Source organism: Elongatibacter sediminis (assembly GCF_037892215.1).
GTDB classification, from domain to species: Bacteria; Pseudomonadota; Gammaproteobacteria; order Xanthomonadales; family SZUA-36; genus Elongatibacter; species Elongatibacter sediminis.
In genome coordinates, this window is record NZ_JAZHOG010000010.1 from 1 (window position 1) to 57671 (window position 57671).

General features: G+C 52.4%; 57 protein-coding genes and 1 tRNA gene (1 of these 58 running past the window's edge). 45 read left to right on the forward strand and 13 right to left on the reverse strand.

Translation table 11 applies throughout. From position 1 onward, the window contains the following. Positions 1-159: 159 nt before the first annotated feature. Complete coding sequence (locus tag V3330_RS14355; RefSeq protein ID WP_354696131.1) at positions 160-594, reverse strand: BLUF domain-containing protein; 435 nt, start codon at positions 592-594, stop codon at positions 160-162. A gap of 241 nt (positions 595-835) precedes the next feature. Between V3330_RS14355 and V3330_RS14360 the strand changes: the two genes are divergently transcribed. The 9 genes from V3330_RS14360 to V3330_RS14400 all read left to right on the forward strand — a co-directional run bounded on the left by V3330_RS14360 (position 836) and on the right by V3330_RS14400 (position 9060). After that, on the forward strand, positions 836-1882 hold the full coding sequence (locus V3330_RS14360) for a tyrosine-type recombinase/integrase (RefSeq protein WP_354696132.1): 1047 nt from the start codon (positions 836-838) through the stop codon (positions 1880-1882). A gap of 58 nt (positions 1883-1940) precedes the next feature. Beyond that, positions 1941-2636, forward strand: a complete 696-nt coding sequence (locus V3330_RS14365) for a hypothetical protein (RefSeq protein WP_354696133.1) — start codon at positions 1941-1943, stop codon at positions 2634-2636. Between the two features lie 74 nt (positions 2637-2710). Continuing rightward, complete coding sequence (locus tag V3330_RS14370; RefSeq protein WP_354696134.1) at positions 2711-2935, forward strand: helix-turn-helix transcriptional regulator; 225 nt, start codon at positions 2711-2713, stop codon at positions 2933-2935. A gap of 563 nt (positions 2936-3498) precedes the next feature. Further along, positions 3499-4686, forward strand: coding sequence for a type IV secretory system conjugative DNA transfer family protein (locus tag V3330_RS14375; protein WP_354696135.1), 1188 nt, complete (start codon positions 3499-3501; stop codon positions 4684-4686). Further along, positions 4686-5147 carry an MFS transporter gene (locus V3330_RS14380; RefSeq protein WP_354696136.1) on the forward strand — a complete coding sequence of 154 codons (462 nt, stop codon included), beginning with the start codon at positions 4686-4688 and terminating at the stop codon, positions 5145-5147. Before V3330_RS14375 ends, V3330_RS14380 begins: the two co-directional genes overlap by 1 nt. 50 nt (positions 5148-5197) lie before the next feature. Beyond that, the gene (locus V3330_RS14385; protein WP_354696137.1) at positions 5198-6901 is read left to right on the forward strand and encodes a type IV secretion system DNA-binding domain-containing protein; all 1704 of its coding nucleotides are present in this window, start codon (positions 5198-5200) and stop codon (positions 6899-6901) included. A 151-nt stretch (positions 6902-7052) separates the two neighbouring features. Then, positions 7053-7988: a replication-relaxation family protein gene (locus tag V3330_RS14390; RefSeq protein WP_354696138.1), complete on the forward strand. Its 936-nt coding sequence runs from the start codon at positions 7053-7055 to the stop codon at positions 7986-7988. A 29-nt stretch (positions 7989-8017) separates the two neighbouring features. Further along, entirely contained in the window at positions 8018-8617 is a 600-nt protein-coding gene (locus V3330_RS14395; RefSeq protein ID WP_354696139.1) for a hypothetical protein, read from the forward strand. Continuing rightward, positions 8614-9060, forward strand: coding sequence for a JAB domain-containing protein (locus tag V3330_RS14400; RefSeq protein ID WP_354696140.1), 447 nt, complete (start codon positions 8614-8616; stop codon positions 9058-9060). Before V3330_RS14395 ends, V3330_RS14400 begins: the two co-directional genes overlap by 4 nt. A gap of 527 nt (positions 9061-9587) precedes the next feature. Here V3330_RS14400 and V3330_RS14405 read toward each other — a convergent pair. Continuing rightward, on the reverse strand, positions 9588-9761 hold the full coding sequence (locus tag V3330_RS14405; protein ID WP_354696141.1) for a hypothetical protein: 174 nt from the start codon (positions 9759-9761) through the stop codon (positions 9588-9590). 179 nt (positions 9762-9940) lie between these two features. On the opposite strand from V3330_RS14405, the gene V3330_RS14410 reads away from it, so the two are divergent. The 25 genes from V3330_RS14410 to V3330_RS14530 all read left to right on the forward strand — a co-directional run bounded on the left by V3330_RS14410 (position 9941) and on the right by V3330_RS14530 (position 40353). Further along, positions 9941-11233 carry a TolC family protein gene (locus tag V3330_RS14410; RefSeq protein WP_354696142.1) on the forward strand — a complete coding sequence of 431 codons (1293 nt, stop codon included), beginning with the start codon at positions 9941-9943 and terminating at the stop codon, positions 11231-11233. After that, positions 11230-12375 (forward strand): efflux RND transporter periplasmic adaptor subunit, encoded by a 1146-nt coding sequence (locus V3330_RS14415; RefSeq protein WP_354696143.1) that lies wholly within the window; start codon positions 11230-11232, stop codon positions 12373-12375. Before V3330_RS14410 ends, V3330_RS14415 begins: the two co-directional genes overlap by 4 nt. 9 nt (positions 12376-12384) lie before the next feature. Beyond that, positions 12385-15480 carry an efflux RND transporter permease subunit gene (locus tag V3330_RS14420; protein ID WP_354696144.1) on the forward strand — a complete coding sequence of 1032 codons (3096 nt, stop codon included), beginning with the start codon at positions 12385-12387 and terminating at the stop codon, positions 15478-15480. Then, the gene (locus tag V3330_RS14425; protein WP_354696145.1) at positions 15477-16079 is read left to right on the forward strand and encodes a cation diffusion facilitator family transporter; all 603 of its coding nucleotides are present in this window, start codon (positions 15477-15479) and stop codon (positions 16077-16079) included. The genes V3330_RS14420 and V3330_RS14425 overlap by 4 nt, the downstream gene beginning before the upstream one ends. A gap of 148 nt (positions 16080-16227) precedes the next feature. After that, positions 16228-16557, forward strand: coding sequence for a hypothetical protein (locus V3330_RS14430; protein ID WP_354696146.1), 330 nt, complete (start codon positions 16228-16230; stop codon positions 16555-16557). Between the two features lie 95 nt (positions 16558-16652). Continuing rightward, complete coding sequence (locus V3330_RS14435; RefSeq protein ID WP_354696147.1) at positions 16653-17927, forward strand: TolC family protein; 1275 nt, start codon at positions 16653-16655, stop codon at positions 17925-17927. Next, positions 17924-19732 (forward strand): efflux RND transporter periplasmic adaptor subunit, encoded by a 1809-nt coding sequence (locus V3330_RS14440; protein ID WP_354696148.1) that lies wholly within the window; start codon positions 17924-17926, stop codon positions 19730-19732. The genes V3330_RS14435 and V3330_RS14440 overlap by 4 nt, the downstream gene beginning before the upstream one ends. Beyond that, entirely contained in the window at positions 19725-22889 is a 3165-nt protein-coding gene (locus V3330_RS14445) for an efflux RND transporter permease subunit (RefSeq protein WP_354696149.1), read from the forward strand. Before V3330_RS14440 ends, V3330_RS14445 begins: the two co-directional genes overlap by 8 nt. 2 nt (positions 22890-22891) lie before the next feature. Beyond that, the gene (gene petA, locus V3330_RS14450) at positions 22892-23518 is read left to right on the forward strand and encodes a ubiquinol-cytochrome c reductase iron-sulfur subunit (RefSeq protein ID WP_354696150.1); all 627 of its coding nucleotides are present in this window, start codon (positions 22892-22894) and stop codon (positions 23516-23518) included. Between the two features lie 174 nt (positions 23519-23692). Continuing rightward, positions 23693-23959, forward strand: a complete 267-nt coding sequence (locus V3330_RS14455) for a DUF5676 family membrane protein (RefSeq protein WP_354696151.1) — start codon at positions 23693-23695, stop codon at positions 23957-23959. A gap of 15 nt (positions 23960-23974) precedes the next feature. Then, positions 23975-24466: a DUF411 domain-containing protein gene (locus V3330_RS14460; protein ID WP_354696152.1), complete on the forward strand. Its 492-nt coding sequence runs from the start codon at positions 23975-23977 to the stop codon at positions 24464-24466. A gap of 63 nt (positions 24467-24529) precedes the next feature. Beyond that, positions 24530-24850 (forward strand): P-II family nitrogen regulator, encoded by a 321-nt coding sequence (locus tag V3330_RS14465; protein WP_354696153.1) that lies wholly within the window; start codon positions 24530-24532, stop codon positions 24848-24850. Between the two features lie 31 nt (positions 24851-24881). Beyond that, positions 24882-26414 (forward strand): thymidine phosphorylase family protein, encoded by a 1533-nt coding sequence (locus V3330_RS14470; RefSeq protein ID WP_354696154.1) that lies wholly within the window; start codon positions 24882-24884, stop codon positions 26412-26414. Between the two features lie 17 nt (positions 26415-26431). After that, positions 26432-27337, forward strand: a complete 906-nt coding sequence (locus V3330_RS14475) for a ribose-phosphate pyrophosphokinase (protein WP_354696155.1) — start codon at positions 26432-26434, stop codon at positions 27335-27337. After that, the gene (locus V3330_RS14480) at positions 27334-28491 is read left to right on the forward strand and encodes a cation:proton antiporter (RefSeq protein WP_354696156.1); all 1158 of its coding nucleotides are present in this window, start codon (positions 27334-27336) and stop codon (positions 28489-28491) included. The genes V3330_RS14475 and V3330_RS14480 overlap by 4 nt, the downstream gene beginning before the upstream one ends. A 42-nt stretch (positions 28492-28533) precedes the next feature. Beyond that, positions 28534-30765 carry a copper-transporting P-type ATPase gene (locus tag V3330_RS14485; RefSeq protein WP_354696157.1) on the forward strand — a complete coding sequence of 744 codons (2232 nt, stop codon included), beginning with the start codon at positions 28534-28536 and terminating at the stop codon, positions 30763-30765. Positions 30766-30891: 126 nt separating this feature from the next. Continuing rightward, positions 30892-31833 carry a cation diffusion facilitator family transporter gene (locus V3330_RS14490; RefSeq protein ID WP_354696158.1) on the forward strand — a complete coding sequence of 314 codons (942 nt, stop codon included), beginning with the start codon at positions 30892-30894 and terminating at the stop codon, positions 31831-31833. Further along, positions 31826-32476 (forward strand): methyltransferase family protein, encoded by a 651-nt coding sequence (locus V3330_RS14495; RefSeq protein WP_354696159.1) that lies wholly within the window; start codon positions 31826-31828, stop codon positions 32474-32476. Before V3330_RS14490 ends, V3330_RS14495 begins: the two co-directional genes overlap by 8 nt. Before the next feature lie 9 nt (positions 32477-32485). Beyond that, positions 32486-33841, forward strand: a complete 1356-nt coding sequence (locus tag V3330_RS14500; protein ID WP_354696160.1) for an MBL fold metallo-hydrolase RNA specificity domain-containing protein — start codon at positions 32486-32488, stop codon at positions 33839-33841. Positions 33842-33939: 98 nt separating this feature from the next. After that, positions 33940-34548 (forward strand): hypothetical protein, encoded by a 609-nt coding sequence (locus tag V3330_RS14505; protein ID WP_354696161.1) that lies wholly within the window; start codon positions 33940-33942, stop codon positions 34546-34548. Positions 34549-34555: 7 nt separating this feature from the next. Continuing rightward, complete coding sequence (locus V3330_RS14510) at positions 34556-35701, forward strand: acetate/propionate family kinase (protein WP_354696162.1); 1146 nt, start codon at positions 34556-34558, stop codon at positions 35699-35701. A 31-nt stretch (positions 35702-35732) separates the two neighbouring features. Next, on the forward strand, positions 35733-38126 hold the full coding sequence (locus tag V3330_RS14515; protein ID WP_354696163.1) for a phosphoketolase family protein: 2394 nt from the start codon (positions 35733-35735) through the stop codon (positions 38124-38126). 66 nt (positions 38127-38192) lie between these two features. Beyond that, positions 38193-39107 (forward strand): DMT family transporter, encoded by a 915-nt coding sequence (locus tag V3330_RS14520; protein ID WP_435791832.1) that lies wholly within the window; start codon positions 38193-38195, stop codon positions 39105-39107. Positions 39108-39298: 191 nt separating this feature from the next. Beyond that, positions 39299-39769, forward strand: a complete 471-nt coding sequence (locus tag V3330_RS14525) for a nuclear transport factor 2 family protein (protein ID WP_354696164.1) — start codon at positions 39299-39301, stop codon at positions 39767-39769. Positions 39770-39933: 164 nt separating this feature from the next. Beyond that, positions 39934-40353, forward strand: coding sequence for an ion channel (locus tag V3330_RS14530; protein WP_354696165.1), 420 nt, complete (start codon positions 39934-39936; stop codon positions 40351-40353). A gap of 124 nt (positions 40354-40477) precedes the next feature. On the opposite strand, the gene V3330_RS14535 is transcribed toward V3330_RS14530, so the two are convergent. After that, positions 40478-40963 (reverse strand): nuclear transport factor 2 family protein, encoded by a 486-nt coding sequence (locus V3330_RS14535; RefSeq protein WP_354696166.1) that lies wholly within the window; start codon positions 40961-40963, stop codon positions 40478-40480. A gap of 250 nt (positions 40964-41213) precedes the next feature. On the opposite strand from V3330_RS14535, the gene V3330_RS14540 reads away from it, so the two are divergent. After that, positions 41214-41915, forward strand: coding sequence for a c-type cytochrome (locus V3330_RS14540; RefSeq protein WP_354696167.1), 702 nt, complete (start codon positions 41214-41216; stop codon positions 41913-41915). Positions 41916-42150: 235 nt separating this feature from the next. Here V3330_RS14540 and V3330_RS14545 read toward each other — a convergent pair whose 3' ends face one another. From V3330_RS14545 to V3330_RS14555, 3 genes are read right to left on the reverse strand one after another with little or no spacing between them, the layout of a single operon-like run. Continuing rightward, the gene (locus tag V3330_RS14545) at positions 42151-42417 is read right to left on the reverse strand and encodes a thioredoxin family protein (RefSeq protein WP_354696168.1); all 267 of its coding nucleotides are present in this window, start codon (positions 42415-42417) and stop codon (positions 42151-42153) included. 22 nt (positions 42418-42439) lie between these two features. Next, positions 42440-43144 carry a hypothetical protein gene (locus tag V3330_RS14550; RefSeq protein WP_354696169.1) on the reverse strand — a complete coding sequence of 235 codons (705 nt, stop codon included), beginning with the start codon at positions 43142-43144 and terminating at the stop codon, positions 42440-42442. Beyond that, complete coding sequence (locus V3330_RS14555) at positions 43141-43539, reverse strand: heavy metal-responsive transcriptional regulator (protein WP_354696170.1); 399 nt, start codon at positions 43537-43539, stop codon at positions 43141-43143. The genes V3330_RS14550 and V3330_RS14555 overlap by 4 nt, the downstream gene beginning before the upstream one ends. Positions 43540-44467: 928 nt before the next feature. Here V3330_RS14555 and V3330_RS14560 point away from each other — a divergent pair. Together V3330_RS14560 and V3330_RS14565 are read left to right on the forward strand one after the other, a co-directional pair. Continuing rightward, positions 44468-45823 (forward strand): hypothetical protein, encoded by a 1356-nt coding sequence (locus V3330_RS14560; RefSeq protein WP_354696171.1) that lies wholly within the window; start codon positions 44468-44470, stop codon positions 45821-45823. A 14-nt stretch (positions 45824-45837) separates the two neighbouring features. Then, complete coding sequence (locus V3330_RS14565; RefSeq protein WP_354696172.1) at positions 45838-46443, forward strand: c-type cytochrome; 606 nt, start codon at positions 45838-45840, stop codon at positions 46441-46443. 50 nt (positions 46444-46493) lie between these two features. Here V3330_RS14565 and V3330_RS14570 read toward each other — a convergent pair whose 3' ends face one another. The 6 genes from V3330_RS14570 to V3330_RS14595 form a co-directional block, all read right to left on the reverse strand. Then, on the reverse strand, positions 46494-47147 hold the full coding sequence (locus V3330_RS14570; protein WP_354696173.1) for a class I SAM-dependent methyltransferase: 654 nt from the start codon (positions 47145-47147) through the stop codon (positions 46494-46496). 91 nt (positions 47148-47238) lie between these two features. Further along, positions 47239-47667 carry a hypothetical protein gene (locus tag V3330_RS14575; RefSeq protein ID WP_354696174.1) on the reverse strand — a complete coding sequence of 143 codons (429 nt, stop codon included), beginning with the start codon at positions 47665-47667 and terminating at the stop codon, positions 47239-47241. 18 nt (positions 47668-47685) lie between these two features. After that, complete coding sequence (locus tag V3330_RS14580) at positions 47686-48438, reverse strand: DUF6602 domain-containing protein (RefSeq protein WP_354696175.1); 753 nt, start codon at positions 48436-48438, stop codon at positions 47686-47688. Continuing rightward, positions 48435-49187, reverse strand: a complete 753-nt coding sequence (locus tag V3330_RS14585; RefSeq protein WP_354696176.1) for a nucleotidyltransferase family protein — start codon at positions 49185-49187, stop codon at positions 48435-48437. The genes V3330_RS14580 and V3330_RS14585 overlap by 4 nt, the downstream gene beginning before the upstream one ends. A gap of 122 nt (positions 49188-49309) precedes the next feature. Next, positions 49310-49843 (reverse strand): PIN domain-containing protein, encoded by a 534-nt coding sequence (locus V3330_RS14590; RefSeq protein WP_354696177.1) that lies wholly within the window; start codon positions 49841-49843, stop codon positions 49310-49312. Continuing rightward, positions 49791-50864: a helix-turn-helix domain-containing protein gene (locus V3330_RS14595; RefSeq protein WP_354696178.1), complete on the reverse strand. Its 1074-nt coding sequence runs from the start codon at positions 50862-50864 to the stop codon at positions 49791-49793. The genes V3330_RS14590 and V3330_RS14595 overlap by 53 nt, the downstream gene beginning before the upstream one ends. Before the next feature lie 1007 nt (positions 50865-51871). Here V3330_RS14595 and V3330_RS14600 point away from each other — a divergent pair. The 5 genes from V3330_RS14600 (at position 51872) to V3330_RS14620 (ending at position 55653) form a co-directional block, all read left to right on the forward strand. Continuing rightward, the gene (locus V3330_RS14600) at positions 51872-53086 is read left to right on the forward strand and encodes a Swt1 family HEPN domain-containing protein (RefSeq protein WP_354696179.1); all 1215 of its coding nucleotides are present in this window, start codon (positions 51872-51874) and stop codon (positions 53084-53086) included. Between the two features lie 507 nt (positions 53087-53593). Continuing rightward, positions 53594-53938, forward strand: coding sequence for a hypothetical protein (locus V3330_RS14605; RefSeq protein ID WP_354696180.1), 345 nt, complete (start codon positions 53594-53596; stop codon positions 53936-53938). 101 nt (positions 53939-54039) lie between these two features. Next, entirely contained in the window at positions 54040-54762 is a 723-nt protein-coding gene (locus tag V3330_RS14610; protein ID WP_354696181.1) for a hypothetical protein, read from the forward strand. Positions 54763-54870: 108 nt separating this feature from the next. After that, positions 54871-55107, forward strand: coding sequence for a hypothetical protein (locus V3330_RS14615; RefSeq protein WP_354696182.1), 237 nt, complete (start codon positions 54871-54873; stop codon positions 55105-55107). Positions 55108-55134: 27 nt separating this feature from the next. Further along, positions 55135-55653 (forward strand): hypothetical protein, encoded by a 519-nt coding sequence (locus tag V3330_RS14620; RefSeq protein ID WP_354696183.1) that lies wholly within the window; start codon positions 55135-55137, stop codon positions 55651-55653. 5 nt (positions 55654-55658) lie between these two features. Here the strand turns inward: V3330_RS14620 and V3330_RS14625 are convergent. Then, positions 55659-55734, reverse strand: a tRNA-Thr gene (locus V3330_RS14625). Between the two features lie 296 nt (positions 55735-56030). On the opposite strand from V3330_RS14625, the gene V3330_RS14630 reads away from it, so the two are divergent. The 3 genes in view from V3330_RS14630 to V3330_RS14640 are tightly spaced (at most 8 nt apart) and all read left to right on the forward strand, a layout consistent with a single transcriptional unit that may run on beyond the window. Then, a complete protein-coding gene (locus V3330_RS14630; protein WP_354696184.1) occupies positions 56031-56558 on the forward strand; it encodes a prepilin-type N-terminal cleavage/methylation domain-containing protein in 528 nt (175 codons plus the stop codon). 8 nt (positions 56559-56566) lie between these two features. Next, positions 56567-57379, forward strand: a complete 813-nt coding sequence (locus V3330_RS14635) for a prepilin-type N-terminal cleavage/methylation domain-containing protein (protein WP_354696185.1) — start codon at positions 56567-56569, stop codon at positions 57377-57379. Continuing rightward, positions 57376-57671, forward strand: partial view of a pilus assembly PilX family protein gene (locus V3330_RS14640; protein ID WP_354696186.1) — the start only. Its footprint extends 403 nt past the window's final position; 296 of the gene's 699 nt are visible here — the first part of the coding sequence; the start codon lies at positions 57376-57378; its stop codon lies off the right edge, out of view. Before V3330_RS14635 ends, V3330_RS14640 begins: the two co-directional genes overlap by 4 nt.

Sequence of the window (57671 nt, forward strand, 5' to 3'; positions counted from 1 at the left end):
GTTAGAGCGGCACAGGCTACTTCACCTCGCCCGCTCTTCCCACATCAGTGGCGTTGCACTTCGGGGTTTAATCCAAGACGGTCTGTTGCTATAAAGCTCATTATTTCAGACAGTTATGCTGGCCCGACCCCCTGGGCCCCCTGGGTTCTAGACCGAACCTCAGAGTTCCGCTCTCATCTGGCGTTCCCAGAAGGCGCGCAACAATTTTCTGCCAGTCGCACGCGGAGATGCTGATCGACCGTCTTCACCGCCGGTCTCCCAGCTCGCGCCCGTCAAGCGGGACAACTCTGTTTCGTGGGCAATCGCGAAACCCATGTTCCAATCCGCAAATTCGCGCTCGTTTACGGGTTGATCGAGTATCTTGACCAGACCCTGGTGCCGCGGATCGGTCTGAATGGTCTTGAAGATTTTTCGGAGGTTTTCTTCTTCGCCCTCGATGTACTGCATGAAGTTACCATCGCAATACAGCAGGAGCCCGGTGACCCCAAGCTTCTGATTCTTGCGACGCGCACGGGCCAACAGCTGCTCGAGTTCATCCGGCTGCATCAGGTGCACCGCCGAACTCACGTAAACGATGGCATGGAGGCCGGGCATTTTAGAGATCTGTTCCCCTTCGAAACGAGGTACGGAAAGGCGATTGGGTGAGCGAAATGGAATGGTGCCGGCAGGGTGACTCGAACACCCGACCTACGCATTACGAATTTGTTGGTAGGGGTATCCATGAGCTCCCATGCCATACCAACACCTGTTTAATATCAACAACTTCTGTACTTACCCCTTCCCATGCATTACCATGTTAGGCACACCATAAACACGGTAATTGTGAGCCTAAAACGTGCCTAAAGCCAGACTGACAGACCTTTCAGTACAGCGTCTAAAGTGGGATGGCAAACAAACTATTACCTGGGATACAACTCTTCCAGGGTTCGGAGTTCGTGTCGGTAAGAACAAAAAAACCTTCCTTATTATGGTAGGGAAAGAGCGGCGAAAAGTCACAATTGGACACTATCCTGACGACAAACTGAAAGACGCACGGAACAAGGCCAAGAGCGCACTGCTTAAAGTCCATCATCCAAAGACTGATACCGAGTCACTTAAAGAAGAATACCTGGAAGATGTAAAGCTACGCCTCGCTGAAAAGACTTATACAGGCTACAAAACCAATTTGGATAATTTTGATTTTGAAGTGACCTCTCTAACGCTCGTGGAGGCGAGATCGTACCTCTCCCAATATGATGACGCCCCTCAGAACCAAAACAACGCCTTTCGCGCCCTCAGAGCGTTCCTGAATTGGTGCGTTCGAGAAGGACATATTGACCACCATCCTTTGCAGGGTCTACCGGAACCAAACAAGTTCCCGAGTCGGGATCGTGTTCTCTCGGATGAAGAGCTGATAAAGATCTGGGAACATACCGACTTTCACCCTTATGGTCACATTGTTCGTTGCCTGATGCTCTCGGGCCAGCGAATGTCACAGATTTGGAAAGCACAGCCTGAATGGATTGGTGATGGTGTAATCACTTTTCCAAAAGAAATAATGAAGGGAAAGGAGTCACACACAATCCCCCTCACCCCTCTCATGGCTGAGTATTTCAAGCCACCATTTGTTTTCAATGGTTGGAGTAAATCAAAGGCGCGGCTCGATAAGAAGTGTGGCGTTACCGGATGGCGCTTGCACGATTTGAGACGCACACTCGCCACCAACTGTGCAAAACTTGGTATTCCCATCCATGTAGTTGAGAAGGTTCTCGATCACAAATCGGGCACGGTTTCCGGCATCGTTGCGGTGTACAACCGATACTCATACCTGGGTGAGATGGAGAATGCGCTTCTAACGCACGAAAATCACTTGCATAGTATCTTTACTGCAAAAGACACCTAACGCCACACATAGCCTCTAAGGGCTAATCTGAGGCCGCATTTTTTGCTAGTCTTGGCCTATGAATGACAAGTTAAAAGAAGAATTAGAAAAAACCCCATATTCGAAACCTAAGTTTAGTGTCCTGCTCGGTTGGATCATTGCGATCCTTTCCATTGCCTTTTTCTTCTTTGTAATACCACCATTTTCACCAAGTGAGCGCTCTAAAACAGTCACGATGCCTAAGGTTCGTGAGTTTGTTCGTGTTGAATTGAACAAGGAATGGACTGATCCAATCTCACCCCCTTCCGGGAAGTGTGTTTGGTACGAAACAGTAAGAAATGTCGAGCATATGAAAACCACTGGTCAGAGGCTAGTGAATGGCGAGTGGGAGTTTTGGGATGCGAATACACAATACCCCTGGGACACTAATCGTTTTCGTGCGACCTACGAATTTTCTTATCTTCATTATGAGATTCGAACTCGTGAACAGTGCATTCAAGGCGTGAAGCTTGCTCCCAAATCTGAAATTACAGTTCGTCACGAACTAAAGGGTCATTGGTCTCATCCTATAGACCTAGAAAAAGGGACATGTGTGAAGTGGTGGGGTGCTGATTCCACGTATCGGGTTCAAATCAGCAGGGCCAAATTCGGAAGTGAGAATTGGGTTGATTGGGAACCTGGGATGAATTTTCACAGATTCCGTTTCGGTGCTCCTAGGGGTGAAACCGCTACGGTGTTCTGGCAACTGCGTCCTGCGGGACAATGCCGAGATTGACGTGCTACGCTACTCGGGCTTAGGCATAAACCCCTGAGCCATGCGCATGGCTCCTCATTTGGAGGAACCATCGCATGAAATTCTTGAGCAAAAAGCAGGTAGTGGAGAAAGTTGGCGTTTCGATTCAAACCATCGACCGATGGGAAAAGGAAGGACGTTTTCCCAAACGAGTACGCCTCCCTATTGGTGAGCCGCCTCGTGGTAAGAAATCCCGACCTGGATACTATCGCGTCGTGTGGATTGAGGAGGAAGTCGAAGACTTCATGCACCTCGTTGCACTAGAAGATCGGGCCTCCTAGTAATAGGAGTCTCAGGGGGCGGGCAACCGCCCCCACCTTACTTATACAGCTTACAATCCTGTCGCTATTTGTATGATAGATACTATGACTTTAAGTATCATAGTACTGCTCATACAACATACGGCTCCAGCTATTACCATGCCGCCAATGTCGCTCGTGGCTACGCCCCGAGACCTTCCCTTCTTTATGCTTTCTCTACAGAGAAAGTAAATCCATAAAGGACAAAACAAGTGAAGGTCTCGGCGCTCCGCTATCACTTCGCCCGAAGACGACATTGGCGGGACAATGCCGTACGTGCCTTCGATTAACCCACCACTACGGATTACCTTAGTATTGCACCCTACCGTCCTTACTATGTCACTGATTCCCCCTGCGTAAGCAGGGACATTACAGCTCAAATTTCACCGTACCAATACCATTTGTAAAGCTTCAATTCTTACTGTGAATGTTACAATTCCGTTGGACAGTTCTTCACAAACTAGCTAGCTAGTTTTTTCACGTTGGGACTCTACTTTTACCTGTTCTGGCCGAGCAGATGGAACGGTAATCGTGACAGTCCCGACATGATGAAGTTAGGATTTTACAATGATCTGGGAGAGTGGATTCCGTACAAAACAAAACGGCGCAATTTTTCTGTATTTGGACAATCAAATTCTGGCAAAAGACAAGTCATTCTCAATTCCGCTCTCTTCGATATTTATGACGGAAAAAATATCACGATCATCGGCGATGATGCCGTTGAAGAAATTTTAAAATTCATTCCAAGAAATCGACAAAAAGATGTTGTCTATTTCAATCCCGCACTTCAACCATTCAAATTTAACCCTCTTTACGATGTTCCCAGGAACGAGTTTTATGCTCGATCTGATGCAATTCTAAAAACCATTCATACGTTGCTCAATGCAAATATCGTTACCTCCACGTTGAATGATTACGTCGTTCTCACAACACTCTCCCACCTCCACATTTCAACAGAATCGAGCTCCCTAATTTCTCTCTATTACTTCCTGGTTGATCCAGATATTCGTCGTGACAGCCTCAAAGCCTTGCACGATCCAGCCCTCAAGAAGCACTGGAAAAAGTTCGAGAGATACACACCGAAAGAACAGCGAGACGAGATTAAGAGCACGCTCACTAAGCTTTCACCATTCGTGTTCAATCCAATGCTCAGAGATTGCCTGGTGCAACGGGGTAATCACCTAGACTTCAACAACAAGATCAACCTTATTTCCCTTAACTCCTCTGATATGGGTGAGAGCAGCGCCGCATTTATTGGTGCGCTCGTGCTAGCAACAATGGAGAGTCAGCAAGGATTAGATACTCAGCTTTACATACAAGACGCTGACCGCTTTGGTGGCCAGGGTGTAGGTGCTATTCTCAGGAAGAAAGGGCTTACCACAACCTTTACTGCCCGATCCCCGAATGACTTTAAAAACAGGAAGAATGAAGTTTTGAAGTCGTCTGAAATCATCTCATTTCGTGTGTCTTCTCACGATGCAAAAGAGCTTGTTGGTCAACTAAATGTTCCCCCTGGTGCAATCTCTCTTAACAGGCTCTGGGATCAACATGCGTATATCAGGGTAGGGAGCCGATGTAGGGAGCTTGGGTTCCCTGAACATAGGTTCCCACGGCCACCTCGTAATACCCGGGGTGGGACGAAACGTGTTGAACGAAGTATTATTGACAGGTGTTGGAAAGAACACACTGAAACTAAAGACGTTATTAAAAAGCGTTTGGAGGCATTCTACTAATGGACGGATATGTGTGGCCGGTAGTAATAAGCGCCCTTGCCGGTATCATCATTGGTGCGATCAATGGGTATAAAAACGCTCATTATCTTGTGAAGAAAGCACACTCTAAGATCGTGCTCGGCGGCATCCTGTTATGTGTCCCTTTCACGCTCTACTTCTCAATCGACAAGATTCCGCTTTTTACCCCTCTGTTTTATTTTCTTCCTGCATTTGGAATCACTTATTTATGGATCGGTTCTACCGTTATTGAGCAAACCAAAAGTGAGGAAGATGAGCTTCACTATGAAAAGATGAAAAAGAGGCGACGGACAAAAGAAGACATCCAAATGGAAATGGAACTTGATGATCTCTTAGCTGAGAAAGCACGTAGAGATGCAGCACGGGGGTTTGAGTCTCACATTACAGAGCTAAGTGATGACCAGTTAGATGATGCAATTAAACACGCGAGAAGTAAGAATTAGTGTCGTCATTTGCTGACAATGTACTCAGGGTTGTTCTTAAACAACCTGGTATGAAAGAAAAACTATCGCAGGATTTGATTGATTATTTATATCTTCTTCTCACCCGAGAGCAGAAGCAGGGATATCCGGTTTTCTACCATAAGCCTCGCGCTATAACGAACGAGCACGTGACTGTTCTAGCCAATGCTCTGGTAAAGATTTTTGAACGCTACGGTGAATTCAAGTTTGCCACCATAAATCCTGATGGTTTACAGATTCCCTTCTTCACAGCGTGTGGTTGGACTCACGAGGACGTGAACGAACGTCAAGCCCACATTCCAGTGGGGTTTCGTGAGCGCCTTCAAACTGAAAAAGAAGTTTTGAAGAACGGTCTTCTACCGCGAGGCCCGTTAGTTCTCAGTACTTACGCCAAGTTTTGGGGTGATCTGTTCATCCAGTCTGTTGGTATCTCTTTCAATGAAGATATTAAGTCTTCTCACATTCAAATCATTGGTGCAACAAAGGCCGGTAAAACTACGCTTCTTCAACAGCTCATAGCAGAGGATGTGAGGTCTGGTGCGTCGGTGATCGTGATGGATTCCAGTATGGACTTCATCAACAAGCTCAAGTATTCGGCAATTATCCCACCCGAGAAGCTACGCATAATTGATCCGCGAGATAGTGTATACCACCCGATTGCACTGAATATGTTTGATACAGGCCACGATGATCTTTCCAAACTCAAGAAGGATGAGCGCCTGTCATACATGACCAATTTAATTGGGATGCTTACGTTTCTCTTTAAATCAATCATGGGGGAAGACCTATCAGGCCACCAAGACGGGTTTCTTAAGTATTGCTGTCAGCTAATGCTTAGGGTTCCTGAGGCAACCGTTTTGACACTCATTGATCTGTTGGAGAACGGAACTGAAAAGTACCAGAAACACATCAATAAAATGTCTGAAGTTGCTCAGAGTTTTTTCAAGATAGCGTTTCCAGATGGGACTCGTATCAAGGATGAATTGGGTGTAACCAGGAGAGCAATTCATCGAAGGTTACTCTGGCTTCTTGATAATGATGTTTTCCGAAACTTCTTCACCTCTCCACAAAACAAATTTGATTTGTCAGAGATTATGGACAATGGAGAAGTACTGCTGATTTCGACTGATAGACCGCTTTTGGATCGAGCAGGTAGTGAGTTTATGGGGAGGTTCTTCATCTCCCTGCTGGATCAAGCCACTATGAGGAGGCTCTCGCCTTCGAACACTCAAAGAAATCCTGTGCGTGTCTACATCGACGAAGCTGGTGATTACTTTAAAAACGAGAGCCAGGTATTGGTTGATCTAATGGATAAGGCCCGCAAATGTAATGTCGGATTGACCGTAACTTCTCACGGCAAGGATCAGCTCGATAGTCATGTGTTCAGTGCTATTCGTCGAAGCTCTCATGTGAGGATCGTTGGCACACCTGATCCTGCTGAAATTCACACACTAAAACGTGAACTGAAGATTGATTACATTCCTGAAGAACCAGGTGCGTTTGCAGTAAATGTCAGGGGGCATGGTGCGGGCTTTATCGTTAGATCAAAATTGGGCGTTATTGAAAGTGAAGGTAAGAGATCAGAACGTGAAATGACGAACGTAATCAGAGAGAATAGAGCACGGTATTCTGTTAATGCCAAATCTTCACCTTCTCCGAAGAAAAAAGCAGAAATTATGCCAAAAAGCGACAAACCGAAGGTTGACCCACACGACCCCTTGGCACCCCTCGACTAACCACTTATCCCCATGCTGACTGATGTGTCAGCGTCATACTCCGTGTTATACAGCTTGTATGACACAGGCAGCAAAATCTACCAAACACAAACACTACGATTCACTCGGAAGGAGGAAACGTGACGCCCCACCTCTTCCTTCAAGTGATCCAATGGAAATCAAGAAAATACACCTGGATCTTTGCGAGCTCATTCACCTCAATGGCGGTTACATAACAACTGCCCTATTGCATGAATTGGCCCGAATCAAAGGAATCGCCAGGCAAAAAGCGAATACTTATACTGCTAAAAATGTTTGTGACATGAAGAATGATTTAGGTCTCATTCATCGTCCACCTGAATTCGATAAGGTTAAAGATAGCTACCAGAACCCAAGCCTCTATGCCCTCACTGACAAGGCAATACGGATTCTCAAGGAAATTGGGCGCTTTAACGAATATGCACCCTCTCCTCATGGCTGGATTAAGCACCAGATGATGACCGCCACGCTCTATCAAATTTTTCAGATCAGTGCCCATGAATCCGGCATTAAATTCGTACCTCAACATCAACTGATGCCCAAGAAACCTCATATCTGGGTCAACGAGAGCAAAAAGATCAAGGTAATTCCTGATGCTGTCTTCATGCTTGAATATGAGGATCACCCCGCAGCTTTCTTTCTTGAAATAGATCGTGGGACAGAAAAAGGCGTTTCCACTGGACACAAGACCTGGGGAAAATCCATCAAGTACTACCAGCAAATATTCAAGAAGAAGCTTTATAGCCAGATTCTTGACCTACCTGAGAACCATCAAGCTTATCTGGCTACTGTTACTACCAGTGCACTGATGCATAAGAAGATTCTCAAAACCATTGCTCGTTACTTTAAAGGCGGGTCAGCGTTCCTACTCACCTACACGACCAGGGCATTTGGGCACCTGCCAACTGACTACTTCCCCCCACGATACTTCGATATTCTAAATGAAAGCTTTGAACGCCATGAGTACCCGCCAATCAAGCTCAACAGGAGAGCTATAAAAACTTTAAAATCAGATAGTTATAGCACAATCATCCCTCGACAAATCCTCCGTAAATGGTACAAAGAATAAGCTAGTTCTTTGCAAAGGAGGAAACCAAAATGGCACGCTTCGACAAGATACGTGAAGCAGCCCATATCAACGATGTGGCTCGCAAATACTTGCGTCTGAAACTTGAAGGAGATGACAACGGAGTTCTCCGTTGTCACTGTCCCAGGTGTCAACCTAATAAAGAAGGAAGAGGAGTTTTGACAATCAAGTCAACTCAGGCTGATCCCAAGCGCCGTTACTTCTCATGCCACAAATCGGAAGATTGGGGCGATTGCATTTCACTCGTGGCCCATTGCCACAACATCTCATTACATGAAGCCGGTGAGCAACTGGCTAAGTGGTGTTTGGATGAGGACTCTGAGGTAAGTCAATCTGATTCCGCACCAGAACCTCAGGCAGAGAAGCCTAAGGCATCAAAAGGATTTGATCCTGTTAAGTACGCACGTCATCTCCATCAGGAGCAGGAAGATGTTTCTGAGTTCGGTATCCTGGCCGAATTGTGTGAAGAAGTCGGCGGCATGGGCCGTTCCCCAAAGGGAATAAATCGAGGCAAACTGGCAATTCCGCTCCGCAAGGAAGATGGCACTCTCGTCGCCTACATGGGCGTTGATGGTGATGTCATTGTTCCGAAAGAATGGAGGATTGCATGACCCGGTCCCAAGAGGACCACATCATCGAAAACGCATTGAAAATCCTTCGCAAGCGATTTGAAAATCAAGAATCGCTTACTTCCCCTCAAGACACCAAAAATTACCTTGCTGTGAAGCTCACTGAGACACAGCGAGAGCAATTCTATGTCCTTTTCCTGAGTACCAGGCATCACGTCCTGAAACTCAAGAAATTGTTTGAGGGTACGCTCGATGGAGCGGCCGTGTACCCGCGGGAGGTAGTTAAGGAAGCTCTGCAAGTCAATGCAGGTGCGGTGATCCTCTGTCACAACCATCCAAGTGGGGTTTCAGAACCCTCACTCGCGGATCAAGCGATCACCCGACGAATCAAGGAAGCGTTGGGTACGGTAGACATCCGTGTTCTCGACCACTTTGTAGTCGCTGGAGGTGAATGTATCTCGATGGCGGAAAGAGGTCTGGTATAAGCAGGTTTCAACTTTGGTCTATTAGACACTCAGTAAATGGGTGTCTTTTTTTGAACACACACAGTAGTAAATGTAACGGAACATGCCATGAGATTAGTTTTCCACTTGATAAACCAATAATTTCAATGTGGCACGGTAAAATTAGAGTATGAGAACAAAATCTGTACATCTATGTGATGCGATTTCACTCACAAGCTCGGACACGGCTGTGGGTGAAACCCATCGAATGGTGAAAGAAGAACTCGTATCAAAAGAGATATTTCCTGATACAGACTCCATCCCCCCCGACCTCATCAAATTTGTAATCGAAAGCTGGGGGCAGGTATATGAGGCTGGCTACCAAGATGGGCGTGCTGCACGATGTGCCTGAGAATTAAAATTCCCCAACCCACAGTTTTCAGCATTAGACTCTAGATATTCAATTTGATTGATCCCAGGCTCGCGGAGAGCTTTTTTATGGGATAAACCATGAACCAGTGCTGCTTTTCCGTTATCCTTGCCCCCCTATGAAGTCAGTCTTTTGCCAATTACTTGCCATAACAATGCTTTTCATGAGCACCGAAGGCCTGTGGGATATGGCAAAAGAAGCGCACCCACACAGTGACATCTACGCTCACCAAATCGATGAGCATCAACACCAAATCGATGGCGAAGACCCGCTGGCTGATGATTGTGAAGATCAATGCAGTAACTATTGTCATGGCCATTTCTCCGCTCTTCTCGCCATTGACATACGAATCACGTCAAATGCTGAACCGAGGTACCAGATTCTGACTTCTGCACCTTATTCTGCCCAACCGCAAGCACCCCCTACTCCTCCCCCGAACGTCTAACCATTCCTGATTGATTGCACGGGCACTTGGAAACAGGTGCGCGTTATTTGTTATTGCACAAGGAATGGATAGACATGCGTTTACCAATTCAGGGCATGGCGCTCATATTGAGCTTCCTGCCAATTATTGCCTGGCCGAATAATGAGATTCGGCCAACCGAGAACCTGTTATTCGAAAGACACCCCGATCCGGCGCTTTCAGAATTCGTCAGGACCGTAGTTGAGACTAATCCCCGAGTTCAGGCTGCAATGGCGGCTCTAGAAGCATCCCGCGCGTACGAATCCGCTGCTGGCAAGCCGCTCTACAACCCCGAGTTGGAAGCTGGCTATGAGAGTGCGGTGGACGACACATGGGAAGTCGGTATTGGTCAAACATTTGACTGGTCGGGGAAACGCAAGGCGCGCGAGCGTGTGGCCGCATCGGACCGTTACACCAGCGAAGCAGCCTATGAAGCCGTTCGCCGAGAAGTTTCAGTAAATCTGTTGTCCGGGCTTGCAGCTTTCCAGACCGGTAAGCAGCGTGAGTCTCTAGCAGCTGAACGCGTAGAGATCATGGAGGACTTTTCAGAGCTGGCACAAAGGCGGTTTGCTGCGGGCGACCTGACCCAGGTTGAAGCTGATCTTGCAACACTCGCCTCTGTAGATGCTCAAATCCAGCGAGCAACGGCTGCGGCTGACCTGGCTGAAGCCACTCAAGTAGTCCGTTCACTTACCCTGGCCAGTGCCTCTGATCAGTGGCCGATGATCGATACAGATTTACCACGCGCAGCAACGATAGACGATCCACAGAGATTTGTTTTAAGCCTGCCTGAAATCCAGGTCGCACAACGCAGACTCGACGCAGCCAACGCAGCGATTGAATTACGTGAAAGTGAGCGTAAACCTGATCCGAGACTGAGCCTTCGCGGGGGCAGAGAAGATGATTCAACTCTAGTTGGCATCAACCTCTCCATACCGCTTTACATCCGAAACAACTACAAGTTCGAGGTGTCGGCGGCTGTGGCTGAACGAGACCAGGTTCAGCAAATCTTCGATGACAAGTTACGTCACGCATACGCTCGCCTTCTCAGTGCTTCCGAACGGTATCAACTTTCACGGGATGCCTGGGAAGGATGGCAGCGCATTGGTCAAGCCAGCCTGCAAAGGCAAGTCGAGTTGTTGCGGCGGTTGTGGGAAGCCGGCGAGCTAAGCACCACGGACTACCTGGTTCAACTCCAACAGACGCTGGACACACGATGGAATGCACTGAACCTCGAACTCACCATGTGGAATGCGTGGTTTGAATGGCTGGCGGCTACAGGATCAGCAGACAACTGGTTGGGGTTGGAGAACACACCATGACTGGCACCAGACAACCAAAATTCCCGGAGAATTTCAAAATGAAAATCATCACAAGTGCCGTAATGAGCCTGTTGGTTTGCTTCGGACCATCATTCGTATTTGCACAGGAAGACCACGCAGAGGAAGAAGCCTCTCTTGTTTTCACATCTGAGGAACTCGCAGCAGCTGGCATCACCGTCGCGACCGTATCCGTTGAATCACTAAGGGAAACACTAAGAATTCCTGCCGAAGTTCAGACCAATGCGTATCAAACAGCCAGGGTCACACCACGAATTCAGGCGCAGGTCGTCAACCGACATGCCCAACTGGGAGACCACATAGAACGTGGCCAATCTCTCGTCACCCTATCCAGCGTTGTAATGGCTGAAGCACAGGGAGAACTGATCGTCGCGGACAGGGAATGGCAGCGAGTTAGCTCCCTGGGGCGCAAGGCAGTCGGAGAGAGCCGTTACATTGAAGCTGAGGTGGCCCGGCAACAGGCTTTCGCCAAGGTTATCGCTTATGGCATGCAGGATGAACAGGCTCTGGATTTACTACAACCTGGCAATGCTACAAAGGCTGTAGGCAACTTTGACCTGCTTTCACCCATCGCCGGAACAGTTTTGATGGACAGGTTTGTTACAGGTGAACTCATCGAGCCCGGCCGCGTGCTGTTTGAAATCAGTGACGAATCCGTTCTGTGGGTTGAAGGTGGTTTGACTTCGAATAATCTTGCCAATGTCGAAATTGGAGATCCCGCGCGAGTCAGCGTCAATGGTTCAGACTGGTTTGATGGACACGTTGTACAACTTGATCATCAACTGAATGAAACCACCCGGACCCAGGCTGTCCGTATTGCGGTCGATAACCTGTCCGACAGTCTTCACCCGGGACAATTTGCCGAGGCTGAAATAACCATCGGCCCCGGCACGCCTCAAATTGCAGTTCCCAATTCAGCCCTGACGCTCGTAAAAGGCTTCCCGGTTGTGTTCAAGCTGGAGGATGGCGACGAATTTCATCCGGATTTGGTGGAAATCGGCCAGGTCATTGGTGACTGGACAGTCATCAATGAAGGGATAGAGGCAGGTGATGAGATTGCAGTTGAGGGGATATTCCATCTTAAGTCGCTGTTACTCAAATCCTCGATTGGCGATGCGCACTAGGAGCAGAACATGTTGGAAAAACTTGTAGAATCGGCACTCCGATACAAATTCCTTGTGCTTATCGCGTTCGCAGTGGTGGCCTTTCTTGGCTGGCGCGCGGTGATCACAGTCCCTGTTGACGCTTTCCCGGACGTCACACCCACCCAGGTCAACATTTACACCGAATCACCCGGCCTTGCCGCAGAGGATGTGGAGCAATTACTGACTTTTCCCATCGAGTCCGGCATGGCCGGATTACCCAGCGTCGAAGAAATCAGATCAGTCAGCCTGTTTGGCCTGTCCTATGTGGCCGTTTATTTCTCAGACGACATGGATATCTATTTTGCCAGGCGACTGGTCATGGAGCGTTTGCAGGAGGTCGCAGATCGAATCCCCGAGGGGTACGGCACGCCTGAAATGGGGCCAAACACCTCCGGTCTGGGGCAAGTTTTCTGGTACACCCTGGAGCGCGCTGACGAGCAATTGAACGCAGCGATTACTGATGCTGACTTGCGAACCATTCATGACTGGAACGTGAGGCTCATATTGCGAACCGCTCCGGGGGTGGACGATGTTATGTCCTGGGGTGGTCAGGAAAAGCAGTACCAGGTTGTCATAGATCCGCTTCAACTGATCAAGTATGACCTGAGCTACACCGACATCATGAAGATCATCGAAGCAAACAATCGGCAGGTGGGTGGACAGTACATCAACCAGGGGTCAGAGCAATTCCTTGTCCGTGGACTTGGGTTGGTTGAAGACCTTCACGATCTGGGCGGGATGGTTGTCAAAGTCGAAGATGGGACTCCCGTATTTTTGCGCGATGTGGCCGAAATAGCAGAGGGTGCCGGATTGAGGTTTGGCGCTGTAACCCGTGATGGCAAGGAAGTCGTACTTGGAATGGCACTCTCCCGAATCGGCGAGAACGCTGCCAATGTTGTTGAAGCCGTGAAGGAAAAAACCAGTATTGTCGAAGATTCACTTCCGGATGGTGTAAAGCTTCGCCCTGTTTATGACCGGACCGAGTTGGTTGACAAAGCAGTCTGGACAGCAGTGAAAGCCCTAATTGAAGGTTCGCTGCTGGTGGCCCTTGTACTGTTCCTGTTCCTGGGTGAACTGCGCTCTTCCCTCGTCGTTATTTCCGCACTGCCGCTGGCCATGTTGATCGCTTTCATCTTCATGGGTCAGACCGGTTTGTCGGCTAACCTGATGTCATTGGCTGGCCTTGCGGTCGGGATTGGCATGATGGTTGATGGCGCGGTAGTGATGGTCGAAAACGCATTCCGGATCATGGCTGAGCGAAAAGCTTCAGGTGAAGAGGTCAACCGTACTCAGGCCGTACTGGCAGCAGCCCGGGAGGTTGCAAATCCAATCGCATTCGCCATTTTGATCATCATTGTCGTATTCATTCCGCTATTTGCACTGGAAGGGCTGGAAGGAAAACTCTTCAAGCCGATGGCGTTCAACATCAGTTTCGCCATGGCGGGATCGTTGGTGCTGACATTGACACTTATCCCGGTTCTAGCGGCTCTCATCCTGAAGCCAAAGGAAGAACGTGACACCTGGTTGGTGCGGGTTATTAAAAACCGATATCTGCCATTCCTCACCTGGTCTCTTGACCATAAGAAACCGGTAGTCACCACAGCCGGAGCATTACTGGTTGTTAGCCTTGCCCTGTTTCCCTTCCTCGGTAAGGAATTCATGCCACAACTTCAGGAGGGTTCGATTATGTGGCGTGTTACTTCCATACCGTCAACTTCGCTGGAGCAGTCCATCCAGGTTTCCAAGGACATCGAAAATGCCTTGACTCAATTTCCCGAGGTCAGCACAACTGTCGCCATGATCGGGAGAGCAGAAAAAGGTGAAACCGCTGATGTGAACTACATGGAAATTTATACGGAACTCAAGCCTCCTGATGAATGGGACAGCGACCGGGATATCGAAGAATTGGCGGTCGCCATGCGGGAGACGCTTGAAGATGTTGTTCCTACGGCAGTGATTGCATTCACACAGCCTATCCAGATGCGCGTGGAAGAACTGATCTCTGGAGTTCGGGCCACCCTGGCGGCAAAAATATATGGCGAAGACCTCTCTGAACTCGATCGACTGAGCGCGGAAGTCAAAAATGTCATAGCCAGGGTTGACGGTGTTGCAGACCTTTCGCTGGAGGCGAATATCGGCAAACCGCAGATACGAATTCAGGTCGACCGGGACAGTCTGGCGCGCTATGGACTCAATGCCGATGATGTCCTCGCCGTTGTCAGAACCGGCATTGGAAATGAGCCAGTATCGACCCTGATTGATGGTGTTCGCAGATTCGACATAACTGCGAGGCTCGACGATGACAGCAAAAGCTCTATTCAGGCCATTGAACGCATCCCGTTGAAAACTGCGACAGGCGCAATTGTTCCGCTGGCATCAGTTGCGGACATCACGGTGGCGGAAGGGTATTCCTTCATCCGCAGAGAGCAGTTGCAACGATATGCCGTGATTCAAATGGACGTGCGTGGTCGTGATGTCGACGGTTTCGTTGGTGATGCTAACGAACTCATTGAATCCGAGATTGAGTTACCACCGGGATACTGGATCGAATGGGGTGGCTCATTTGAGAATCAGCAAAGAGCCCTGACCCGGCTTTCAATCATTGTGCCGCTGACCATTTTCTTCATTTTCGTCTTGCTCTACACCGCATTCAATTCGATCAAGTACGCCACGCTGATTATCGCCAATGTACCATTCGCCACCATCGGCGGTCTGGTTGCATTGTTCATCAGTGGACAGTACGTTTCAGTTCCATCAGCCATCGGGTTCATTGCCGTTTTTGGCGTGGCCATGTTGAATGGAATTGTGCTCGTCAGTTTCATCAATGAATTGCGGGAGAAGGGATTGAGCGTTTCCGAGGCTGTGAGACAAGGTGCAGAAATGCGGCTACGACCCGTATTGATGACTGCGTGCGTTGCGGTGCTTGGATTGATCCCGATGCTCTTGTCATCAGGTGTTGGCGCTGAAACCCAAAGGCCACTCGCATCCGTTGTAATCGGGGGTTTGATTACATCAACCCTTCTAACGCTGGTGCTCCTACCCGTGATTTACGAGTGGATGGAAACCCGGAAGGAAACACAATGACCGATTGTGGTTGTGCAGCACCTGAAGTGAAAACAGCACAGGAGCGCCGCGTGCTTTACATCGCTCTGGTATTGAACGCGGCCATGGCAGTAATCGGTGGCCTGGCAGGCTGGTACGCCCAGTCTTCCGGGCTGCTTGCCGATGCGCTGGATATGCTTGCCGATGCTGCCGCGTATTCGATTGCGTTGTTGGCCATTGGCCGCACGGCATTATTCAAGACCAGGGCTGCGACACTTAGCGGCGGTATCTTGTTAATACTTGGCGCCGGTATCCTCTTCGAAGTCGGCCGCCGACTGATCTATGGCGCTGAACCATTGAGTGAATGGATGATCGGAACGGCTTTGTTGTCCCTTGTCGTCAATCTGACAGTACTACGGTTGCTGGCACCGATGAAGTCAGGCGAGGTGCACCTGCGAGCAACGTGGCTGTTTACTCGCGCTGATGTTGTTGCGAACCTGGGCGTAATTCTCGCTGGTGTGTTGGTTTACTGGCTCCGTGTGCCATATCCGGACTACGTTATCGGGACACTAATTGGACTCTACGTGATCAAAGAGGCAATTGAGATACTGCGGGATGCCAGGTCGGAGACTGCCGAGTGAAAGAAACCACCGCGAACGACACTCACGCAATGCTGATACGAATAAAGTTCTATTGCAGGATTTTGAACTCCCCGAGTCAGAACGGGTCAGTGTATTCCTGATCCAGATCAATTGTTAAATGCGTAGATTGGATGTATTTTAAATAACGATGAAATACTGGCTTGCCTTATTCGTTTTGTTTTACGCCCTGCAACCCATGCAGTTGCAGGCGTGTGATATGGATAACGCGCAGGAAAGTGCTCATCACTCAACAATGCTCGATGAAGCAAAGCAAGATTGCTGTGACCCGGAAGAGGAATCAATGTCGCACGCCTGCATGGATGCGACAACATGTGGCACATGCACCTTCGGGCTTACGTTGTTACCTGCAAAATCTGGTTTCGCTGGATTGACGCATTGCAATCAGCTTGAGGCTCTGGGTGATTCCAACCTCGCTGCAGCCCACTCCCACCCTCCGTTTCGGCCACCTATCGCCTAGCTAACCTTCTCAGCCCCGCGAACGTCGGCGGCTGACTCTTCACTTATCCGTGAACACGCTGAATGGCGTGACCTGTATTTATTCAGGAGTTGGTTATGCATTGGATGCGAATGGATTTTCGCTGTACACAAATTAGTGGCCTGATTCTGGCCTCGATAGTCATGTTGATGTCTCCGCTGGTCGGGGCCGAAACTCTCTCACTTGCTGAAGCTGAGACGTTGGCGATCAGTAATGATCCGTCAGTTGAATCGGTGAAATCACGACAAGTGGCACTCAACGAGCTTGAAGTGGCTGCTGGCCAATTGCCAGATCCGCAATTGAAATTTGGCTTGATGTCCCTACCCACCGACACGTTTAACCTTGGCCAGGAGCCAATGACCCAGGTGCAGGTCGGCGTGGTGCAGCGGTTTCCCCGGGGGCAATCCAGGAAACTACGCGCCGCGCAGCTGAGGGAACGTTCGAAAGCGCTTGGTGACACGGCAGAGGACAGGTTGCTTGGAGTCAGTCTGGCAGTTCGGGAGAACTACCTCGAAGTTTTGAAACAGGTGCGCTTGGCGGTCATCAACAAGGAAGCCGAGGCAGCGTTCACCGACCTGGAAGACATTACCCAGGAGTATTACGCGACTGGCCGGGTGCAGCAGCAGGACGTTCTCCGCGCTGCAGTTGAGCTGGCCAAAGTGCAAGAGCGCTCGGTGCGAATATCCGAAGAAGAACAACGGGCACGAGGGCGATTGGCTGCCTGGATCGGCGATGACGCATGGCGGGACATCAATCCTGATTGGCCCTTATTAACCGAACCAAGCGCCATGCAATCCCTGAAAGACGGTTTGGTCGATCATCCCCGGATTCGCGCACTCCATCAGGAAGTGATAGCCGCTGAAAAAGGCATTGAGCTTGCCGAACAGAGCTACAAACCTGAATTCGCTGTTGATCTGACCTACGGTGGCCGCGGTGGCGAAAATCCCGATGGCAGTAGCCGGGCCGATCTGTTGAGCCTGATGGTGCGAATGGATGTGCCCTTGTTCACCGGTAACCGTCAGGATCGGATTGTCCAGGCGAGTATCGCAAGTTCTTCGGCAGCAGCTTTTAATCGTGATGACATCTACCGACTCATGTCCAGCGAGGCGGAAGTCCATCATGCGGCCTGGCAGCGCCAGAAAGAGCGACTGGAATTGTATGAATCGTCATTACTGCCGGATGCCGAATACAACTCACTGGCAACTTTTGATGCCTACCAGGCCGCTCTGGAAGACATGACAACGCTGATGCGGGCACGCATCACGGAATTTGATCTGCAGTTGGAGCACGCACGACTTAAAGCCGAATCCTTCAAATCCCAGGCACGACTGTTGTACCTGGAGGGGAAATGATCATGAAAAAAATAATCGGACTTACTTTGCTCGGTGGGTTGTTACTTCTCGCGGGCTTCTACCTGGGTACTGGCTTTAGCGACAGGCTGGGCGAAACCGTTGGTGAATCTCCGAGGCAGGAACGAGAGATTGAGTACTGGGTGGCTCCCATGGACCCTAATTACCGCCGAGATGAGCCTGGCAAATCACCGATGGGCATGGACCTGGTTCCGGTTTATGCGGATGAGGTAGCTGTAGGAGATGGTGTAACCATCAGTCCCGCACTGGAAAACAACCTGGGTGTGCAAACCGAGTTAGCCCAGGTACGCCCCCTGTGGCGGCGAATCGAGGCAACCGGTTATGTCGGGCTGGATGAAACCCAGATCAGCCACATCAACCTCCGGACCCAGGGCTGGATCGAACGATTGCTCGTGAATGCAGAAGGAGAGAGGGTAAGCAAGGGCGATTTGCTGTTTGAGCTGTACTCTCCTGAATTGGTCAATGCCCAGAAGGAATACTTACAGGCGCTAAGGCGCGGCGATGAGCGACTAATCCTGGGCGCCGACGAAAAACTGCGTGCGTTAGGAATGATCCGTTCTGAAATTGCTGTCTTGAAGGATTCTGGAAAAGCGTCGGAAAAAATCAAAATCGTTGCACCACGTGATGGAATCGTCACTGAATTGAGGGCTCGAGAGGGTATGTATGTTCAGCCCAACTCGACTGTTATGAGCCTGGCCGACCTGAGCAGCGTTTGGCTGCAGGCTGAAGTATTCGAATCGCAGGCCGAATGGGTGGCTGAAGGACAAGCAGCAGAGGCCACTCTCGATTATATGCCGGGCTCGGTATTCAGCGGCGAAGTTGAATATGTATACCCGGTTCTCGACGCGACAACGCGAACACTTCGGGTGCGACTTCGTTTCGAAAATCATGGCGAAAAGCTCAAACCGAATATGTATGCAAGGGTCTCGATTTTCGGCCGTTTACGCCCCCGTGCGTTGAGCATCCCCCGCCAGGCACTGATTCGCGGGTCCGAAAGGGACCGCGTGGTTGTTTCACTCGGTGAGGGCCGATTCGAGGTTCACGAAGTGCTCACGGGCATGGAAAGCGGCGAGTGGGTGGAAATCGTTGCAGGAATCAACGCAGGCGACCGGGTGGTGACATCGGCCCAGTTCCTGATCGATTCTGAGGCCAGCCTTGCTGGCAGCATCGTTCGACTTGGGCAAGTCAATGCTATACCCGAAGCCGACGGGCCAGTGACAGCTTTTGGCAACGGCTGGATCGAAGAAATCAAGGTGGCTGAGGGTCGAATGAGAGTCTCCCATGGACCCATCGATGCACTTGGTTGGCCCGCGATGAACATGGAGCTCGAAGTCGAGCCCCAGGTTGACCTGACAACGTTCAAGATTGGTCAGGATATTCAGTTTCAATTGGAACAGGTTTCCTCAGGTCGATTTGTAATCACCGCCGCTAGCCTTCGGGATGTGGATGAAACGATGACTTCTCCCGAGGTAATAGAAGCGCTTGAGGCTGGAGATAATGCAAATGGCCCTACTGGCTTAACGGAAACCACGGTCTCCGGGCAAGGCGAAATCGTCCGGGTCGATGCAGATCAGAGCCAGGTGAGATTGAAACATCAGCCCATTGAAGCCCTGAACTGGCCTGCAATGACCATGAATTTTGCCGTTTCGCCAGAAGTTGATATGTCGTCTCTGACAGCCGGGATGAATGTCCATTTCACTCTCCTTAAGCAAGAAGACTCCTGGGTGGTCAGTCAATTCCACGTCATGAGCAAATCTTCAGAAAAAGGAGACAACGACCATGATTGAGGGAATCATCCGTTGGTCCATTGGCAACCGTTTCCTGGTGATACTGCTCAGTGTGATCACAGCAGTCTGGGGTGTGTACGTATTGCGCAACACGCCGGTTGACGCGATACCTGACCTGTCCGATGTGCAGGTAATCATCAAGACTTCATATCCTGGCCAGGCACCCCAGGTGGTCGAGGATCAGGTCACCTACCCACTGACCACGGCGATGCTGTCCGTTCCAGGCGCGGAAACGGTGCGAGGTTACTCGTTTTTTGGAGATTCCTATGTCTATGTGATCTTCGAGGACGGCACAGACCTTTACTGGGCGCGCTCCAGAGTCCTGGAATACCTGAATCAGGTGACTGGTCAACTCCCCACCCAAGCTAAACCAGCGCTCGGGCCCGACGCGACTGGCGTGGGCTGGATCTACGAATATGCTTTGCAGGATCGAAGTGGTAACCACAATCTGGCTGATCTGCGTTCAATCCAGGACTGGTTTCTGAAGTATGAATTGCAGACCGTTCCCGGAGTAGCAGAGGTCGCCACGGTGGGCGGAATGGTGCGCCAGTACCAGGTGGTTGTGAATCCGGATGCGTTGCGTGCCTACGGACTGCCGCTGGCAAAAATTCGGCAGGCAATCCAGGCCGGCAATCGCGAAGTGGGTGGTTCCGTGATCGAAATGGGAGAGGCGGAGTACATGATCCGCGCCACTGGCTATCTGCAATCGATTGAGGACCTTGGCGAAATACCACTGGGCATGAACGCTACAGGTACTCCGGTCCGCCTGGCTGACGTCTCCGAGATTCGCCTTGGGCCACAGATGCGACGTGGCATTGCAGAACTCGATGGCGAAGGTGAGGTGGTTGGCGGGGTGATCGTCATGCGTTTTGGCGAAAATGCTCTGTCTACGATCGAAGGCGTCAAGGAAAGGCTTGAGGAACTAAAAAACAGCCTTCCCGAGGGCGTCGAAATTGTCGAGACTTATGACCGCTCGTCACTGATTGAGAGGGCGGTAAAGACGCTGCAGGAGAAACTCCTTGAGGAGTTCATCGTGGTTGTACTGGTGTGCCTGCTGTTTCTTTTCCACGTCCGCTCATCCCTGGTGGTTATTCTGTCTTTGCCGTTGGGCATCCTCATGGCTTTCATTGTCATGGACGCACAGGGCCTCAACGCGAACATCATGTCTCTCGGGGGCATAGCAATAGCCATCGGGGCGATGGTCGATGCGGCGATCGTCATGATCGAGACGGTCCACAAGAAAATGGAACGTGACGATTATGATAAGAAGTTCCATTGGCAGACGGTGACCGAGGCAGCGGTCGAGGTGGGACCGCCCCTGTTCTTCTCGCTATTAATCATCACGCTGAGTTTCCTGCCTGTATTCACCCTGCAGGCGCAGGAAGGAAGGCTGTTTTCACCATTGGCCTTCACCAAGACTTACGCGATGGCAGCAGCAGCAGGATTGTCGATCACCCTGGTTCCTGTCCTGATGGGCTATTTCATTCGTGGCCGGATTGTTCCCGAGCACCGAAATCCGGTCAATCGCGTGCTGATCTGGCTGTACCGGCCCTTGATTAACCAGGTGACACGGCACCCCTGGAGAATCATGATCGTCGCGGTTTTACTCGTGATCGTCGGCTTCTGGCCACTCAAGCATATCGGCTCCGAATTCATGCCGGACCTGAATGAAGGTGACCTGATGTATATGCCGACCACCTTCCCGGGCATATCAATCGGCAAGGCGCAACAATTACTGCAACAAACAGACAAACTGATCATGTCCGTACCGGAAGTGAAACGGGTATTCGGCAAGGTCGGCCGGGCGGAAACGGCCACCGACCCAGCGCCACTGAGCATGATCGAAACCGTGGTTCAGTTGAAACCGGAATCAGAGTGGCGGCCTGGTGTCACCATTGATGACATCAAGGCGGAACTAAACCAACGCCTGAAAATCCCGGGATTAACCAATGCCTGGGTTTACCCGATCAAAACGCGCATCGACATGCTGGCTACCGGTATCAAGACGCCACTCGGAATCAAGGTTGCAGGCCCCGATCTGAGTGTTATTCAGCAGGTCGGGGAGCAGATTGAAGTCCTGCTCAAAGATCTTCCGGGTACTGCGTCAGTTTTTTCTGAACGAGCCGCCGGTGGACGCTATGTGACGGTGGACATCCTGCGGGCGCAGGCTTCTCGTTACGGACTCAATATCGATGACGTGCAGGCCGTTGTCACTACCGCGATCGGGGGCATGAACGTCACTGAGACAGTTGAAGGCCTGGAGCGTTACCCCGTAAACCTCCGTTACCCGCGAGAGACCCGCGATTCACTGCAGAAATTGCAGGAACTGGCCATCGTCACACCTACCGGCCAGCAAATACCACTATCTGCCGTGGCAGAACTTCGGATTGAAGATGGTCCGCCGATGATCAAGAGTGAGAATGCGCGGCTGAATGGGTGGATTTTCGTCGACATTGACGGTGTTGATCTCGGATCTTACGTCAAGTCAGCGAAAGAAGTCGTGACCGAAGGACTACAGCTTCCTGCCGGTTATTCACTGCAGTGGTCGGGGCAATACGAATACATGGAGCGGGCCAAGGAGCGCCTGGTCATCGTTGTTCCGTTTACCCTCGTTGTCATCATGCTTCTGTTGTTCCTGAATTTCCGCAACCTCACCGAGGTGCTCATCATTCTGGGAACGTTGCCTACCGCGCTGGTTGGCGGTATCTGGCTGCTGTACTTGCTCAATTACAACATGTCTGTCGCTGTCGGGGTCGGGTTTATTGCGCTCGCTGGCGTTGCTGTTGAGATCGGCGTCGTCATGCTGGTCTATCTGAAGCAAGCATTGGCCAGGGTGCAACGCTCCGCGGAAGCTGAAGGCCGGTCGATGGCGCGACAGGATTTCAACAAAGCGGTCATTGAAGGCGCATTAATGCGCGTTCGGCCAATCATGATGACCGTGGCCGCCATCATCGCAGGTTTGCTCCCCATCATGCTTGGCAGCGGCACAGGTTCTGAGGTTATGCGACGGATCGCCGCGCCCATGGTCGGAGGCATGATCAGCGCAACCTTGCTCACGCTGGCCGTCATTCCCGCAGTGTTTTTGATCTGGCAAACAATGTCTTCGAACAAGCGTGACCGCAAGCGCACAAGTGGTGAGCTACCTGAGGAGGTATAGCGATGAGTGAAGCCTCAAACAACGGTCCGGGTCCAAAGAGCCCCAAACGGCGGAAGCTGCTGACGCTGACCGGATTAACGGGTCTGAGCGGTCTGGCCATCGCATCCTGGCCGTTCCTGCGCTCACTCCTTCCGAGCAGGAAGGCACAAGTGCTGGGCGCGCCGATCCAGCTTGACGTAAGCGAGCTTGAACCTGGTGAACAGATAACTGCGGAGTGGAGGGGTCAGCCGATCTGGGTGTTGAAGCGAGACGACGAGATGCTGCGGACTTTGGCGAGTGAGAACCTTCTCGACCGTCTACGCGATCCGGACTCGGAAGTCCGCACACAACAACCCGGTTACGCAAAAAATGAAATGCGCTCGCTCAAGCCGGAATATTTTATCTGCATTGCGATCTGTACACACTTGGGTTGCGTTCCCGTTTATCGGCCCGAACGTGGCGCGCCTGATATCGATAAGGATTGGCAGGGAGGCTATTTCTGCCCCTGTCACAAGTCGAAATTCGATCTGGCCGGGCGAGTGTTTAAAGGGGTTCCGGCCCCTGTCAACCTGGTGATACCGCCACACAGTTACGTTGATGAGGAAACCCTGGTGATCGGTATTGACCAGGAACAAACCCGAATGAGGTGATTTATGGAATGGCTGATTAGTAATGCTTTTTTGATTCTGGTGCTACTCGTTTGCGTTGGCATGCACATGTTTGGCCACGGTCACGGCCATGGCCACGGTGGGCATGGACAACACAAGCATGACGAGCATGCACACGAACAGCATGAAAACACAACGGATAGGAGGAAATAAACGATGTTGAACTGGAAAATTGTAAGTTGGTCGCTCGGTCTGACCCTGGCATTTTCGTTTGTCATATGTGTCATTTGGGGGCTTCTGATGCCCGACCCGGTGCACATGCACCAATTCCTGGAATTGGTTTTGCCAGCTTTTAAGTGGCTGACCTGGTGGGGATTCCTGCTTGGCCTGATCGAGAGTTTTTTGTGGGGTTTTTATCTCGGCATCGTATTCGTGCCGATTCACAACTGGCTGCACAGACGGTGGGCCGGTGCTGAAGCCTGAAAAGGGAGCATGATGATGAAAATTTTGAAGATTCTAGGCAGCACTTTTTTCCTCGCTATGGCAACGATGACATCCGCTGTGGCGGACGAGGCCAGCGAAGAAAACTCTGATACACGTACCAGCGAACTTTTTCTCGTGGTGTACCAGGACCCCAGTTGCGGTTGCTGTGGCAAATGGGTGAAACACATGCGAGACAATGGATTCACGGTTAAAAGCGTGCTCGAGTCGAACATGAATGCCCGCAAGCAGTCTCTCGGCATACCGCCGAAATTGAGGTCCTGCCACACCGCAGTCATCGATGATTACGTCATCGAGGGCCACGTGCCGGCGGCTGATGTGAAACGGCTACTTAACGAGCGGCCTGAGGGCGATGGACTGGCGGTTCCTGGCATGCCATTGGGTTCACCCGGAATGGAATATGGCGAGCGTCGGCAGGCCTATGACGTTTTGCTATTTGACGCTGCCGGCGACACTGCCGTGTTTAAGCATCATCCCGCCACACCCTAGGCAGGTTGCCGGGTGTCTGGCTGCACATGACTGGGACCGGCTAGATGTCGGTCAGGAGGATATATGGAGTTCTACAACTTAACAGCAATTGTTCGAAATACGCGTCTGGAAGCGGTTGAACAACGATTGCAGGAAGCCAATGTGCGCGGCATCACCGTAACCAAGGCGAAAGGCTATGGCGAGTACAAAAATTTCTTCGCCTCTGATTGGATGATTTCACACGCGCGCCTTGAAGTATTTACATCGAGGGCTGAAGAAGTCGCCGATCTGATTGTTGAGGCCGCGCACACGGCCAAACGTGGCGACGGCATAGTCGCCATTGCTCCCATCAGGAAAGTCATTCGCATTCGTGATCGCTGTGAATTGGGTGCCGGGGAATCCTAGTGCGATCAAACGGCCGCTAGAGGACAGAAATATGATCCAGATACCAAAAGAGTTCGGCGTCACAATTCACGAGCCATCCAGGCTGACCGCCCGGAGTATAGGCATTGATACCTATCAGGAGCCTGTTGCCTACATGCGGGAAGATTGTCCTGTCTGCCGGTCCGAAGGGTTTGAGGCGCAGTCCCGGGTGTTAGTGACCGGCAATAGAGTCTCAATCGTGGCAACCCTGAACGTTGTCCGTGGGGATTGGTTGGCACACGATGAGATCGGCCTTTCCGAAATTGCCTGGCAACTTCTTGGTAGCAATAAGCCATGCCCTGTCACGCTATCCCATCCCGACCCGGTGGAGTCCTTTCGTCATGTCCGGGCAAAGCTGTTTGGTCATACATTGAGTTCCCTGGAGCTCCGCACAATCATTGACGACGTCGCGGGCCGCCGCTACAGCGACGTGCAATCGAGTGCCTTTCTTGCCGCTTGCGTGGGTGGTCGCATGACAAGCACAGAGATTGTTGAACTGACCCGCGCGATGGTGGAAAGCGGAGAACGCCTCGAATGGCCTCAGGCGGAGGTGTTTGACAAGCATTGTGTGGGCGGATTGCCGGGTAACCGGACCACACCCATCGTGGTGAGTATCGTGACCGCTTGTGGTGTGATCATGCCCAAAACATCATCGCGCGCCATCACCTCTCCGGCGGGCACCGCCGATACCATGGAAACGCTCACGACAGTGGATTTGTCACTCGATGCCATGCGCACCGTGGTTGAAAGGGAAGGCGGCTGCCTCGTATGGGGTGGTGGGGTTGATCTGAGCCCAGCGGACGACATGCTCATTCGGATCGAGCGCGCGCTCGACATCGACAGTGAAGCGCAATTGGTGGCCTCGGTGCTGTCGAAGAAGATTGCTGCCGGCTCTACCCACACCATCATCGATATCCCGGTTGGTGAAACCGCAAAAGTGCGGGATCGCGGAACTGCGGACAGGCTCGCGGAAGTATTGAGGCATACCGGCGATGCACTGGGTCTCAATGTCCAGGTGGTTGTCACCGATGGTAGTCAGCCAGTAGGACGAGGGATCGGTCCTGCGCTTGAGGCCCGCGACGTACTGCAGGTGCTTCAGAATCACCCAGACGCCCCGCAAGATTTACGCGATCGCGCAATCCTGCTGGCCGGGCTGGTTTTCGAACAAAGCGGGGTGGCCGGAACGGGCGAAGGTTCGGTGCGGGCACTCGAGGTGCTGGAAGACGGCCACGCATGGAAAAAATTCCAGGCCATTTGCGAAGCCCAGGGCGGCCTTCGTACGCCTCCTCAATCCAGCCACCAACAAATCCTGGCCGCAGAGTGTTCCGGTCGCATCAGTACCATCGATAACCGACGCCTGGCCAAGGTGGCAAAGCTGGCTGGTGCGCCAAATGCTCCCGCTGCCGGGGTGGACCTGCACGTACACCTTGGAGATTGCGTCGAGGTTGGCGCACCGATCATGACGGTGCATGCCGAGTCTCCGGGCGAGCTTGCTTACGCGCTCGGTTATCTCAGCCGGCACCCTGACCTCGTGGCGATCGATTAGATGGAGGGCTCAAAGTAATGAAACCCATAGTGTTTTCCCTGCCGGGTCACGAGACTCTTGGCGCGGCTCTTTCGAAGGCATTGAATGCGCCACTAGGCGGCATAGCGATGCGCTCATTTCCGGACGGTGAGACCTACGTGCGTGGAGAAACGCGATGCAATGGAAACGACGTCGTCCTGGCTGTAAATCTTTTTCATCCCAATCCCCAATTGCTGCCTCTCATTTACGCCACACGTGCTGTTCGCATTCTGGACGCAGGCCGCGTCATCCTGGTCACTCCCTATCTGCCTTACATGCGCCAGGACGCGAGATTCCAGCCGGGTGAAGTGATTACTTCGCGTATTTTCGCAAGCCTCTTGAGTGAAACCCTGGACGGACTGGTCACCGTGGACCCGCATCTGCATCGCTACACGAGCCTTGAGGAGATCTATTCCATACCTACCCGTGTGGAGCACGCCGCACCTAGCGTGGCGTCCTGGATTAGCAAAAATGTCGATCGCCCGGTCATCGTCGGTCCCGACCTTGAAAGTGAGCAGTGGGTGAGCGAGGTAGCCCAAATGGCAGACGCGCCGTTCATTGTGTTATCCAAGAAGAGGCGCGGTGATCGCGATGTGGAAATCGCAGTCCCGCCATTGGAACCGTGGCGCGAGCATACCCCCGTACTTGTCGATGACATCATTTCAACGGCACGCACCATGATCGAAACCATTGGTCACCTGCGGCAGGCCGGTTATGCGAAACCGGTATGTGTTGGTGTCCACGCGGTGTTTGCCGGTGACGCTTACGAAAGCCTCAAGGACGCTGGGGCCTCGGACATCGTTACTTGCAACACAATTACGCATCCCAGCAACGGGATCGATCTCACCCACGCCTTGGCACACGGCGTGAATCGGCTTTTAGAAAACGAGAGTTCGCACGAATGACGCAGTGGCTGGACATCATCTTGGTATTTCTGCTCGGCGGCCTGATTAGCTGGCTCAGCATGCGCTACAGATTTCCCAATGCCGTGGCTCAGGTTGTATTGGGTGTAATCCTGGGAACCGCCGTACTGGGGTGGGTGCCTCACAGCGTGCTATTGCATGATCTTGGAGAAATAGGTGTTGTGTTGCTCCTGGGAGTCGTCGCGATGGGGCTTGGGCTCCCACGATTGAAAGCGGGGGGCTGGGCCGGCGCACAGGTTGCCTTGCTTGGTATTGCATTCAGCATCGGTGGAGGATATGCCATCGGCCAGGCATTCGATTTCCCCATCGAAGAAACCATTTATCTGAGCCTCGCACTGGGTGCAACCAGCATCGGTATCACGGTGCAGGTATTGGAGCAATTCAGCCTGATTACACACCGGATTGCAGAAATCGTCATCGCAGCAGCAGTACTCGATGATCTGATCGTGCTCTATTTCCTGGGCCTGGCCCATGGATTATTGGGTGGTGGCTACGGACCCGCTGAGTCAATGAAATTTTTTCTGGGTGCCTTTTTGGCAATTGGAGGGCTTTACTGGGTCGGCCGAACAGCGACCGTATGGGCATTCCGTTTCAGGCTGATTTCCCACCCATTCGCTCAAGGTTTGTGGGCCGTCGCAATGATTGCCCTGGGTGCGGTTGTTACCCGCAGCCTTGGCATGTCTCTGGTGGTCGGTGCCTTCTTCGCGGGTCTTAGCATTGCAGGAGGGCTGCCCGAAAGCCAGGCCAAAAAAGGAGCACTGGCACTCCGTCCCCTGGTGCTGGGGTTTATGCCATTTTTCTTCGTCATGATCGGCGTGCAGTTTGATTGGACTGCATTGAGCGCAGCCAATGCGCTCTGGTTGCTGCTGAGTGTCATCGCGGTTGGAATTCTTGCCAAAACCCTTGGGGGAATTATTGGGGCAGCGAGTGTTGCCAATTGGCGGGACCGTTGGTTAGTCGGATTCGGAATGGTGGCCAGGGGCGAAGTCGCGTTAGTTATTGCGACTTTGGGATTGAAGCAGGGTCATCTGACGCAACCCGTTTACGCGGCCATCCTCGTCATGGCCGTTACCGCTGCGGTCATAGGCCCCTTACTCATGACCCCACTCGCGAAACGCGCGACGCCGGGTAATTAGAAAAAACAAATTCAAATTGATTTCCCAATAGGAGGAAACAACGTGGAACACGAAAACCACCATCATCACGATCACTGCCAATCGGATACTGCAGCTGCGGCTGATACGTCAGCGCAATATGACACGGTTCCCAACGGCTATTCAGGCACGGTCTACACCTGCCCCATGCATCCGCAGGTGCGGTCAACCGAGGCCGGCTCCTGCCCGATTTGTGGCATGGGCCTCGAGTCCGAGCGCCCCACGGCTGTGGATGAAGGGCCCAACCCGGAACTTGTGGATTTCACACGCCGAATGTGGGTTGGTGTGATCTTATCGATTCCGCTGCTAATTCTCACAATGTCACCGTACGTGGGCATCACCGCGATCCGAGAGTTTTTCGGCGAAACCACGTCGGTCTGGATCGAGGTGGCGCTCAGTACGCCAGTGATCTTGTGGGCGGGCTGGCCATTTTTCGTGCGTGGCTACAATTCGTTCCGCACCATGAATCTCAACATGTTCAGCCTTATCGGCATGGGCGTGGCTGCAGCCTACATCTTTTCGATGGTCGCGGTGATCGCGCCGGGTATCTTTCCCGACGGATTCCGTAACCCGGAAACGGGGGCTGTCGGCGTCTATTTCGAGGCAGCGGCGGTCATTGTCACGCTGGTCCTGTTGGGGCAGGTGATGGAGCTCAGAGCCCGCGAAGGCACCGGCAAGGCCATCCGGGCGCTGCTCGATCTCGCCGCAAAGTCGGCGCGCGTGATTCGCGAGGATGGGACCGAAGAAGAAGTGCCACTGGAACAGGTGCAGGTCGGCGACAGGCTGAGAATCAGGCCTGGCGACAAGGTACCCGTCGACGGGAAGGTATTCGAGGGTAGCTCATCGGTCGACGAAAGCATGATCAGCGGCGAGCCGATACCGGTAGAAAAGGTCGCAGGCGACAAACTGACTGGTGCCACGATCAATGGTACCGGCAGCCTGGTCATGGAAGCGACCCGAGTGGGTTCAGACACCATGCTCGCGCAGATCGTTGAGATGGTGGCCGCGGCTCAGCGGAGCCGTGCACCAATTCAGAAATGGGCTGATATGGTTGCCGGCAAGTTCGTACCTGCAGTGATAGGCGTTGCGGTGCTGGCTTTCGTTGCCTGGGCGATTTGGGGGCCAGCCCCGGCCTATGCCTATGCGCTGGTCTCCGCTGTAGCGGTACTGATCATCGCCTGCCCCTGTGCACTGGGACTCGCCACGCCGATGTCAATCATGACTGCCACGGGCCGCGGCGCGCAGGCGGGCGTTTTGATTAAGAACGCGGAGGCGCTGGAGCGGTTCGAAAAGGTGGACACGCTGATCGTCGACAAGACTGGCACGCTGACCGAGGGCAAGCCCAAGCTGGTAGCGGTTCTGCCCGAACAAGGTTTTGAGGAGAGCGAGGTGCTGGCATTAGCCGCCACGCTCGAAAAAGGCTCCGAACATCCGCTGGCCGAGGCCATTGTCGCGGGTGCCGAAGAGCGCGGCGTCGAACTTGGCAAGGCAGGGGATTTCGAGGCTGTTGTCGGTAAAGGCGTGAAGGGCGTGGTCGATGGAAAACAGGTGGCGCTTGGCAATCTGGCGATGATGAAAACCCTCGGACTCGAGGGCGGGCCATTGGATGATACAGCCGACGCCCGTCGCGACCAGGGTGAAACGGTGATGTTTGTTGTGCTCGACGGCAAAATCGCCGGCCTCGTCAGTGTCGCCGATCCGGTAAAACAGACCACGCCGGATGCGCTGAAGGCGCTGCATAATCTCGGTTTTCGCATCATCATGGCCACAGGCGATAACGAACGCACTGCCAAAGCGGTGGCCAACCGGCTCGGCATTGACGAAATCCGAGCTGGAGTGTTGCCTGAGGACAAGGCCACGATTATCAAGGAGCTACAGGATGCCGGCCGCAAAGTCGCCATGGCTGGGGACGGCGTCAACGACGCACCTGCTCTTGCCCAGGCCGATGTTGGCATCGCGATGGGAACAGGCGCCGATGTGGCGATCGAAAGTGCCGGGTTCACCCTGGTGAAGGGCAACCTCGACGGAATTGTTCGCGCCCGCCGTTTGGCGCGCGTCACGATGCGTAACATCCGCCAGAACCTCTTTTTTGCGTTGATCTACAACGCTACAGGCGTGCCCATCGCAGCTGGCATTCTCTATCCGTTATTCGGGATCCTGATCGGTCCGATCTTCGCCGCCTTCGCGATGAGCGCATCATCGCTATCGGTGGTAGTGAACTCGCTGCGGTTACGGCGTGTGCCCCTGGAGCGTTAGAGGAGTAATAGAGATGAACAAACTACGTCTCCCATGGCATCGTGACCAGTTGCTCTGCGGCCCTTGGCCGTCTCGTGCCCGGAACGCACTGGTTAATACTGCACCAGGATTCACGCGGGTGAACCCATGAATCAAACTCGTCAATCTCACGGTAGTCACATGCCCTCCGACGATCGCGCGATGGTGATTTCCGGCTGGTTGACCGGGATATATTTCCTCATTGAGCTGGCCATCGGCCTTTGGACCGGATCAATTGCGGTAATCTCGGATGCGTTGCATACCTTTTCGGCGGTGGGCGGCGTGCTGGTCGCGCTTGCCGCTGCCCGACTCGCCAGGCGCCCTGCCGACGAGGACCGCAGCTTCGGATGGTATCGGGCGGAAATTGTGGGTGCTCTGGTCAATGGTGGTTTCTTGCTGGCCATGGCGTTGGTGGTGTTGGTCATGGGTGCCATGCGGCTGAATCAACCCCTCGACCTGCCCACTACGCCAATGTTGTGGGCTGCGGCCGGCGGGCTTCTCACCGAGTTCATTTCCCTGGGTCTGATCTGGAAGAAAAGCAAGAGCGACCTGAACGTCAGGGGCGCGTTGTGGCACATCCTGCAGACCTTCGTCGGCAGCATTCTGATCATAGTCACAGCGATTGTCATCCGCTATACCGGCTTTTTGATGATCGATCCGCTCCTTGGCATGGCATTCGGCCTGGTCCTGCTATGGGCGAGTTGGGGCATCCTGCGTGATGCAACCCATCTCTTGATGGAAGGCACTCCTGAAGATGTCGCCCTTTCAGACATTACGGAGGTTCTTTGTGACCTCAATGGTGTAAGCGACGTTCATCACGTCCATGCCTGGGCACTCACCAGCGGACGTTACCTGTTCTCCGGGCATTTACGCCTTGAGAATGATGCGGACTCCCAGGAGATGCTCCGGCAGGCCCACACGTTGCTTCGTAAACGCTTCGGGTTCTTTTTCGTCACCTTGCAGGTGGAGAAACACTGTCTCGATGAGTCTGAAGCGCAGCCCATTGACATTACGCGCCGCAAGACGGCGGGAGGCGAAAGTCATGAATGAAAATATCCTGCATTCCGGTGCATGGGGCCTGGCAGCCATCATGATCGTGGTGGCATCCTGGTTCTTCTACCGCTATTTCTCACCAAAGTCCTGGCGGGAATGGGCCGGGGCCGGCGTGGTTCAGGCCTTCATCATCGCACTCTACGCGGAGATGTACGGGTTTCCCCTGACGATTTACCTGTTGGCGCGATTTTCGGGGCTCGACCGGACGAATCTCAGTGCCAATCTCTGGTCATCGCTCATCGGGCTGGGTGAAACCGGGATGATGATCTCCATGATACTGGGCTATGTTTTGTTGTTCGCCGGCATCGGAATCTTTATTCAGGGCTGGCGGGAACTGTATCGCGCACACGAGGCGGGGCGGCTGGCGACCGACGGGCTCTACGGCCTGGCGCGACATCCCCAATACACAGGCCTGTTCCTCGCGCTGTTCGGTGAGGGGGTCGTGCACTGGCCAACCGTGTTTTCGGTCGGTCTCTTTCCGGTCATTGTCCTAGTTTATGTTCTTTTGTCCCGAAAAGAAGAGCAATCAATGGTGCGACAATTCGGTGAGGCGTATCTCGATTACCGCGAGCGCGTACCGATGTTCATTCCGCGAAAGAGAAACTGGAAAGCGTTTGTCAGTCCGGGTTCCTCAGGCTGAGGTGGCACCATGAGAATTATTTTTCTGGGCGGCACGGAAACGGTAACCGGCTCCAAATTCCTGGTGGAATGCGGCTCAACTCGTGTGCTGGTGGATTGCGGGCTGTTCCAGGGGTTCAAATGGCTGCGCAGACGCAATTGGGAAGACCCGCCACTGGACATCGCCAATGTCGATGCGGTGGTTCTCAGTCACGCCCATCTCGACCATTCGGGGTACATTCCAGTGCTGTATCGCCGTGGATTCCGGGGTCCGGTCTTCACCCATGCGGCAACCAGAGAGCTTTGCGGCATTTTGCTCCCGGACAGTGGCCATATCCAGGAAGAGGACGCCAGATACCATGCTCGACATAAACTGAGTAAGCACGAAAGTCCTCTCCCGCTCTATGACAGGGAAACCGCTGAGAAGAGCATGTCGCTATTTCAGTCTGTCGAGTTTGGAGAAGATTTCCAGGTGGGAGATTTGACCATCCGTTTGCAGAGTGCCGGGCACATTCTCGGCGCCGGCAGCGTCATCGTCGAGGGTGAGGGAAAGCGTGTCGGTTTCTCGGGTGATGTGGGCCGGCCGGCAGATATTTTGATGCGATCTCCCGACCCGCTTCCCGGCCTTGATCTGCTGGTCCTGGAATCAACCTACGGGAATCGTACACACCCCGACAGCCATCCCGTTGATCAGATCGAGCATATTGTCAAGGAAACGGCCAGCAACGGTGGAGCGCTGCTGATACCAAGCTTTGCCGTAGGGCGTGCGCAATCCCTGCAACACGTGCTGACCACGCTCAAGCAAACCAACCGCATTCCTGATGTTCCGGTTTATCTCGATAGCCCCATGGCGATCAGCGTGGCCGACATCTATTGCCGCTACGCGGAGCATCATCGCCTGAGCGAACCGCAGTGTCGGGCGATGTGCGATACGACCCATTACACGCGCAGCGTCGAAGATTCGAAAGCGTTGGCAGGCCTCCGATTTCCTCATGTCATCATCGCTGGCAGTGGCATGGCCACCGGCGGGAGAATCCTGCATCACTTCAAACGTCTCTTGAGGGATCACCGCACCACGGTGCTTTTCGCTGGTTATCAGGCGGGCGGCACCAGAGGCGCAAAAATGCTCGCCGGCACTGAGAGCGTCAAAATTCACGGTGAGTGGATACCCGTAAAGGCAAGAGTCGAAGTAATCAGCGGACTTTCCGGTCATGCCGATTACGTTGAAATGCACCGCTGGCTGTCTCAATCGAATTTACGTGACAACAGCAAAATCACACTGGTACATGGTGAACCGGATGCTCTGGAAGCCATGCGAGATCACTTGGCACGTGAAACGCGCTTCGCCGTTGGCGTGGCAAATTACCGTGGCATTGCGCGTGTTTAGTTTGAGGACAACCACCCCCATGCGAACAGTACAAAACTGATGGCTGCGCATGTCTACCATGAGTATTGGAGCAAACCAGGCCAATTGGAGTTAAGAAGATGGATCACGCTGTTGCGATCGTAGAAGCATACCTGCAGATAAACGGTTACTTCACAGTGGCCGAATATCCGGTTATCGAGGCTTTGGGCCCAAAACAATACTCCACTGCCACCGATCTCGATGTGCTGGCGGTACGCTTTGCCGGAGCGGGTCGGATTGTACCGGGAGGTGGAAGCAGTTTTGCTTTTCAGCCCGATCCCAAACTGGGCATAGATGGCGGACAGCCCGATATGCTGATTGCTGAGGTCAAGGAAGGTCGTGCCGAAATCAATCCGACCGCCTTCAACCCTGATGTCTTGAAGGTAGTCCTGGCCCGTTTCGGTTGCTGTTCAGCGGGGCACGCCTCGAAGACTGCAGCGGCCCTGATTCGGAAAGGATCAGTCGTGACTCATACAGGACATCGCGTCAGGTTGCTTGCTTTCGGCTCAACACTGAACCGAACTGGCCGGCAGCGATATGCCTCAATCACGCTTGGCCACGTTATCGAATTTATTGAAGGCTATCTGCACGATCACTGGGCGGTCCTGCGGCACGCTCATTTCAAGCACCCTGCCCTGGGTCAGTTCATGGTTCGGAAAAAAGCGCTCACTGAAGGCAGAAAAGGATAGCGATACCGTGTCCAGTTCAAATTCATTGCGTGGCGCAGATTCAGTGTTAACCGTTAACGCCGGCAGCTCTTCCTTGCGGTTAGTTTTCTGGTCCTTGGCCAAGCAGGCAGAACCGTTGGCTGCCGTTAACCTGTCCCCAGCGCCCGATGCCAGATCCAAAGTATTTAGCAAATTCCTGGATAGCGAAGACCTGGCAAGGCCCAGGCTGGTCATCCACCGGATTGTACACGGCGGGACAACTCTGACTTCACCCACCCTTCTAGATGAATCGGTGTTGGCAGAAATCAAGCGGCTGAGTTCGATTGCGCCATTACACAACAAGGCGGCATTGAAGTGGGTTCAAGCAGCCAGACAAGCCTTTGGTTCAGACCTTTTACAAGGCGCATGTTTCGATACCTCCTTTTATGCCAACTTGCCGGAAGCGGCGGCTCGATACGCATTACCTACTGCACTGGCACGCCGTCACGGGCTCCGAAGATACGGGTTTCACGGCCTTGCGCACCAGTCCATGCTCGAACAATGGCAATTTCATTGCGAGCCGTGCGCCGAACGAAAGGTCATTTCCCTGCAGCTCGGATCGGGCTGCTCGGTCACGGCTTCGAGTCGTGGCCAGCCCCTGGAAACATCGATGGGTTTCTCACCACTCGAGGGCCTGATCATGGCGACGCGATGCGGGAACGTAGATCCGGCCGCCGTCCTGCACCTGCTTGATCAGACTGGAATGACGACAACGCAGCTGGGCGAAATTCTGAACCGGGAATCTGGCCTGCTGGGCGTTTCTGGCGAGACTTCAGATATGCGAGTCCTGCTGGCGACAGATAGTGCTGCATCACGCCTTGCCGTGGACATGTTCTGTCACCGGATTCGCCATTACATCGGTGCTTACCTGGCGGTATTGGGTGGCGCACAGGCGATCGTGATCGGTGGTGGTATTGGCGAGAACTCCCCAATTATCCGGCAGCGCATACTGGAGGGGTTCGAGTGGGCCGGAATCCGTATCGATCAGCGACTCAATGATTCAGTTGTCCCTGTAGCGCCGACACCCGTCCACACAGGCGACAGTCGTGTGCAGATTTGGGTGATACCGCCGAACGAGGCCGCGGTCATGGCCGACCAGGCAGAATCGTTGCTACAGGCAGGAAGAAACATTTGAAAACTAACCGTTTAGGGAACAGGACAAACCGATGAAAGTACAGCACCCCCTGGCCGCGAAAGAGATTGATGAACTGAATGCCTATTGGCGTGCCGCCAACTACCTTTCTGTTGGCCAGATATACCTTAAGGATAATCCGTTGCTGAGGGAGCCCCTGACGCTCGAAAACGTCAAGCCGCGTTTGCTGGGGCATTGGGGAACCACCCCGGGGCTGAATTTTATCTACGCCCATCTCAACCGGGTAATCCGGCTTAACGACCTTGATGTCATTTACATCACCGGCCCCGGGCATGGCGGACCCGCGCTTGTCGCGAATACCTGGCTCGAGGGAACCTACAGCGAAGTCTATCCGGATGTCTCGCAGGATGAAGAAGGAATGCGCCGTCTGTTCAGACAATTTTCCTTTCCCGGCGGAATTCCCAGCCATGTTGCCCCAGAAACACCCGGTTCAATTCATGAGGGAGGTGAGCTTGGGTATGCGCTTTCCCACGCCTTCGGCGCGGTGTTTGATAATCCGGACCTGATCGCCGCATGCGTCATCGGTGACGGCGAGGCTGAGACCGGGCCGCTCGCGACTGCCTGGCATTCGAACAAGTTCCTGAACCCTGCAACCGACGGTGCGGTGCTGCCGATTCTGCACCTTAACGGTTACAAGATCGCCAACCCTGCCGTCCTGGCCCGGATTTCTCGCGAAGAATTGCAAAAACTGCTGTCAGGCTATGGATACGTTCCCCATTTCGTCGAGGGCACCGATGTGGCGGAGATGCATAGCGCGATGGCGACAGCAATGGATGTTGCTGTCCGTGAAATTCTCGAGATCCAGGAGCGGGCCCGCGAACAAGGCGACCTGCACCGCCCACTCTGGCCGATGCTCGTGCTGGTCAGCCCGAAGGGCTGGACCGGGCCGGAACAAGTGGATGGCAAGCGCACTGAAGGCTCATGGCGATCGCACCAGGTTCCTTTGTCCGGCCTGGCGGCAAACCCGGAGCACCTGTCCGTGCTCGAACGTTGGCTGCGCAGCTATCGTCCCGACGAACTATTCGACGAAGAAGGCAGGCCCCACCCGGAGGTGCTCGCCCTGGTCCCTCCACATCATCGACGGATGGGCGCCACTCCTCACGCCAATGGCGGCTTGCTGCTTAAGCATCTAAGCCTGCCCGATCATCGGGATTACGCGGTCACAGTGCCGGCGCCTGGAAAGACCAAGGCTGAGGCGACTCGCGAACTGGGCGGCTATTTGCGTGATGTTATGCACCAAAATGAAAAAACGCGCAATTTCCGCGTATTCGGTCCGGACGAGACCGCATCAAACCGGCTGTCTGCCTTGTTTGAGGTAACCGAACGGACCTGGATCGCAGAAAAGCACGATGACGATGACCATCTTTCGCCCGGAGGCCGGGTCATGGAAATCCTCAGTGAACATACCTGCCAGGGCTGGCTCGAAGGTTATCTGTTGACCGGGCGTCATGGTTTCTTTTCATGTTATGAGGCGTTCATCCATATCGTGGACTCGATGTTCAACCAGCATGCGAAGTGGCTCAAGGTGACCAGCCAGGAGATTCCCTGGCGCCGTCCGATCGCGTCCCTCAACTACCTGCTGACTTCACATGTCTGGCGCCAGGATCACAACGGTTTTTCCCATCAGGATCCCGGCTTCATTGATCATGTGGTCAATAAAAAGGCAGACATCATTCGTGTGTACCTTCCACCGGACGCCAACACCCTCTTGTGTGTAGCGGATTGCTGTTTGCGTTCGCAAAACCTGGTTAATGTCATTGTCGCTGGCAAGCAGATGCAGCACCAGTGGCTCGAAATGGATGCGGCGGTCAAGCACTGCCAGGCTGGCGCGGGTATCTGGCCATGGGCCAGCAACGATCAGGGCGCTGATCCAGACGTTGTGATGGCCTGTGCGGGCGATGTTCCAACACTTGAAACCCTGGCCGCGGTGTCTATTCTGCGGAGCCTGTTACCTGAACTGAAAATCCGCGTTGTCAACGTCATCGACCTGATGGTTTTACAACCACGCGAAGCGCATCCGCACGGTCTATCGGATCAGGATTTCGACGCACTGTTCACAAGCGATCGGCCGATCATCTTTGCTTACCATGGCTATCCCTGGTTGATTCACAGACTGACCTACCGGCGTACGAACCACCGCAATCTGCACGTGCGGGGTTACAAGGAAGAGGGCACCACCACGACGCCCTTTGATATGACCGTACTCAATGATCTCGACCGCTTTGACCTGGTGGCCGACGTGGCAGACCGTGTGCCCGCTGCTGCCTCGCGGGCGGCCTATATCAAGCAATGGGTACGGGAGAAATTAGTCGAGCACCGCATGTACATTAACGAACATGGCGAGGACATGCCCGAAATCAGAGACTGGCAATGGCCTGGCGGAGCGAAAACCGATGAGAGCAAATGATTCCGACCTTTCACCATACCGTGAATCGCTGACAGCAGCGCTTTCTGACAGCGATCGGTAGCCTCCATGTGCCCTGTGGAATCCAGTGAAGCTTCAGCCGGGAAAATCTCATATCGAATAGCGATTGGGGCGGTACTGGTCATGTTCCTGTGGGCAGTGTGCTTTCCCCTCATCAATGTGGGACTAAGAAATTCACCTCCAATGGCCTTTGCTGGACTACGTGCTTCCTTGTCTGGATTAGTACTTATTGCGGTAGCACAATGGCTTAAGCGTCCTGCAATCCCGGATCGGTCAGCTTGGGGTGGGCTCGCGGTTGTGGGTTTTACTGCAACGAGCCTGGGTTTCTATGGGATGTTTTATGGCGGTGGACGCGTATCGCCGGGCCTTGCCACGGTGATCGCCAATACCCAGCCACTGATTGCATCAGCACTGGCATGGGTCTTTTTGCAGGAGCGGTTATCGACGTTTCAGCGATGGGGTCTGGTGGCAGGATTCGGTGGAATTGTGCTGATCGGTGCACCGAATCTGTCCGGCGCAGATTCACAAATACAGGGAATCGCGTTCATCCTGGTGGCGGCCATCGGAATTGCTGTGAGTAATGTCATGCTGAAGTCACTGGCTGGTCGCGTGGATGTTTTGCGTGCGATGGGTTGGCAGCTGCTGATTGGTGCATTGCCACTGGCTATACTCGCCTTTGCGATCGAGGATGTCAGTGCAGTCAACTGGTCAACCGGATTTATCATAAATCTCCTTGCGCTGAGTGTCCTGGGCACATCAATGGCGTTTGCCTTGTGGTTTGCCTTGCTGGACCGAGCGACTCTCAGTCAACTGAATGCCTACACATTTTTGACGCCAATCTTCGGTTTGTTTATGGGCGTCATTTTCTTTGCAGAATCGCTGCACGCCCTGGAACTCGCCGGGATCGGCCTCAGTTTGTTGGGTATTTATGCAGTCAATCGCCGGTCCAGAGTGAAATCGTGATGGCTATTCCAGCAAAGAAATTGGATGGCTCGAATCGTAACAGGAAATTTTGGTGCTTGTGGCTATTGACGCAGCACAGTTTAGCCTGTCTCTGTTGGCGCTCCGCAGCCGGATCGTGTGCGCATCTCCACACTATGTCAGCCGATCAATCGATTGTTGGCGTATTAATTTTAAACCAAAGGAAGAAAACCATGAATACATATTCCCGAACTACCAGATGGACCACGGTCCTGAGTATGACTGCCATTTTAGCAACTGCCACATTCCCAGTGCTGGCTGAACCGGTGCCAGAGGGACCTGTGGCGGTCTCTGACGCCCTGCATACCGCCATCGCCTCGGGTGATGTGGAAAGTCTGCAGGAAATTCTGGATCCGGAAGTTCTGATTTTCGAATCAGGCGGCGTGGAAAGCTCACTTGAAGAATACGCCAGTCACCACATGCACTCCGACATGAAATTCATGGAGGAAATGGAACGGGAGGTCCTTGATCGCAACGTATTTGAAGCCGGAAATATGGCTGTAGTAACAACGCGCTCTAGACTCAATGGCAGTTTTCGCGACAAAGAGTTGGACCTGAACAGCACGGAAACACTGGTGCTGGCAAGGACTGACGGTGTTTGGAAGGTTCGTCACATTCACTGGTCTTCCGCCGCCGCGAATTAGATGTTCGAGCCTGAAATTCAAATCAATTCAGCCCTGAACCACTCGAAAGTTCAGGGTGGCGCTTTGAAGGTTGAACGCACGATGAGAATGGCAAATTCCGTCCGTCCCGGTCCTGTCACTAACAGGTTCCGGCACGCCAAAATGCTGTTGAAGCTTTTCGTAAAATGACAATTTCCGTCGTTTTGGCCATGTTGCTGTTTGCCATGACGAGCTTGCTACATTTTGGCATGTTGGTGCTGGCGAAAAATACTTGCCAACCTCAATGGCGAGCACTCACGTTAATGGCATGGGTGTTTTTTGTGGCTTTTTTGGCGCATTTGGCCGAAATTTTGTTATACGCGGGAGGGTTCTGGCTGGGTGAGCAGTTTTTTCAGATTGGGAGCTTTGGCGGCATGCGGCCAGAATCATTCCTGGACTATTTCTATTATTCCAGCGTGACTTTTACCTCTCTGGGCCTTGGTGACATTTTTCCCGGTGGGCATCTGCGTTTTCTGACCGGTGTCGAGGCGCTGAACGGATTGATGTTGATTGCCTGGACGGGCTCCTACACTTTCTACCTGGGTCTCAGGCGCACACTTCGTTGAACCATTGTGATTTCAATCTGGCAGTCAGTCCTTTGGAGATTTATGCTGAAAATGAGTGTAGTGCTTCGCTCCAGTTCAATGTCGGATCGTCCCCTTGACGTGGCTCGCGCATACTGTTGTCCGGTCACTTTTTGACCGGCCGAGAGGAACTATGAGTGTGCACCACTTTCCAATCGTCTTCGATCTGCCGAAACAGGAATGTCTGATAGCCCCGGTTGTGGATTTCCCGGTCGTCACGCTTGACCACAGCCCGGATTTCAGTATCGACGACGACCCAGGCAAAGCCATTTTCCAAATAGACGTCTGGATTAGTGAACGAAAGCTCGAATCCTTCAAATGCGTCGGCTTCCGGTTCGACGTGATGCTCTATCAGGTCTGTAAGACCATCATTCTGTCCGCCGGATTCGATATAGCGAGCGCCTTCGAAGTCCAGAAAATGCACCCTGAACGGCGTTCCATCGGCTTCCAGCCAGCCGAGACGAACCGCTTCGATGATCTCCAGGAGGCGAGCTTCGTCGGCGCTGGGATCCGCCACTGCGGGAATGGAAACAACACAGTAGGAAAGGGCAATAGCCAGCAGAATGTTCGTGTAACGAGTTGGACGGGGCATGGCGCAGTCCTCCGGTAAATTTCGTGGAAACGTCCATTGTAACCGTAACCACTGGGAAGGTTATTTGACACATATATCATTGCTTTGAAGCTGAAGCTCCTGGTGAATAGACCTGGAGTGATGAGGCGGTACCGATGCGCATTATTCACCAATTATCGACAGGGCTGAACACGACCCTTAGCGTTTGTGATTCCTGGAGGTGAGTGCGGGACTTTTAACAGCAATACCATGACTTGGGAATAAAATTACCATGAAAATAATCACTACTCTTCTGATAACGTCAGTTGTCTTTATTGTCGGAGCGCTCGGTTTGGCGTACTCCGGAATGGTCGACGTAAGTGCCAGCTCTCCGCACAGTGGCTTCATCAACTGGTTTTTGTCCACAACATCCCATGCTTCGATTGAGCGCCGCGCCAAAAGCGTCGTTGTACCCGATCTGAGCGGCAAATCACTGGCCCAGGCTGGTGTTAATGATTTTGAGGCGATGTGCTCAGGCTGCCATGGGGCACCGGGAAAAAATCCCGAGGCCATGGGCCAAGGCCTGAACCCCGCGGCACCAGACCTTGCAGAGGTTGCGGCTCGCAATACACCGGCTGAGCTATTTTGGGCCACAAAGCATGGCATCAGGATGACTGGAATGCCGGCATGGGGTGCCACACATAAAGATGCAGAAATCTGGCCGGTCGTCGCGTTCATGATGAAGCTCCCGACACTCGATGCGGAAAGTTACCAGGCGTTTCTTGACGATGCGAAAGGAAAGGGTCATCACGACAGTGACGATGGCCATAATGATCATGTCGAAGCTGATGCTTCCTCGGATGATCATCACACCGACGAGCAAGGCGATCACGAGCACGGTGACCATGACGACGGGGATTCACATACCGACGGCGAGAATGCAGTCAAAGAGGAACCCGACCATAAGGACGATGGACATGATCATGAGCACTGACAGGGAAACTGGACCCGGCTTGCAGTTTGGTGGCGTTAAAGCCATCTCCCTGATGGCAGGACACGGGCTCTGATTCTATTAGGTGCGGATGATGTAACGGTTTCTGAACTCATGGAACGAAGCGGCGAGGTCGTGGAACCGCACAGGAACGTCGGACGCGCGAGTATGATCTCACTAACGCAAAGCGTCGTAAATTGATGTTAGAAATTACCCCTCCATCTTGAGGGCGATAGCGCTAGCCCGGGTCGCCCACACCAAGGCGGGAAAGCGTGTCGCGGTCGACGCCGCGCCCTGAGCAACAGTCAGCCAGCACACCATCTATGGCCACCGCCGGAACCGACTTGATACCCAGTGAGCGGGCTCGGGTTGCAACGTGTTTGTCTTTCATATCGAGTACGCTGATTTCGCAGGACGGGCAAGCCATTTCGTTGACGAGCTTGATGGTGTCATCGCAGATGCCGCAACCGGCACTGAATATTTCAATGGTTCGACGTGTATTCATGGTTGTCTCCTTGGGTATGAATTCAATTAATCCGGCTCTTTCGGGCCGGCCAGCCCCGGGGCCACGCGTTCCAAGCCGAAGCGCCGAGCAGGATCATGCTACCGACATATACGGCAGGATCGTTACCCCAGGTAAACTTTCCGAACAGGATGATCCCGCTAGCCAGCAGACCCAGCCAGAACGGCCCGTAGCCGCGCCGGTAGCGCGCGCGGTAGGCCAAAGCAACCAGTGCCAGCGCTAGCAGCGCAGTCAGCACGGGCAGGAGCATCGGCGTGTAGTTGACGAAGTTCACGCCGAACGCTCCGAGCAGTGCCGCGTAGGCGGGCCAGCAGATTGGGCAGGTCAGTTTTGGCAGCAGGGCAATGCCCACCGAGGGCAGTGTAGCTAGACCGAGACCGGCAGACCCACCCCTGCTGCGCAGGGCCGCGGCAATTTGTGCCACACCCGGCGCTGCGTCGTGCCCACCAGGCGTCATGTACAGGCGGCAGCTGCCGCCGTCAGCTGGCTGAAGGCCCGCGTCGACGTCTTTGCCATTGACCAGGATGGTAGGCGATCCCCAGCCGCGCAGATGTTTCGGTGTTTCGGGGCGGTTTACTTCCCATTCGTGCCAGCGGGGCTGAATTCCTTCGTTTTGGAATGCGTCCAGCAGTCGCGTGCGGGCTGTTGTGACGTTGGGACAGCTACGTTCGTAAACCAGGTCAACTTGTATTCCAGACTTCATATTCAATCTTCCAGGGCATCCAGGATCGGGCAGTCACCAAGATCAGCCTGCGCCACACACTGTTCGCTGAGGTTGGCGAGCGCAGTGCGAATCCGCATAAGTTCGAAGATCTTTCGATCAACCTCGGACAGTTTTTTCTCAGCTCGTGCTTTGACCGCAGCACAGCTGGCACCCGGCTCATTGCGCAGACCGAGCAAGCCGTGTATATCGCGCAGGGAGAAGCCCAGATCCTGGGCCCGCTGAATAAAGCGCACGCGTTTGACCGTGTCGGGTGGAAAGCAGCGAAATCCGGAAGGTGAGCGAGGTGCCTCGGGAATCAGGGCCTGCTGCTCGTAGTAGCGAATGGCCTCCACGGTAACCCCGGTTTCTGCTGCTAGTTGTCCTATGCGTAATGCCGACATATATTCGCTCCTGGATTGTATTCTAATCCCTAAAGTGCACTTCAGAGTCAAGCACTGCACGGTGCCTTCGCGGATTTTCAAGCTAAACCACGCTACCAATAGATTTTTCTTAAGCGCCAATTCTGTCGATTTGGGTTAGTTCTCGTTTCATATCTATTGTCCTGCTGACTTGCGCCTGCAATTTGGGTGCCGGTGTGAACTTAGTAGAGCTCGTTTTCATGCAAGGAGACGGACATGAAGCGCAATTGATTCACTTGCGCGATCAGATGACTTCGCGTGGCGCACTCACTGCATCAATCGGGTGTTGGAAGGGCAACAGGCACTGCGCTGAGCGGAGTTTCCCAGTAACAGCATTTTTCTGATCTGGATCAATTCGGTGACGGAAAAATATTGTTATAAACAGGCTACTACAAACCGTTGTTGAGACCACATCATAAGGTCTATGGCTTGAAATGAATGGGTTGACTAACAAGTTGCTTCTCTGCTTCCTGCTGCTCCTGAATCTCGGAGCCAGTGGAACAGGCCTGGCCTCGATGGCCATGGGTGATATTGAAGCCAGCGTTGTAATATGCCACCCCGAAACACCTCCAAAAACTTTGGATGGTTCAAAAGATAGTCATTGCGCTGACTGTGAAGGCGAAGAGGCCATGTGTTCTGGCTGCGAATGGTCTTGCAGTACGTCGACGGCCATGTTCATTCTTCCAGTGAACGGAAGATCACCTGTGTTTTCAGCGCAGCCAAAGGGATTTGATTGCGCTGACGACCTTCATAAATTATTAGCACGACCACCTGACAACCCTCCTCCTATTTTCAATTTCTCTTCCTGATCTGAACTCAGGCCAACCGATGCATTCCCGATTTCGGGTCTATCGTTATTCCGTGCCTGGCCAAAATCCTGCATACGCAGGTAATACAAGAGGAACTGAAAATGAAACACAGAACAAGGTTTTTCGCTGGTCTGGCGCTGCTGGGTCTGATGCTGGTCACTACGCCAGCGGCCGCCGAAGACGAAAAATATGAACAACTACAAGCTCAGGTAGAAGCGCTACAAGAGCAGTTACGGGAAGTGCAGGAGGCGCTTGCACAATACGCATCCAAAACTGACACGGAAACGCAGGTTAACCAACTCAAGCAGGACATTGCAGAAGCTGCTGCATGGAAGGAACCTAACACGCTGATACATATGGCGGGTTATGCCGATGTGGGTTACACGAAGCAGGATAGTGAAGATGGCAGTTTTGGAATAGGCACTTTTTCCCCCATTTTCCATTTTCAATACCGTGACCTGGTGATGCTGGAGGCCGAGATGGAAATCTCGGTAAACGATGAAGGGGAAACTGATACAGCGCTGGAGTACCTGACAGTCGACTATTTCCTTAACGATTACATGACGCTAGTGGGCGGTAAGTTTCTAAGCCCGATCGGACAATTCCGGCAAAACCTGCACCCTTCCTGGATCAATAAGTTGGTTTCAGCACCGCCCGGTTTCGGACATGACGGTGCTGCACCGGTATCGGACCTTGGCGTTCAGGCCCGAGGTGGTTTCAAGATAGGCGATACCTACGCCAATTACGCTGCCTTCGTCAGTAATGGCCCCGAACTGATCTCGGCATTTGAGGATGGCGAGTTCGAGTTGGGTGGTGTTGAGGCTGAAGCTTTCGGTAGCGACAGGGATGGAGACAAAGTCTTTGGCGGGCGATTTGCATGGCTGCCGACACCAGGTTTGGAACTTGGGTTTTCCCTCGCGACCGGTAAAGCCTCGGTGACCAGCATTGAGGAGGCGCACGGTGAGGAACCGGACGAACATGAGGAGGAACCGGGTGACCATGAAGATGAGCCAGGGGATGAGCATGACGAGGAAGAAGAAGAGCATGATGAGGAAGAACTTCTTGTCGATTTCGGCTCGGAACCCGCACGTGACTACGACGTTTATGGCTTCGATGTCGCCTGGAACCTCAACAACTTCTTGCTGAGAGGTGAGTTTGTTAAAACGAAGGTCGGGGCGGATAACGTTGGCGTGACAGCTTCGCCCGGTGCCACTTGGCAAACCTGGTATGGGCAAGCCTCTTACCTCATCCCGCAAACCAATTGGGAGACGGCTATTCGGTATACAGATTTTGACTCCGCTCATTCAAGCGAGAGCCAGAAGCAATGGGCATTCGGCGTCAATTACCTGTTCGCCAGCAGTGTTATCGGCAAGTTCACTTACGAGTTTAATGATGGATTGCCGGGAAGCGTGACTGATGCTAATCGTTGGTTGTTCCAACTGGCTTACGGCTTCTGATGGAGGTTATGGAAATGACTATTAGTATACAAAACAGACCACGTGTCGGCACAATATGGATGGTGCTTTTTTGCGGGATGATCCTTTCAGGACCAATGCTTGCAACGGATTACCTCGAAGAAGGCGATGCACAGAACGGTGCCAGGACCTGGGCCGAGAACTGCAACCGCTGTCACAACGCACGTGATCCACAGGATTTGAGAGATGATCAGTGGACCACCAGCGTATTCCACATGCGGGTCAGGGCAGGACTGACTGGAAAACAGACTCGGGATGTGCTCGAGTACCTGCAAACGGCCAACAATTGGCCGGTCAGTCTTTCAACAGAAGTCGCCCAGGCTGGAAGTGGTACCGCGCGATCAGGAGAGGAGGTCTACGGCAGAGTTTGCGTTGCGTGTCATGGCGCCGACGGCAAAGGCACTGTTCCTGGCGCTCCTGACTTCACCGATGCGGACGGCCCAATGGCGCAGTCGGATGCAATATTGCTGGAACACATCAGGGATGGCTTCAAGTCACCGAAATCACCGATGGCAATGCCGCCTCGCGGGGGTGATCCAAACCTGAATCAGGGTGAAATGGAAGCAGTGTTGGAGTTCATGCGAAAAAGCTTCAGCGACTGATACTTCCATATGGAGAGCCGGGTGTGGACAACTTGTCGGCACCCGGTTCTTTATGCACGTTCCGCAGTAATCAAATCCAGAGTTCCAAGTGGTGCATTGATGGACTTTGTCCGGATCACATTGCGGAATCCCGCTTCATCGATTATGGCTGGAAGCTGGCCCTCGTAGTTGTGCCTTGTGACTTCAAAACCGTCCAGCATCCGGACGAGGTTAAAGGATGCTTTCAGGAAAATATTGCTTGGCCGGCCCCAGTCACAAATCACCAAGCGACCGTCTGGCTTCAGAATCCTCGACACCTCTGTCAGTGTTCGGCGCTTGTTCTCCAAATTCAGATGGTGAAAGAACAAACTGGATGTAACAAGACCAAAACTGTTGTCATCAAATGGCATGTCAAAGGACATACCTTGATTGAATTCAATTTTGAGCTGTTCCTTTAGGGCTTTTCTTTCGGCTAATTCCAGTATTTCGGGATCGGCGTCCAGAGCACATACTCTGCTGTCAGGTAACCGTTTCTTAAGTAAGCAACTCAGAGTGCCGGTCCCGCAGGCAAGATCTAGAATGACTGTCGGATGTGCTCCTTCGGCCTCATTAACCAATTCCTCTTTAAAGGTTGACTCTCGAGTGGTTAGCGCAACCAATGGGTCGTAAATCCGGGTCAACCAGTGAAACCGTAAGGCCGGCACATATTTGTTAGGGTTGCCCATGCCTATATTTCTCGCAGACACACTTACTAATTCCAGTCCGAGAATTTGAGGAGCAAGAAATCCATACTTCGTTGTTGAGTATTGAGCGGAATCAATTCGAAACACGATACCGCAAGAATTCAGACCAAGGCCAGGGATACAGCGCAAATGGAATCGCTCCAGCCAGCCCAATATACGCAGCGTCCAAATAGATTTGACTGGGTTTTTGAGCAGTTATGAACATAACCAGGGCGTGCAGGACATTCGCAAAAATCAGAAAATCGATAAACGCCTTATGTCGGGTTGGAAAGCGCGCGATCGGCAGCATTACGATACCCATTGCCAAGTAGACACTGCCAACCATCAGATCGGTCGCCAAGTTTCGTGGGTGCCAAAGCAACACGTCGCCAAAAAATATTGGGACAACAAAGGATGTGACTATATTCACGGTTCCAAAAACGTACAGATAAACTATTAATAGACGTAATTTCGCCATTTTGTTTTCGGAGCCTCCAAATTCATACACAGCCGTCAGGTGCAAGGGGCCATGACCATGTATTCAGTCAAGACAAAAAGCGGCCAAGTAAGCATCATAATCAAGAGCGGGAACCGTACCTATTCGTTGAAGACTGCGAAGAAGCCTCAAAAAGAAAAATGCCAATGCGTGTTCGCGAGAGCTGATCTGTGTTTTTAATTCATCGCCGTCATAACTAACTTCGAACCCGCCTGCGTCAAGAACGCATCCGAAATTCAGTTTCTCCTCCTCGGGTCTCTCAGCCAAACAATTGTGAAACGCCTCTCCCAAAGGAGGATTCCATTCGCTCTGGGTGGCTAGGATTCCGCCCAATATCGGAGGATTAGGACGAGGAGCATATTCGCCTCCCGCGTGTACTACTTCCACGCTCGTTCGATTGAGCCGGCGAACTGAAGAAATCTTACCGCCAGCATATTCAACATTGCCCTTGTCTAGCGTCTGCTTTACTTCCAATACCGCATAAACTCCCTCAGAAGGGATTAATTTTTGCCCGGCAACGTTATACAGCTCAGGAGTATATTGCCGATCATAAATAACGATATCTATTTGCTCACTTTGCTGGCCTTCTGCATCCACAACAAATGCTGTCTCAACTTGATATCTGTGTGGCAGATGGTCTTGAAGCATCTTTAGCCAATTGGCCTCCGTTCCGGAGCCCTTGGCACCGGGATGATCGATGACAGACCGGCTTGAAGCTAAACCTGCTCGTAACTGTTCCTGCAGCCCTGCATAGACTTCATTCAATCTATTGTGATTTTCGTCAACACTACCTGTCACCAGATGATTTCCTTCCAATACTGTTTAGCCGTACTCGTTTTTGCCTTCCGGGCGACATTGCCTTTCTCGGTCGCCGAAAGGTCGTCTGAAATTATGTTGTTTGTATTTGCTGGGTCTACGATTCGTTTGGTTGCGAGATTAGTACCAATGTAATCGAGGGCATGAAGCACATTAGCCGCAAGATTGGATATTGATCTCCCTTTTAGTCCTTCAATAACCATAAGTTCCAAATAAAATGACGGAAAAGATAGTCCATGAAGATCGCGCCAAATCTTGATCGCGCGGATTTCCTTTGTCCTTCCAGAACTCGTCACGGTATCTACATGCAGTTTGACGTTAGTTTGAGTCCAAGAGCCTGTCTTTCGCTTATACAGGCTATGGACATTTTGATATCCAGTCTGTTTCTTGCCTGGCACCAAGTCAATCTTCATTCCTGACAGCGTTATTCCAATTGAAACGTTTTGTCTAATCGGCGACCAGCCATTGCTTCTAGCCCATTTATATAGACTCTCGTAAACCTCTTTAAGAGTTTCCTTCGTTGATGACTTTAGTGAAATAAACAAGTCAACATCTGTAGAAAGGCTATTGGTCGTTTCTTTTGCGAAAGATCCGGAATAAGAAAGTTTAGATAGTTGACTTCCTGCCCACGCTTGAATTGACGCAGCAATGCTTTCAGCAGCTTTTTGAGCCGCTAGTTTGTTCGTAGCGTATTTTTGCAATACTCCTTCGACGTACTCATCCTGTGTCATTTCGTGCCGCCTTATTTTTCGATACTCACAATTAGGAGGGATACCAACATTATTCAAGAGAGTTTCTGGAATCTTGTGAGTACGGCAAATAAGAACCGGTAATGATGAGAATTCAGGGGCAATCAGGTTAGTCCTTGGATTCGGCGTTGCAACTCACTGCTGGGTAATCCGACGCGCGGATCATCATCGAAAATCTGTAGTGCATTTCTGAGAACCCGTCGACCTAGGGCGTCTTGAGCAATTAGCTCATCGATTAACCAAAGCAAGCCAAATGTTTCCACTTCCTGGTCCTTCGCTGCATTAGAAAGTCTGCGATCTCCTGTTAGCAGGATGGCGGATTCAATTTTTGCGAGCGCAAGAGCAAACTGATCGTTGGTGGACAACGACAGGTAGGTTTCGCCATATTGCATCGCAAGCCCAACACCATCGCCATCTAGAGAGTTTTTCGCTAATCCCGCATTTAGTAAATCGCCAGGATCATAGGCACCAAGATCAAGCAACTCGTCTTCGAACATTACATCTGGAATCCTGAAATCAAAAGGAAGGGCAAAAGCCGCTTCAATTAAGCTGGCTTTTGCTAGATCAATGATGACAGAGCTATCACTAATGACTATTTGCAACGACTTCTGGTCCCCGAACTGCTCGTTCAATTTCATTGGTGTGAATTCGAAGCAAGTCTGCCGCTTTCGAAAGTGAGACTAACTGCTCGGACAGCGCACGATAACAAAGTCGCTCGAAGCGCTTCGCATTCTCAGCATCAGGATCATTGATTGGCACGGGTTCAACAGTTCGGCATCCTCGAAACATGGTTCTAAATGCATAGACCATAGCTGAATGACTAATTACACCCAATTGTTCCAACCTAACGAGAACCGCTGCGGCACTTACACGGTACATGTGCTTAAGATCAATGATTTCCTGATAGCCAATGGCGTTACGGCGATTTCCAACTTCTTCCAGAATGTAGTCCCTTGGCATAAGTAGCGCTCCAGCAAAACGATTCGCCACTTTCTCGACATCTGCTTCGCTATTCTGATGAATGAGACGGTGAGCGAGTTCATGCGCGAGAGTCAATCGTCGACGTTCTAAATTATGGGTAGAATTAACAACAATCACGGGTACTGACGCACGGTGATCTGACCTTTGGACGAGACAAGTCATACCGGACACCTTCGGCGGCAATTCTGCTTGTATGACTTTAACTCCGTGCTCTTCGAGCAATTCAGTCATATCCGGTATCGCGTCATACCCAAGATCCCATTTCTCGCGCAAAGTTGCGGCGAGGTTTTCTGCATCTTTAATTTCCTTAAGTTTCTTGGGTCTAAATGGCTGGTCCCATATCGCACTATCAAGTTCCAATAACTCTTCAACAACCAAATAACGTTCAACATGATCGAGGACAGCGCTTTCAACACGTGCACGATCCTTGACAGAAGTCCCGGAAGTTTTTCGGAAATCAACTTCGGCGAGCGAAACCCCAAGAGGATTCATAAAAAAACTAATAGGCTCACCCACAGCCTTTGATATGGCAATCAGAACGTTGGAGCCTGGGATCATCTCATTTCGTTCGTATTTGCCAATAGCCTGAGCGGATACAAGGCTATCTATGTGCTCTGACAAGGCACGAAGGGAAAACCCAGACTTTTTTCTAGCAAGTTTTAGTCTTTCACCAATCATAGCGATCCCTGTTCAACATTTTGATCTTGACTTTTGTGGTTTACAGTATTACATTCTTATATGATTTTGTAAACCATTAGTTAATTTGGAGCTGTGACATGCCAAGAAAGTCAAAAACTTACAAGGTCGGCCGAGACGCAAAAACCGGCCAATTTATTCCGGTAAAAACGGCTCAGAGACGGAAATCGACTGCAGTCGTGGAAACGATGAAGAAACGGCGGAAATAGGAGAAATCCATGATAAATGTGTCATTCGAAATCAACGGGCGAAAAGTCCGCCCGGATAGAATCGCCAGCGAGATGGAGAAGGCGATGCTGAACGGCATAAAGAAGGACCTAACACAAAAACTGCGCAAAGTCCGAGACCCCATAACTGGAGAGCATCCCAAGGTTACAGTTCGCGGGCGATCAATCGACAAGCTTGATGTAGAGGTGGAGGGATCGGAACGAGTGATAAAGCTGGCAAAACAGAAATTGAGATAAATTCAAAAACTCAACGACTTCCCCGCACTGTGGGTGCAACTTTCATTCTCACATTTTGAGAATTCGTTAGTTCAGTATTGGATGGGAAATTCCAAGTGCGGTAGTAAAAAATGGACCTAAATCTCTTGATTAAAATGTTTCTGCGTCCGCTAGCTCTCTGGTTTATTGCCGGCGCTGTTTATTTGTACCTGAAAGTCTTCGTTGTCGGATCGTTTTCCGAAAATTCTATTCTTGTTGGATTAGCTGAAAACATTAGTTCGATTTCCATTTGGATTGCACTGGTTCCATTTGGCCTGGGACTGGTGAAACTGCTCGAACGTATACAGCTGCTCTACTCATGGAGCTCCAATGAAAACTATGGGTGTGATTTCTGCGGTGGCCCACAGGATGAGAAAGTAGGAAGGTACGGACCGTACAGAAAGTGTTTTCGTTGTGGTAAGACACAACGAGGATGGGAGTGAGGGGATTACTTGATATGCGATCTACTTTACCCCAGTTCAGAATAAATAAGCCTAAGGAAAAGATGTGATTAATATTAGTGACTTGGATTTGGTCTCGCGCAGGGCTATCGAAGGCATGGAGAGGAACCGCAAACTTATGAAATCGGCTACTGAGGCCATGGAAAGCCCTATTTTAAAAGCAGCGAGAGCTATGGAGAGTAACTCCGCCATTCATCGGACGCTTGAAGACGTCGAGCGTCATCAGAAACTCATGCATTCGATTGAAGGGCCATTCGCGGAGCTCCGTGCAGGCGGTATTTTTGATGAAGCGTCAAAGTGGCAGGGCGAGTTTGAGAGAACACAGGAGTTGATGGCTGAATACAACAGTCGATTCATCCTGCCTGACTCCGATCAAATTTCGAAATTGGTTCATGAGTCTAGTTTTGGTCGATTATCACAAGTAGCCAAACAGCTCTCTGACCAAAATTCCGAAATTCAAAGGGCTATGGACGCCATGAGAACTCCATGGCTTGATGCCCAGCGAGCGCTTGAGTCCGTGAGAGGCTTTTCGGAACTTCAATGCATCGGGCATGCGCTAGAGCAAATTCCAGCCTTTGAAGACCAAATAGGTATTGCGCTTCGTGAGAGCCTTGGCGACTGGCGAGATCCAATTTCGTGGCCCTCAAACATTGCCACCGACTTAGTGGCCCGTTCGGAATTCTATGTCGGTCTTGGATTTGATTCAGATCTCACAGATTTTCCAGCGCCTGCATTTCTGGAGAGTGTAAGCACCGCTGGATTAAGGCGCGAGCCGCCTTCGGTGGTTGTTGGATATGGCCCACCCGTTCCTCAAACAGAATTTGAAGAACAAGCGCTCATTCGCACCAACATGGCTCACGACTGGCTTTTGAGATTGGAAACGAATCTGCGTAGATTTATTGATCGCCGTATGACACAAGAATTTGGGCCAGAATGGCCGAAACACCGGCTGCCCACAGGTCTCTATGAGAAATGGATGGAGAAAAAGAAAAAAGCAGTTTCAGCCGGTAGAGGTGAATGGCCACTAATTGCCTTCGCGGACTTCACTGACTACGAGCGTGTCATCTGCAGGAAAGACAATTGGCGGGAGGTGTTCTCTGGACTTTTTGGGCGCCCAGAAGGCGTGCGAGAAAGTTTTCAGCGGCTATATATGATACGTCTCGACACAATGCATGCCCGCCCTATTGGCCAAGACGATGAGCTATTGCTATATGTCGAAGTTAAAAGACTCATCAAGGTTGTAATTCCAACGTCTGACTAGCAAGGATAGGTTCAAAGATTACGGATATTGAAGGGAAGGCCACCGGGGCATGGATTAAAATCAATGCGTTATTGAAGCAATGTTTGTGACCTGGAGCGCGTCTTAGTTCGACGCGCATATATCTTGAATATTTCCAGAAATGTTATCCACATTGTCACCCCATTGACCAGTTCCTAATATGTGATTCAATAAGTGTATGGAATGCTTGAATGGACAATTGTGCGTTGTACGTAAAAACCTCTTCGTGAGGCATTCAAGTATTTCCAAACTAGAAGCCCTGTCCTCGTGACGGGGTTTTTACGTATCAGCTGGCGAGGTAGGTGGGCGAACCTGGCAGCCCCTCGCTGGACGCTTCAATTAAATGCCAGGACTCATCACCTGATGTCAGGGCAGCATCCCTGAACCAATACGGCATGAGGTCACTCACGACGTAGCCTAGACCTTTGAGCGTCGTGATACTCGGGGTAGAGCAGAGCACTGACTCTACTTACAGTCTGAGGGGAGGCAATGTGGGGAGAAAACCACAGCAGAATTGCCGAGGCCAGTCACGCATACAGTCGGGCTTTTAGCCTTTCTGTACCAACCAGCATGAAAAAAGCACAGTTCAAAAAAAGAGAGTTCACTATTGAAGAAAAAATCCCGGCACGACACCGGGCAATGATGGGACTGCTTGTCAACATCGGTTATGCAAAAGACAAATACCAGGGTATGTGGGCAAAGCTCCTCAAGGAATCTGGCATCAACGACATTGATCTCAAACGACTACTTGATCTATCCATCCCAAAGGAATACAGCAAACGAGGTTTCGTTCGAAACCGGCTACAAAACAGGGACTGGAGTAAATATTTCTGATTAAGCATCGACACTCATAGCTTCCAGAAAACTGGCTGCGAATCCTCGTTGCCAGTTCACAGGAAAGTCCTGTTGCACTTTTGCAAAAAGGAGATAGCGCTATGAGTCTGATGCTTCACCGAGGCGCGGAAGAAGTTTCATTAAGCCAACTTCAACAAGCCTTCACCCCAGAAGCCACAAGAACGCATGTTCCTATCGCTCATCATTCCCTGGTTGACCATGTGCGCTATGCACTTGGCATGTTCGGTCATGTAGTAGCGGAGGAGCACCACGGGATCACCCCCGATGGTATGCGTTACTTTGGCGTTCTAACCCTAAAGTCAGAGTACGGTGATTACACCGATACTGTTGGCTTGAGAAACAGCCATGACAAGCGTTTCCCTATTGGAATATCAATGGGCGCACGAGTGTTTGTCTGCGATAACCTCTCTTTCATGGGAGAGCACGTTATCCGCAGGAAGCACACCGCAAACGCAAAACGTGAGTTGCCTGGACTGGTTATGGAGATAGTTGAACCACTTGCGGGAGCAAGACAGGAACAACAGATCACCTTTGATCGGTACAAGGCGACCAACATCCCCCTTGAGTTAGCGAGTCACGCCATGATCGAGATGTTTCGTCAAGGCGTGATGAACTGGACTCGAATCAGAGATGTTCAAAGTGAGTGGCACGAACCTTCGTTTGAAGGCTTCGAGGACTACACAGCTTGGCGACTCTTTAACGCCGCAACAAGAGCGTTGGAAGGCACAATCACTGAGAATCCACAGACCACTCAAAAGCTTCATGAAGTTATTGATGGCGTGTGCTCTCGTGTTAGCCACTAGTTCTTTTTTGAATTAAGCCCACTTTATTGTGGGCTTCTTTTTTGAATTTAAAATGTATATTAAACAGTAGCTTATACGTGTATGCTTGGGACAGAATAGGAGGCAATAATGGCAAAGATATTTGAATTTCCTGATTTCGATCCTGATACACGACAGCACTACACCGAAGTAAAAGAGGAGCTTTTGAAGCAAGGCATCTTCCACGATCCCGAGAAGATTCCACCTGGGCTTATTCACTTCATCATCGAATGGTGGGGCACCATCTATGAAGCCGGTCACACAGACGGTTTGATCAAAAACTCTTGTATGAGAAGTGAGATTATGGGGAGCCTCAAAAATCAGTAAATCACTAGCTTGTCATATAATATTTCGATGAAAGAGCTTGACGAATTCATAGAGGCAAATCCACATCTCAAGGATTTTTTTCCGTTCCTCGAACTCCTGAACAAAGAAAGTCATCGAGGTCAGGTTCTTATTTCGTCAAGCTATCTTGAAGAGCAGTTGGGTCAAATGCTTCAAGCGTTCTTCCTCAAGTCACCAAAAGCTAAGAAGTTGGTTGAGGGTGGTTACGCACCACTTCAATCATTCAGTGCAAGGATAACAACCTGCTTTCTTCTGGGTCTTATTTCTGAGGATGAGAGGCACGACCTTGATCTGATACGTGATGTGCGAAACGAATTTGCTCACAAGATACACACAACTTTTGAAACTCAATGTATTGCCAGTAGATGCGAACAACTTAAGCACCAGGCTTTTGCAGAAAAAGATGAAGTAAAAATGCCAGCTTTTGCTCAATTCTCAACCGCTGCAACCAGTCTAATTCTCCACCTCGTTAACAGACCCCACTATGTTGGCAAGAGGCGGTGTGAGTTCCAGAATTGGAAATACTAGAGAATTGGTGCCGGGTAGGTGACTCGAACACCTGACCCCATCATTACGAATGATGTGCTCTACCAGCTGAGCTAACCCGGCAATTTTGAGCCTAAAAAGAGCCTAAAATAATCTAACTGTTTGTTTTTAATAGCACTCCCAACTACTTACGAATGCGCCGCTCTACCAGCTGAGCTATGCCGGCACTTGGAAGGGGCGCAAGTATAGGCAAATCTCCCCGGATAAACAATAGATTGGCACGCGTTCGGCGGGTTGATTTCCTACAGCTTGCCGGGTCGATTTCCGCTGCCGCCCAGGCCTCGTGACCGCCACACTGAAAGCCGTGAGAGGGCTGGCTTTTGAAAGCCGGTCCGCCGGGCCAATGTGGAGGGGCAGCCATGAAACGCAGACGCAAGCGGAATACGAACCGGCGCTGCATCGAGCGGCACGGATCGGGGTTTTCGCTGGTCGAGGTAATGGTCGCCGCGGTGGTGTTCGCTTTGGGGCTGGCCGGTGTATCACTGATGCTGATGCAGTCGGTGCAGGGCTCGGTAGCGGCCCGCGACCGCTCGACGGCGGTGACTCACGCCGATGTGCTGGCCGAGCTGATTTTGATGAACCCGGGTTCGCTGGGGCATTTCATGGCGCCGGAGGCGCCAGCCACCGATTGCGTGGCCGGAGCGCCGTGCGGCGACGCGGACTGGGCCGCCGGGAATTTCGCCCGCTGGCAGTTCGACCTGCGCCAGAGTCTGGCGTCGGCCGAAGGGGTGGTCTGTCGCGATGACTCGCCTGAGGATGGCGACGCCGGAGCCCCCGCCTGCAGCGGCAGCGGACCGGCGGTGGTGAAGGTGTTCTGGACCGGTCCCGTCGAACCCGGCCTGCCGGGCACCGGGACGGGTCGCTTTGCGCGGACGATTGCCGAATGAACCTGGCCATGGGAATACTCTCCGAATACCGTACAGCCGGCGCGATGCTTGCGGGACACCAGCGCCAAATGGCCGGCACCTGTCAGATGGAGCGAGGCTTCAGCCTGGTCGAATTGATGGTTGCCGCGACCATCGGGGCGATGCTGCTTGCCGGCCTGGTGCAGGTGGCGGCTGGCGCGCGCAGCAGTTTCCGACAGCAGGAGGCCATCGGAGAATTGCAGGAACGCGCGCGTTTCACGGCTGCTCGTCTCAATGGCATCCTGCGCCAGGCCGGCTTTTCTGCGCAGCCCTGGTCGGCCAGCGAAAGTCCGGACGCGGTCGGTGCATGGGGCGAGGACGGTGTGCGTGCACACGGCGACCGGGTCCGCCTGCGCACCTGGTCTGATCGCAATTGTTTCGGTGAACTGAATCCCTTCAGTGGCCCTTCGGGGCTGCCCGCTTTCCATCTGAAGGAAACGGTTCTGGAACTGAACGCCTCAGGCAACGTGGCGCTGACCTGCCGTTACGGCCCGGATCCCGATCACCTGACCACGCAGATCAATCGGCAGGGCGTCATTCCGGGTGCCGAGTCGGTGCAGGCGCTGTTCGCCGAGGACAGCGATGGCGACGGTGCCGCCGATCGCTGGATGCGCGGTGGCGGCTGGACGGATCCGGCCCTCATCGTCGGGGTACAGCTTGCCGTGTTGCTGGCGAGCCGCGAGGTGGTGGCACCCATCGCAACCGTCAGCCACAACGTACTGGACCACGTGGTCACCACCCGGGACGGCCGCCTGAGGCGGGTGGTGACGGTGGCTCAGGCCTTTCGGGGGCGGGCGCCATGAACGGAGAGGCCGTGCGGCGTCCGTCCCGGATTCCCGGCATGCGCGGCATTGCGCTGCTGGCCGGCCTGGTACTGCTCGCGGCTTTGAGCCTGCTGGCCATGGTGGCGGCCACCGACATGCTGTCGCAGGAGCGCATGGCCGCCAATCTCGACGACAGCACATCGGCCCGGGCCAATGCCGATCAGGCCCTGGCCGGCGGACTGGCCGTATTGCTCGGCACGCCCGAAGATCGGCGCACCCCCGGCTGCGCGGCGTATTGCTTTCTCGCGCCCAGCGATACCTTGATCCGAAC

Coding starts and splice junctions, on each gene's coding strand:
- V3330_RS14355 (WP_354696131.1), bottom strand. CDS start 594: ATGCCCGGCCTCCATGCCATCGTTTACGTGAGTTCGGCGGTGCACCTG.
- V3330_RS14365 (WP_354696133.1), top strand. CDS start 1,941: ATGAATGACAAGTTAAAAGAAGAATTAGAAAAAACCCCATATTCGAAA.
- V3330_RS14370 (WP_354696134.1), top strand. CDS start 2,711: ATGAAATTCTTGAGCAAAAAGCAGGTAGTGGAGAAAGTTGGCGTTTCG.
- V3330_RS14375 (WP_354696135.1), top strand. CDS start 3,499: ATGATGAAGTTAGGATTTTACAATGATCTGGGAGAGTGGATTCCGTAC.
- V3330_RS14380 (WP_354696136.1), top strand. CDS start 4,686: ATGGACGGATATGTGTGGCCGGTAGTAATAAGCGCCCTTGCCGGTATC.
- V3330_RS14385 (WP_354696137.1), top strand. CDS start 5,198: ATGAAAGAAAAACTATCGCAGGATTTGATTGATTATTTATATCTTCTT.
- V3330_RS14390 (WP_354696138.1), top strand. CDS start 7,053: ATGGAAATCAAGAAAATACACCTGGATCTTTGCGAGCTCATTCACCTC.
- V3330_RS14395 (WP_354696139.1), top strand. CDS start 8,018: ATGGCACGCTTCGACAAGATACGTGAAGCAGCCCATATCAACGATGTG.
- V3330_RS14400 (WP_354696140.1), top strand. CDS start 8,614: ATGACCCGGTCCCAAGAGGACCACATCATCGAAAACGCATTGAAAATC.
- V3330_RS14405 (WP_354696141.1), bottom strand. CDS start 9,761: ATGACAATAGTTACTGCATTGATCTTCACAATCATCAGCCAGCGGGTC.
- V3330_RS14415 (WP_354696143.1), top strand. CDS start 11,230: ATGACTGGCACCAGACAACCAAAATTCCCGGAGAATTTCAAAATGAAA.
- V3330_RS14420 (WP_354696144.1), top strand. CDS start 12,385: ATGTTGGAAAAACTTGTAGAATCGGCACTCCGATACAAATTCCTTGTG.
- V3330_RS14425 (WP_354696145.1), top strand. CDS start 15,477: ATGACCGATTGTGGTTGTGCAGCACCTGAAGTGAAAACAGCACAGGAG.
- V3330_RS14430 (WP_354696146.1), top strand. CDS start 16,228: ATGAAATACTGGCTTGCCTTATTCGTTTTGTTTTACGCCCTGCAACCC.
- V3330_RS14435 (WP_354696147.1), top strand. CDS start 16,653: ATGCATTGGATGCGAATGGATTTTCGCTGTACACAAATTAGTGGCCTG.
- V3330_RS14440 (WP_354696148.1), top strand. CDS start 17,924: ATGATCATGAAAAAAATAATCGGACTTACTTTGCTCGGTGGGTTGTTA.
- V3330_RS14445 (WP_354696149.1), top strand. CDS start 19,725: ATGATTGAGGGAATCATCCGTTGGTCCATTGGCAACCGTTTCCTGGTG.
- petA (WP_354696150.1), top strand. CDS start 22,892: ATGAGTGAAGCCTCAAACAACGGTCCGGGTCCAAAGAGCCCCAAACGG.
- V3330_RS14455 (WP_354696151.1), top strand. CDS start 23,693: ATGTTGAACTGGAAAATTGTAAGTTGGTCGCTCGGTCTGACCCTGGCA.
- V3330_RS14460 (WP_354696152.1), top strand. CDS start 23,975: ATGAAAATTTTGAAGATTCTAGGCAGCACTTTTTTCCTCGCTATGGCA.
- V3330_RS14465 (WP_354696153.1), top strand. CDS start 24,530: ATGGAGTTCTACAACTTAACAGCAATTGTTCGAAATACGCGTCTGGAA.
- V3330_RS14470 (WP_354696154.1), top strand. CDS start 24,882: ATGATCCAGATACCAAAAGAGTTCGGCGTCACAATTCACGAGCCATCC.
- V3330_RS14475 (WP_354696155.1), top strand. CDS start 26,432: ATGAAACCCATAGTGTTTTCCCTGCCGGGTCACGAGACTCTTGGCGCG.
- V3330_RS14480 (WP_354696156.1), top strand. CDS start 27,334: ATGACGCAGTGGCTGGACATCATCTTGGTATTTCTGCTCGGCGGCCTG.
- V3330_RS14490 (WP_354696158.1), top strand. CDS start 30,892: ATGAATCAAACTCGTCAATCTCACGGTAGTCACATGCCCTCCGACGAT.
- V3330_RS14495 (WP_354696159.1), top strand. CDS start 31,826: ATGAATGAAAATATCCTGCATTCCGGTGCATGGGGCCTGGCAGCCATC.
- V3330_RS14500 (WP_354696160.1), top strand. CDS start 32,486: ATGAGAATTATTTTTCTGGGCGGCACGGAAACGGTAACCGGCTCCAAA.
- V3330_RS14505 (WP_354696161.1), top strand. CDS start 33,940: ATGGATCACGCTGTTGCGATCGTAGAAGCATACCTGCAGATAAACGGT.
- V3330_RS14515 (WP_354696163.1), top strand. CDS start 35,733: ATGAAAGTACAGCACCCCCTGGCCGCGAAAGAGATTGATGAACTGAAT.
- V3330_RS14520 (WP_435791832.1), top strand. CDS start 38,193: ATGTGCCCTGTGGAATCCAGTGAAGCTTCAGCCGGGAAAATCTCATAT.
- V3330_RS14525 (WP_354696164.1), top strand. CDS start 39,299: ATGAATACATATTCCCGAACTACCAGATGGACCACGGTCCTGAGTATG.
- V3330_RS14530 (WP_354696165.1), top strand. CDS start 39,934: ATGACAATTTCCGTCGTTTTGGCCATGTTGCTGTTTGCCATGACGAGC.
- V3330_RS14535 (WP_354696166.1), bottom strand. CDS start 40,963: ATGCCCCGTCCAACTCGTTACACGAACATTCTGCTGGCTATTGCCCTT.
- V3330_RS14540 (WP_354696167.1), top strand. CDS start 41,214: ATGAAAATAATCACTACTCTTCTGATAACGTCAGTTGTCTTTATTGTC.
- V3330_RS14545 (WP_354696168.1), bottom strand. CDS start 42,417: ATGAATACACGTCGAACCATTGAAATATTCAGTGCCGGTTGCGGCATC.
- V3330_RS14555 (WP_354696170.1), bottom strand. CDS start 43,539: ATGTCGGCATTACGCATAGGACAACTAGCAGCAGAAACCGGGGTTACC.
- V3330_RS14560 (WP_354696171.1), top strand. CDS start 44,468: ATGAAACACAGAACAAGGTTTTTCGCTGGTCTGGCGCTGCTGGGTCTG.
- V3330_RS14565 (WP_354696172.1), top strand. CDS start 45,838: ATGACTATTAGTATACAAAACAGACCACGTGTCGGCACAATATGGATG.
- V3330_RS14570 (WP_354696173.1), bottom strand. CDS start 47,147: ATGGGCAACCCTAACAAATATGTGCCGGCCTTACGGTTTCACTGGTTG.
- V3330_RS14585 (WP_354696176.1), bottom strand. CDS start 49,187: ATGACACAGGATGAGTACGTCGAAGGAGTATTGCAAAAATACGCTACG.
- V3330_RS14590 (WP_354696177.1), bottom strand. CDS start 49,843: ATGAAATTGAACGAGCAGTTCGGGGACCAGAAGTCGTTGCAAATAGTC.
- V3330_RS14595 (WP_354696178.1), bottom strand. CDS start 50,864: ATGATTGGTGAAAGACTAAAACTTGCTAGAAAAAAGTCTGGGTTTTCC.
- V3330_RS14605 (WP_354696180.1), top strand. CDS start 53,594: ATGTGGGGAGAAAACCACAGCAGAATTGCCGAGGCCAGTCACGCATAC.
- V3330_RS14610 (WP_354696181.1), top strand. CDS start 54,040: ATGAGTCTGATGCTTCACCGAGGCGCGGAAGAAGTTTCATTAAGCCAA.
- V3330_RS14615 (WP_354696182.1), top strand. CDS start 54,871: ATGGCAAAGATATTTGAATTTCCTGATTTCGATCCTGATACACGACAG.
- V3330_RS14620 (WP_354696183.1), top strand. CDS start 55,135: ATGAAAGAGCTTGACGAATTCATAGAGGCAAATCCACATCTCAAGGAT.
- V3330_RS14630 (WP_354696184.1), top strand. CDS start 56,031: ATGAAACGCAGACGCAAGCGGAATACGAACCGGCGCTGCATCGAGCGG.
- V3330_RS14635 (WP_354696185.1), top strand. CDS start 56,567: ATGGGAATACTCTCCGAATACCGTACAGCCGGCGCGATGCTTGCGGGA.